Here is a 48,509-nt window from a genome sequence, read left to right as displayed (position 1 = left end):
CCGTAACGCGGCCTCGGTGTGGGTCGGCCGGTCAGTGGAGGGCCGTTTCGCCGTCCCCGACGACCATCGCGTGTTCGGGTGGGAAGCTCCCGTCGACGAGGAGGCGAGCCCAGTCGGTCTCGACCGCGAAGCAGGTGCTGGTCTCGTGTGTCAGGTACTCGCTGTGGCCGTACTTCTCAGCGTAGCGCGCCCGAAAGGAGGCGGCGTCTTCGCCCTGTAGCTCCGTCGCACGCCCTTCGAGCTGGAGGTTCCCGGCGTCCCCGTCGACCACCACCGCGACGCGGGGGTTCGCGGTCATGTTTGTGTACTTCCGGTAGTTCGTCGCGGTGTTGACGTACACGTTGTACTCGTCGTCCGTGACGAACCGGACGGTCGCGGCCTCCGGGACGCCGTCGGAGGAGGCCGTCGCCAGCGTACAGGCCGCCGTCCGCTGGAGCACCTCGGCAGCGCGCTCGCGTACGGCCGGGTCGTCCGTCACGGCCGGGGTTTCGGAGTTGCTCATGTCGGTGTTAGGTGCGTGTTCGGTATAAAAACCGTCGACGGGGCGTGAGCGGATTGCGGTGGCCGGTTCCGGGAGCCAGCGCCCCACGCTCTCGGGTTCGGTCGACGCCGTGCCGCGACTGTGCTCGCCTCGAAGCGGTGGCTTTTGCCCTTCGAGGCCTGTAATAATGGTATGCTCTCACTCGTCGCCGGGGTACTGTTCGTGGCTCTCCTCGCGGGAACGGAGGCGTTCTTCACGCTGCTGTCGGTACTGAACCTGCGACACCAGGAACGGACCGTCGAAGCAGAGCGGGAGTGGGTGGTCGAGGAACTGGGAATCGACGACCCCGAGCGGGCGCTGGCCTACGAGCGGGTGTCGACCGGTGTCGGGACGCTCCAGTCGTGGGTCACTCTTGGTGTCCTCCTGTTGGTGCTGTTCTCTGGGGTGTTCGGCGAGGTGGCGGCTACGTTGACGGGGCTCGACAGCGTGCTCCTCGAGACGGCGGTGTTCGTCGGCGGGGTGGTGCTGGTGGCCCGGCTCGTCGGTGTGCCGTTCGACCTCGTGAAGACGTTCGTCGTCGAGGAGGTGTACGGGTTCAACGAACGGAGCCTCGGACTGTGGCTGCGTGACTGGCTCCTCCAGACGGTAGTGTCGACGGCCCTGGTAGTCCCACTCGGTGTCGCTGTCGTGTGGTTCGTCACGACGGTGCCGGTGTGGCCGGCGGCCGCCTGGGCGCTGGCCGTCGGGACCATCATCGCGTTCACGGTCCTGAAACCGCGGGTCATCGATCCGCTGTTCTACGACTTCGAACCGCTTGGCGACGGCGACCTCAAGACGGCCGTCGACGAGGTGTTCGACGCGGCAGGCTACCGGACGGAACAGGTGTACGAGATGAACGCGAGCACGCGGACCGGCCACTCGAACGCCTACTTCGTCGGGTTCGGGCCGGCAAAGCGGGTCGTCCTCTACGATACGCTCGTCGACGGTATGGACACGGCGGCGATACAGAGCGTCCTCGCACACGAACTGGCCCACTGGCGCGAGGGGCATATCTGGAAGTTCGTCGGGTTCGCGGCACTGCGGCTGGCTGTCGTCTTCGTCGCGCTGGGAGCACTCGTCGCCTCCGGTGTGGTGTACCTCCCGGTCGCAGCGCCACAGACTCCGTACGTGGGCCTGTTTCTCGGGGCCCTCGTGCTGGCGCCACTCAACCGCCTGACGAGCCCACTCGAGAACTACGTGTCACTGCAGTACGAACGCGATGCGGACGCTTACGCCGTCGAGGTGACCGGCGGGGCGGCGATGGCCCGCGCGCTCTCGACGCTGGCCGCGGACAACCTCTCGGTGCCCTTCCCACACCCGTGGTACGAGACGTTCCACTACGACCATCCACCCATTCCCGAACGCATCCGCCGCGTGCGGGACCTCGCGGACCGGTCGGCTGACGGTCAAAGCGACCGTCCACCCGGCAGTGACCCGAGTACGGGCGACTGAGTCAGGGGCTCTGGGGGGACCGCACGGGAGCCGTGAGCGAAGCCACAGCGTCTCGGCGGTATCACGAGCGGCCGCCCGAATGCCGTCCCTGTGACGAACGTACGCCCGACAAAGCCCCTCAGCAGCGGAAACTGCTGAGCGGTGTCTCTCAGCGTTCCCGGCCCACACCGAACTGAGGTGGTGTACCGCGTCCGTGTGCCGACGGACGGTAGTCTGCCGTTCGACAGCCAATCGGTTGCGCGAACGCGGGCAGGAGTCCCCGGTTGGCGGCGGTCAGCGGGGTCGGTGCCGAGGTCGGATGGTCAGCGAGTGGACGGTCTGTGGGTCTCAGTCCGGGTCGAGGGGCTCGTAGCGGTCCGGGTGTCCACTGGCGCGGTTCGACCACGTCGTCTCCGGGGGTGGGAGGATAGTGATGACCGTCCGGACCCCGGCATCGTCCGCGACAGCCACGGCGTGTCCGCGGTCATCGACGACGACGAGTTTCGAGCCGTGTTTCCGGTCGAAGTAATCCCCGTCGGCGTCGCGGATGAACCGACGGAACCGAGCGACGTTCCGGACGCCGAACTGGTCCATCCGCTTGGCTGCGTGGGCGGTGATCGCTACCGTGATGCTGTTGCCCATCTACGCGACCGTTAGTTTCCCAGGTCAATACGTGTCTCGCCAGTCCACAATCCGGCCGAGGCAGTCGGACGAGCACCGAACGCGACTGTCGATCTGACACCGGCAGGCGTGTGGTGCTCACCACAGTCGGCCCGACGATGTGGGCCGAGCGTGCGTATTATTCGTATCTGGCGTCAATGCCGTCGTGTGTCTGACGATACAGTACCGACGCTCGTCGACCCGACGTGGTTGGAGAACCGACTCGACGCTCCGGATGTCCAGGTACTGGACTGCACCGTTCATCTGAGCACCGACGGGAGCGGCGAGTACCAGTTAGAGCCAGGGTACGATGACTGGGCCGACGCCCACGTCCCTGGGAGCGCGTTCGCCGACCTAATCGAGGACCTCTCGGAGACGGAGGACCCGGACTACCCGTTCCAGTTGCCGACGCCGGCGGACTTCGCGGCGGCCGTCGGCGACCTGGGCGTGAGCGACGACTCCCGGGTCGTCCTCTACGACACCGTCGACGCGGGGAACAACAACGAGTGGGCAGCCCGTCTGTGGTGGCTGTTCCGCGTCTTCGGCCACGACCGTGTCGGTGTGCTCGACGGCGGGTGGGCGCGGTGGACCGCCGGGGACCGACCCGTCTCCGCGACGGTCACGGAGCCGGAACCGGCCACGTTCACCGCCGACTACCGCCCCGAACTGGTGGCCGACGGAGACGATGTCGCGGCACGACTCGACGACGACGACGCGTGTCTCATCAACGCGCTCCGGCCGTCCGACCACGCCGCCCAACGGATTCCGAACAGTGAGAACGTGCCCGCCGTCGGGGAGGACGCAGTCATCACCGACGACGGAACCTACCAGTCCGAAGCGACACTACGAGAACGGTTCGCCGACGTCGGGGCCACGGAGGCGGAAGCGGTCATAACCTACTGTGGCGGCGGTATCGCTGCCAGCAGCCAGGCACTGGCGCTGTACCAAGCCGGCGTCACCGACGCGGCGGTGTACGACGGCTCGCTCAGCGAGTGGACGGCCGACCCAGACCGCCCCGTCGAGAGCGACGAGTGATGTCCCTCGGGGTCGCTCGCGATGGCCGGGTTGGTGCCGTTCCGGCCCCGATCGCGGTCTGACGCGACCCGGTAACTGTCAGGTCTCTCTGCCCCTCCCACTGTTCGGTGCCGAGGGCGAGACGACAACGACAAATCCGTCGAGCGGGTATATCGAAAAGAAATAACTCATGTTGCTTGTCTGTGGATTGGCCGGTGGCACCGGAACGACGGGGACGTTGTACGAACCAGACGAGACACCACCGTCGTACGACGGTGCGCCGACAGTTGAGGCGCCGTACGCGTGGGTCTGTGACTCGTTCTACCGGGTCGAGTCCGGCGGACAGGAACTCGAGACCGACCAGGGGACGATACGGGTCGCCTTCGAGCGGCCCACGGTGCGCGGTTTCGAGCGGCGCGAGCGGGCAATCGCCGCCGCCAAGACACACATCCGTGACCAGTTCTCCCGCACCGGAATTCGGGCCGACCCCGACTTCTACATCGACACACCGGCGGACGCGGGCCACGTCCCGGACTCGTCCCGGTGAGACGAGTCCTGATGCTAGCCGCCCGAGTCAGCGACCTCGGTTTCGATTTCGGTTCCGTTTATCCACTCTATCGACTCACCGAGTGCCGTCTCGTCGCCCGGTGATCAAGCGAGCGGAGCCCCGCGCCCTCCCGCCGAGACTCGGCACGGGGACAGACGTTGGAACCGGGTGGCCGCCCGCGTCGTGGCGGTATTATCAAGATATATACGTAAGTGGTACAGTTCTCTCATATGGACACAGTGACGCTTGGTTTGGAGTGGTTCCTGAACCCGGACCACATTCCGTTCGTCGTAGCGGACGAGCGTGGCTACTACGAGGATGAGGACCTGGAACTCGACATCTGGGAGCCGCCGGAACACTACGATACACTGGAGATGCTGGCGGAGGGCGAACTCGACTACGCGATTACCGAACCGATCCACCTGGTGCCCGAGCGCTCGGAGGGCGTCCCGGTCACGAGTATCGCGACCTTTCTACACACCAGGGGTGGAATCCAGTACCCGGCCGATCGGGGGTGGGAGTCGCCAGCCGACCTCGAACCCGGTGTCAGGCTCAACTATCCCGGGGCGCCCGGTCCCGGCGGACGAAAGATGGTCGCGTACATGGCCCGGCAGGCCGGCGGCGACCTGACGGCGGCGGATATCGAACCGGTCGACCGAGGGTTCTACCACACCGACGCCCTAGTCGATGGCGACGCCGACGTCGCCTTCCTGGCGTTCTACAACTTCGAGATCGTCGAGAGCCGCCACCGCGGCTTCGAGGCCGACCTCTGGGAACTCGCCGACTACGGCGTCCCCGATTTCAACCAGCTCGTGCTCACTGCCGCGGACAGGAAAGTCGAGACCGCCCCCGACGAGGTGCAGCGGTTCATCGACGCCACGCGGCGTGGTGTGGAAGATACCGTTGAGGACGGCGAGGCGGCAGTAGAGCTGTTTTTCGAGCAGTATCCCGGGGTCCGGGAGGAGAGTCCGGAGTTGATGGACGAGACCGCGGCAGCGACGCGCGAGTTCTTTACCCCAGAGCTCACACAGGACATCGAGATGTATCGGGACCTCGTGACGTTCTGTGAGGAACTCGACCTCTCCGAAGGGCCCGTCGACGCCGACGCGTTCACCGACGAGCGGTTCGTGGAGTGACCGCCGGGCCACAACAGCGCCGCTCGCACGGGCCTCGCTGCTCACCGCCTGTACTTCTGTAATCGAGGACCCCCAGCAGAACGCGTCGGTAGCCGGTGTCCAGAGGCCAACGCGAACGACCCGTGACACCCCGTCTCGCGAGCGAGACATACGGGTGAATTAGTACCTCCAATACCAACGTACATCTGGAGAGTATGACTGCATACAGCCAGTCCGATATGGACATGGAGGAGATGATGACGATGGGCATGGACGTAGAGGAAATGATGACGATGGGTATGGACATGGACGAGATGATGATGGGTATGGACTCCGAGGAGGCACTGGAACAGGCCAGAGAAGGTGCCAAACAGGGTGCAGAACTGGGGGCGGCGTTCGGTCCGGTCGGTGCTGGGTTCGGCGCCGGTTGGGGCGCTGCACTCGGCTATCTGAGCGGTGCCACGGGTGTTCCAGCCGGCAGTATGATGAGCGGCCAGACCGACGACTGAGCGAACACCCGCCTTTGTATCGACAGCCACCACCGCGTGTGCAGTACCGAACGGGCGTGTGAGTCCGCGTATCGATGGCACCAGTGTGTCTCGGCACGCCGCGTTAGAACACGCGCAGACGCACGTTGGTACCGCTTCTCGGGGTCCCGTCGAGTCACGTCCGCAGCGTTCCGGCAGTATCTTCATATCGGGACCGAGACACACGGACCGCTCGAACTCCGGTCGGGAGCGGCGGTCGCGGTGGCCCCCTGTACACCTGAAGATGTTTCTCCCTCACTCACCGAGAACGTGTATGCGATGGTGTAACCGACGAACGGAATCGTGCGAGGTCGAGAGTATCGGGACTTGGACGCCGGAGGCGAGAGATGCATGACCGACGACATCCTCCCGCGTGAACACCTGTCGCCGCTCGGGGCGCTCGTCGACGAGGTGCTCGCGACCGTCGGCTACGAGCTGGCGGCTGCGACCGAGGCCATCGACGACGCTGTCTCCGGCTACGGCGGCCTGTTCGAGCCGACGACTACCCGGGAGGAGTTGCGCCTCGCGCTCGACGACGTGTTAGCCTCTGACCTTACCCGCCCGCACGTCCCGGAGTCGCCGGACGACACGTTCGTCCTCTACGTCGACGGCAGTTCGCGCGGCAACCCCGGCTCTGCGGGTGCGGGTGCCGTCATCGTGGGCGCCGCGGGTGACCAGCTCGCTCGACTAGGTCGGCCCGTCGGGTCCCGGACGGGAAACAACACCGCAGAGTACGTCGCCCTCCAGCTCGGGCTCTCGGAGCTGTTGACTCGGTACGAGCCACACAGACTGGAGGTCCGAATCGACTCGATGACCGTCATCCGTGACGTCTGGGGTGGCGACGACCCCACAGAGCCGGGCGTCGAGCGATACAGCGACGCTATCGCGACGGCATTAGCGGACATCCCGGACGAGCATTACACCCATCTCGCCGACAGCGACCCGAACCCAGCCGACGCATTGGCGACGGTCGGTGCCGATATCGCGGCTCTCGGCCCCGGAGCGTAGCGTCTTGGTATCTTCGAGCGTCTCATAAGAATCTCGACATTTCCGGGTACCGGCGCTACTCTCTGTGGTCTCAGACGCCAGTGTTCGTCACAGGCTCGCCGGTTTCGAGTCGAGTTCGCACGCGCTTGAGAGTCGTCCGAATCTCGTCGACCTGCTCGACCTGACGCTCGTTCGCGATGACGATTTCGCCGACCTCGGTCGAGACGCGTTCGGCGGCCTCGGCTGCATCGTCGACCATGTGTGCGATCTGCTCGACGGTCTGTGCTTGGTCGTCGGTGGCCGCGGCGACTTCGCTGTTCCCGTCGGCAGTCTCGGTCGCCTGCTCGACGATCACCTCGAACCGCTCTCTAGTCTGTTCGATCCGGTCCATCCCCTGCTGTGCCTGGTCGGCTGCGGCGTCGAGTTTCTCGACGGTTTCGTCGGTGTTGTCCTGGATACGCGTCGCGCGCCGTTCGATCTGGCCGGCCTGCTCTGCGGTCTCCTCGGCGAGTGATTTGACCTCGTCGGCGACGACGGCGAACCCGCTGCCAGCCTCGCCTGCGCGAGCCGCCTCGATGCTCGCGTTCAGCGCGAGGATGTTCGTCTGCTCGGCGATATCGTCGATCACCGCGACGATTTCGTCGATTTCGGCAATCTGGGCCTGCAGCTCCCCGAACTCCGCGCTAGTCTCCGTCATGGTCGTCTCGATTTCGGCGATAGCCTGTTTCGTCTCCGTGACGAGAGTCTGTCCCTCCTCGGCGACTTCCTGAGCGGTATCACTGGAGGCTTTGACCTCCTCGGAGAGCGAGGCGACCTCCTCGACGACGGCGCTCATGTCCGACACCTCCGCGGCAGTGTCGGTCATCGTCGCCGCTTGGTCGTCCGCCAGGTCGCTGATCTGTTCCGAGCTGCGCGAGACGTCCGTGGCGGTGTCCGACAGCGACTCCACACCGTCCTGGACCGTCTCGACCAGGTCGGTCAGTAACGATTGTTGCCGGTCGACTTCCTGTTCACGCTCGTGGAGGGCATGTTCGCGTTCGATCCGGTTCATCGCGTCGGCCGCGTTCGCACACAGCACTTCTAGAAACCGCCGGTCGGTGTCCTCGAACTCCCGCGGTTCTGGCGACCCAGAGAGGAGGACGCCGTACTCGCCGAGCGGAACGATCAGTTCGCTCCGGAACGTGCTGTCGGGTCTGTTGATACCGTCGTCGGACCAGTAGTCCTCGACGCTCACAATCTCGCCGCTCTCGAACACGGACCAGGCTTCAGTGTCCGGCCCGAGCGCGGGTGGCTCGCCAAGTTCCCGTTCTAGGTTCCCGCTCCAGCTCACCGGCACCAGCGACCGCTCGTCGGCATCGTGAAAGTGGATACCCGTCTGTGCCAGGCCGAGAACGTCAACGGCCGCGTCGAGTACCACGTCCGCCGTTGTCTGTTTCGAGTCGGTCGTCAGCATCTCTTCGATAGCGCCGTACAGCGTGAACATCGCCTGGACGGTGTCGTCCGTCGCGTCCACGTCGACCTGCAGCCCTGTGTCGGCCGCCCCGCCGTCCTCGCTGTCGCGGTTAGTCTCCTCCATCTGTCTCCGGAACGAACGCCCCGCTAGTATTCAAGTACTTCCCCTGTTTCTTACACCGATTCGTCATGCTGGGCCTCTCAATACCCACCCGGTAGACGCTCAGTTCCCGCAGGGTACCGACGACTGCTGCCACTACGGTCGCCTGTCACACTCGCTACTGTCCGGCATAAATTGGCGAGTGTCGCCGGGCTTCGTCGCTGCCACTGTACCATCGTGAGTTCACCGGCTCGTCGTGGCCGGAGGTTCGAGCGAGTGAACCCTGCACCAACTCGGTGTTGACGATGCGTCCGCCCGCAACGGTATCGCCTCCATCGTGATTGGAGCAGTCTCGGTTATCTCGCCTGGATATCTGTGCAGTGCTCGGACTACCGGTTGTGAGTAATACCGAAGTCCGACGGTTTCAGGACTTCGGGCACCGGTTCGTCGCGGACGCCGCGGATGTCGTCCAGCACTGGTTTGAGATAGCTGGGGAACAGGTCCGGTGCCTCGGCCATCGGGAAGTGCCCGACAGCCTTCATTTCGTGTGCTGTCGCCCCCGTTCCGATGGCGGTTGCTGCCTCGCGCGCGTCGTCGGGATTGGTCAGGTAGTCGTACTCACCGTTCATCAGGTACATCGGTACCTGTGAGGCGTCGATATCGTCCGCCGAGTCGCGGTAGTCGTGTTCGGCCGAGTAGTAGTAGAGGTCGCCTTTGAGCACACCGTTTGCACCCTGTTCGTAGTTGTACAGCGTCTCCCTCCGGGCCCACTCCGGCGACTGTGGCGCCATGAGTCCCCAGGTCGCGTGGGAAATCACGTCGTTCGCATTTATGTGTGGATGGTCGAGCCACTGGATGTAGAAGCCAGGCGTAAACAGTCCGGCTTCGAGCCCGATGAGTGCCCGAAATCGATCCGGATACCAGTCGGCGAGTTCGAGAGTTATCGTGCCGCCCATACTCGACCCGGTGAACACAGGATTGTCGAGTTCGAGCGCGTTCGCGATGGAGACGATGGTGTTGGTGAATCGCTCAGCGGTGAGGTCGTACTGCTCGCTCCACCACGACTCGCTGGACGGCGGGACTGACTTTCCGTGTCGTGGGAGGTCGTATGCGATGACCCGGAACTGCTCGGTGATTTGCTCGTCGTTGAGAACGTGCCGCCACTGCTGGTTGTTACAGCCGGCTGTGTGCTGGCAGAGAAGTGGGATTCCGTCCGCAGGTCCGGCTTCTTCGTAGTAGATACGGTGTGAAACGCCGTCGAGTTCGATCGTGACGAACTGCCCGGTAATCGCCTCGTTCGAGGGTTCGCTCGGCCGTGCGGTTCCTGTCGTGGGGAGTTCGCCGTCCTGTTCTGTCGTCCGCATCAGTTCCAGTGCACGCTGGACCGACCGGAAGTTCTGGAAGATCGCTTTGTGATCACCAGCGAGGTCGAAGTACCCCTCCTCGCCTTTGACCGCAGTGCGGTAGAACGAGGCGAATAGCTCGTTGTGATGTGGCGAGGGGACCTCACTCACGAACTGTTCCCAAGCGTCTGTGGACCCGACGACGCTGAACGACCACGAGTCGTCGAGCCCGGGCGTGCGGACATCCTGAACCCGGCCGTCGTACATATCGATGAGGTGGTTCTCGTCGCCGACGGCAACGACGAAGTTCTCGTCGAACGCCTCCCGGCCGTGAAGCGTCATCTCCGGGTCATCGTTGACAATCTCCTGATAACTATTCCACCACGCCTCGGTTGCAAATGCTGCGTCTGTCATACTGGGTCTCGGCCGGTCTCCCCGTGCGTGCCATCATCGAGTACACCCGGCCGGTACAGAACTATGTTTTGCAGATAGCTTAAACACCGACGAAAACTCGAAGACGGTTTACGATCGAGACGGACGTCCGTTCGAGACGACAGGACGACACACCGCCGGCGGAGTCGGCGCCGGTCCGAACGAGCGGTTCTACCCACTCGCTCCGCGTCGGGTTTCGCACGAGACACGACATCATCCGGGTCGTGTCTCCCACTGTTGGGACCGGCGTACTGCAACGCGCCTGCCAGCGACACGCCCCGGTCGTGATGCGGACGTGCGGCGGTTACGACGATATCGAACGCACGCTTCGAGCGGTAAGATGACCAACCGGTTCGCTCCCGAACTGTCTCGACGACACCGAGCGCGAGGCCGCAGGTGACCCGGTCGCAGCGTTCGCCGTCGCGCGGGGAGTCGCCGATCTGAATGTCACTATCGGCCGCAGGCGAAGGTTTTTGAACGTCTCCTCGAAAGATAGCTATGAGCAATCGAGCACACAGTCCCCCAGGGCTCCCGGTTGTCGGGAGCGTCACGAAACTGGCCCAGGACCCGCTCCGGTATCTCTCCGGCGTCCAGGAGGCCTACGGCGGGCAGTATCCACTAGTTAGACTCGATCCACCAGGTGGGCAGTCAGTGTCGGTCGTGCTCGACGCGTCGCTGGTCCACGACATCCTGGCGGACCGTGACCGCTTTGCACGCCCGGGGACCGGAACGGACCAGCAGCGCCGACAGGGGTTGCTCACCAGCGCCGGCACGCTCTGGGAGCAACAACGGTCGGTGCTGGATCCCGAGTTCGTCGGGCCGCGGCTGTCCGAGTACGCCGAGGTCGCAGCCGATACCGTCGAGACGATGCTCGCCGGGTGGCCGGCGGACGGCCGAATCGATCTGGTGTCGGAACTGTCGACCATGACGATGCGGGTCATCACTCGGACACTGTTCAGCCAGGACACGACGCGCGAACAGAGCCGGACAGTCGAGGAGGCCCTGTCGGCGGTCGCCGACGAGTTCGAGCCCGATATCACGGACTTCCTGTTGCCCGACCGGCTTCAGCCCGGCCCCTCGGCGGCGTTCGAGGCGGCAAACGAGACGCTCGATACGGTCGCCCGAGGGTTCGTCGACGACCACCTCGAGGCTGAGGACCCGCCACAGGACATGATCACGGCCCTCATGGAGGCCAAACGCGACCCGGCGGTCGACCTCTCGGAGAACGAGTTGATCGACGAGGCCGTACTCTTTATGACCGCCGGCCAGGAAACGACGGCGCTGACGGTTACCTACGCCTTCCACTGGCTGTCGACCCATCCGGAGGCGCGTCAGCGCGTCGCCGACGAGGCTCGGCGGACTCTGGACGGCGATCCCCCGGGCTGGGAGACGCTCTCGGAGCTGACGTACACGGAGAAGGTCGTTCGGGAGACGCTCCGACTCACCCCCGCAGCGTGGAACATCACCCGGGTGACCCGCGAACCGACGACTCTCGCCGGCGTCGAGATCCCCGCCGACGAGCCGTTGCTCCTGTCCACGTACGCGCACCACCGCGACGGCCGTGTGTGGGACGCGCCCGAAACGTTCGACCCGGACCGCTGGGGCGAGACCGCGAGTCGCGCCGACGACTCGTACTTTCCGTTCGGTGCCGGCCCGCGGGTGTGCATCGGGCGCCAGATCGCGCTCACCGAGGCGCAGTTCGCGCTCGCGCACGTTCTCCAGCAGTACAGCGTCGAGACGGTCCCCGACTCCCTGTCGTTCCAACCCGGTGTAACGCTCAGACCGGAGGGTGCTGTTCACGCGCGCGTCCACGAGCGAGCTCCCAGAAGCGACTGAGCCATCGATTCGACCTCGGCACTGTCGGCCTGTCGTCCGAGGACCGAAGACCGTGCAGGACACGTGGCGGCCGGCACCACAGCGATTCAACGGCCGCGGGCGCCGCTCTGGGCTCCGGGCACAGCATAAACTCTCATATTTCACCAGCCGTACTCAATTGTATGAACGTCGAGTCAGAGGTTCCCGTCCGGGAGTGTATGTCTACGCCTGTCGAGACAGTCGCGACGGAGACGTCGCTCGTTGCGGCGGCACAGACGATGCGGAACGCGAGTATCAGCGCACTCGTGGTGATGAGCGAGCCGCGTTCAATCGTCACGAGCACCGACTTCGTCGACGCAGTCGCACAGGAGCGCGACGTCACGTCGCTGTCGACGGCGGACATATCGACGGCGGTAGTCACGACAGTCGAGCCGGACCTTCCGCTCACGCAGGCAGCGGCAACGATGACGCAACACGATAGTAGTCACCTACCCGTCGCCGAGGCCGGCGAACTCGTCGGTATGTTGAGCAAGACCGACCTCGCACAGTACCAGGCAGACTGAACGACTACCCACACGGAGACAGAGAGACGTTCGGACTCGCCGACGTCCACCGTCGGAGCCACACCGCATTCCGAGGTTACTGAAATCCACTCAGCGGTCGGCAACTCTCGGTTTGAGCGAGTTACCGCTGCACCCTCCCCCGGACGCCGTGTCGAATAGACGTCACGGTTGGCGCAACTCACGATTCGCTCGCCGCTCGAAATGGCGAACAACGGGACGCTTTCACGGAGCTATCGATACCGACACAGTGCTCACACGGCGTCGCACGAGGGATCGGCGCGACTGCTTCTCGGTTCAATCCGCTGTGTGAAACGGTGCCCTGCCGTCACGTCAAAGTCGAGTCGTTCGACAGTCGAGGGGCCCCTCCGACCACGGGAAAATGAGCGTTCTGGACGACCCCGCCGCACCGGGCCTGTCCAATCTGTCGGTGACAGCCGCTCTATCCTGAACAGAGATGGTGTAGTCGGTACGGGGTCCGCGTTGCTGTCGACTCGTGGGCCGTTACACGCGGTCGTGACTCGGGATGCCATCCGTATCGCTCCGCTCGCTCTCTACGACGGGCACGTCCGGACGACGGACCAAGACGGCCCGAACCGAACCGGGCAGGGGTCAGTCGTCGGTTGCAGCCGGACTGGTCGGACCGGCAGCCACGTCCGCACCGTTGCACGAGAACGCTCCCAGTAGTGTCTTCAGTTCGTCTGCCGTGCCCGCGACGGCTTTCATACTCTGGCTGATTTCGTCCATCGATGCGGTCTGCTCCTCGACGGCGGCGGATACGCTCTCGGCTTCGTTGGCGGACCTGTCGCTGATGTCGGCCACCTCGTCGACCATCGAGACGACTTCCTCGGCGCTAGACGCCTGGCTGTCAGTCGAGTCACTGATCTCCTGGATGCCGTTGTCGGTCTGCTGGGCGTTCCGCTCGACCTGTTCGAACGCGTCGACCACGTCGCCGACGGCCTCGATCTCCTTTTCGACCAGCTGACTCGCCTGTTCGACCTGTCCGACGACGGTGCTGGTCTGTTGCTGGGTCTGGTCGATCCGGTCCTGGATGCTCTCGGCCGAATCGCGCGTTTCCTCGGCGAGTTGCTTGACCTCGTCCGCGACGACACTGAAGCCGTCGCCACTCTCCGAGTCGCCGCCACTCTCACCAGCCCTGGCGGCTTCGATGCTCGCGTTCAGCGCGAGGATGTTGGTCTGCTCTGCGATATCGGTGATGAGGTCGGTTATGTTGGCGATCTCTTGCATCTGGTCGTCCAGTGCAGTCACCGTGTCGACGGTGTCGTCGATGGCGGTTTTGACCTGCTTGGCGTCGTCGTACATATCGGTTGCGAGTTCGCGTCCGTCGGTCGCGATATCTGCTGTCTCGGCGGAGGCGCCTGAGACGTCCTGTGCGGAGGCAGCGACCTCTTCGACGGTCGCCGAGAAGTCGGACATCTCGCCGGCCACTTCCTCCAGCATCCGTCGCTGTTCGTCGGTTCCGGCGGCAATCTCCTGGACCGAATCGGTCATTTCCTGACTGGCCTCCAGGACCTGCTCGGTACTCGCCTCCGCGGCAGCCACCTTGTCGCTGGTATCGTCAGCGTACGTTTGAATCTCGGTGACAGTCGCCTCGATTTCGCCGACCATCTCGTTGAACGCAGCACCGATGTCGGACATGGCCTCGTTCTCGCTCTCGGTGTCGACCCGAACTGTGAGGTCACCCGCAGCGGCCTGTTCCATGGCCTCCTGATAGTTCATCGCTTTCAGTTCGAGATGGCTGTTCAGCGCCTTGACCTCCTGCCGCTGTGCCTCGGCGTCCTGTTTGAGCCGTTCCGCTTCCTCTTTCTGCGTCTGAATTTCGGCCTGCTTCTCCTGGAGGTCGTCGATCTCGTTGGCCCGCTCTCTCGCACGTTCGAGCTCGAAGGTAGCCTCTTTCCGAGACTTCTCGATGGAACTCAGGTGAATCGTCAGCGCAACCCCCAACAGCGCCACGAACGCGCCGTGAATGAACCCCCACACCCACGGGTTCATCTGTGCGGCAGTGTGGTTGTAGACCCGTGCTGGATTGACCAGCCCGAATCCGATGTGCGTTATCACGACGTACCCGATTCCGACGCCGAACGGCAGCCAGTCCTCGTATATCGCCGCGATTCCGATGGCGACGAAAAAATGAAAGTGTGCTTCGATGTACCCACCAGTAACGTGGACGAGCGTGCCCGAACAGAACGCGAGGCCGGTCACCGCCAGAACCGTCCGTAGTCGGCGGTTCAATCGCGGGACTGCAGCCGCAAAGGCGAACGCCGCGATGATACCCATCTCCAGGGCCAGCATCCCCGTCGGGATGGTTGGGAGAGTCATCCCTGTGATTGACTCACTGCCCTCGGCCAACCCGAGTCCGAATAGAATCGGGATATGCGAGAGGACAGCGATAATGAATGCCTTGTGCCGTCCCCGCCACTCCGAGTCGGGAATCGTGCTTCCGTCGGGAATGTGTGAGAAAATCCCATCGTCGATGGCATCAGCACGGCCAACATCGTTGGGCCCCGTGCTGGCAGTTTCACTCATACATTTTTCGCTGTGAACAAAATAAATAATACTCACGCCCCAATTCTTATTTGTGAAAATAAGGCGGTTCGTGCCGTCAGCCAACGCTGCTGGAAATTCGCATCGATCGTCGATACTATTGTAAACAAACCTTTTTACATGGAACGTTGTTTATTAGCAGGAAGGTTGTTGCTGGCCGGTCTCAGTGTGGGAATCCGTCTCGTTCAGCCGGTCAAGGCTCGGATAACCCCGTCAGCATCGAGTAGGCGGCCCTCTCGGTGGGGCTGGCACTCGACCCCGGCGCGTGGGACGAGCGAGACAGGGCGGAACTGGCCGGCGAGAGCCGCAGGCGAACCGAGCCGGCGGCGATGGCAGTCGTGAAAATGTGCTCACCCGCCGCAGAGGACAACTCCGAGGCGGTCACGAGCGACCCTCGACTACTTACCGGCCGTGTGGTGGTTACCCACCCGAGACGGCCGGATGACCGCGGACGAGTGCGGTGCGGTTGTGCTTGTACACCGGATTCAGAACACGGTATCTCGGCCGACACGACGGTCGGAACACCCCGGCGAATCCAGCATACAGCACAAGTATCAGCAGCACGTACTGGTATTCGGTGCAACTAAATATGGATTCCGACGAAAAATCACTGGCGAACGCGCGGCGGTTTGCGGAGTCCGGTGCGAAATTGGGCGCGGCCGCCGGGAGTCGGGCAGGACCCGTTTCGACCGGCATCAGTTCGGGGCTCGGCGGTGCCATCGGCTATCTGACCGGTGCTGCCATCGATGGCGTCCAGATGAGTGTCAGGGAACAACCAGCGGTAACCGACGGCGGTCGAGCAGCGACGCGGGCGGACGAGACGTCCACTGGCGGAATCGAGATTCCAGTCGCCGAAGAGAGCCGCTCCGGTTCGGAGTAACACGCCGACTTCACGTCGTGAACCGGTCGCGAAAACGCCTGGGTGGGCTCGGTTTCACCGCAGTCGGGGGAAGTGACCTCCTCCTCGGCGTAAACGGAGAGGGAGCGAAGCCCCCTCAAGCAGTCGGGCGTAGGTCGACGACGGCGAGGCTTCCCGAACCGCACCGCAGGCGGTGGGAGATTTACTGGTTTGCAGACCGGTCGGCATAACGGGTCTCCTGGCGGGGCCAGACCGCCGTTACTCCTATTCCATAGTGGGATTCAGAGTTACCGGACTGGGAATCCAGCGACCCGGAGTGGATTCCTTCGGATGTAGATTCCCATGAATCCGATAGTATCCGTTTAATTGGGCGGTCAAGCCGCCTCGGTGTATGTTATCCTATATATTTAAGAAAATAAATTTCAGGGTGGAAGCACTGTGGTGAATGGTTCCTGAAATGGACGCGATTCACGCCCGTCGTGAACGGCGGGATTCTCTCGCTGTATCAAGATGGCCGCGCAGTATCTGTCCAGGCCCGACGCTGTGCCTCCCACCAGAGAGCGTCGACGGTCGCTGCGCCCGGCCGGGTACAGGGCGCGTCTCGGTCGCTGACTCGGGTCAGTGTTACTCGACGTCCGATGGTCAGGGGACGGCAGGCCGTTGTCTGGACATCTCAGGACCGAGAGCGGGGAACACGACGCTGCTCGATGCAGGTGCATATCGCGTAGGAGGCCACCGACGATTTCGACGGACTACTCGGACTGGTCGGCGTAGAGTTGAGCCATTCCACACTCCGGACAGAGGAACGCGTGCAGCGGTGTTTGGTGCCCCACACCGAGGCGGTCGAGTACGCCGCCGTCTCTCTCGACCTCGACGTAGAGGGTTCCGACTCCGTCGGCTGTCACGCTCGTCCGCTCCATCTGGACGTCACAGTCCGGACACCGGCGTTCACTCGTTGGTCTCACGTCCCGTTTTGCCGCCAATTCCGCAAGCGGCCAGGGCACAGTTTCGTGCTCGGAAACACCGACTCCGACACCCGTCCCCGCTGAACTCACGCCGGCATCCGCTCGAACTGTCCAGCGAAGTGATTTCGATGTTGGTGGCGATCTGCTCAACAGCCTGTTGAAGAACTGTCGAGTAGATGTTCGCCAGATCAGTCCACCAGTCTTTCAGATCGGGTATCTCGTCTCTGACCTGTGTGACGCGCTGTTCGACAGTGCCCTCGGTTTCGGGTATCCGGTTGTAGCGGTGCAGACTGTGGTTGTGGAGTTGTCGCACGGTGTCACGCACCCAGTCCAGTTGCTCCCGCTGCTGGCTGTCAGGAAACAACCGACAGTTGAGTGCGTAATCCATGCGCCGTCCCTCGATTGCCCACCTGTAGAAGCTTAAATATACACATCCCTCACAGGGCGATTCATCCCCACCCCGGTCGCTGCTTGAGGGTGGGGGCTTCTCGCCCAATCTGCTAACGGCTCGAAGACCATCGGCACCCCTCTGCAGGCGGGATGGCAAACCAGGGGGGTAGCGTCATGACAACAGCGACTGTCGGCTCGATAACGAGCGTCGCCGTTCCAATCGCGCGTGATTTCAGTGCGTTGTTCCCGAGCGGGTCACGACTCGGAACCGTTCAATCCCGGGCAGACGGTATCGGTCGGTTCGCGGAGACACGGCGCACAGGACTCGGGGCCACAGCAAAGAGTGGACGCAACTCGCGGTGTTGAATTTTCCCTCTGCATCTGACGTTATCCGACTGAGAGCAGCCGGGTAGGTCGATTCGATGTTTGCCGGGTTCGAGGCGGGCACTCAGCGCGTCACTCACCCGGAAGCAGGGGTCGTCCGACTCAGTTCCCGGCCCACGCTATGTCGAGACTGTCTGGCTGGATGCTGATTTCGTACTCCGAGGCAGTTGTGGGAATCTCCTCTCGCTCGTAGGTCGCCTCCTGCGGACTGAGAATCTTCGCGGCGATGGCCATGTCTCCTGCCACATTGGCACCGCGTACCCCCGCAGTGAACCGATTCGTTTCGCCGCCGTCAAGCACGAATCCTTCCACGGCGAATGCGCTTTCCCCGTCTTTGAGCCGAATAGACACTTCTAATTCGCTGTCGCGTTCGTTGACGATTACGAATTCGGAGTCCTGCTCCGGGCCTGATAGACAGCCACTGCTTACCAGCAACCAACCCGTCGCGAGGAGTTTCCGTCGGTTCATTTTCCTTTTTTTGTGGTGACTGAACGTATAGCCGCTTCGATGGGCACGTTTTCAGTACACAACAGCCACGCTGAGCGTGACTCACCCCGGTCGCTACTCGGTGTGAGCGCTACTGTCCGGGCGTTTCGGTCCGCGTACTCCCTCTGCGGTCGGTCCGGCAGGCCGGGACGATTATGTGAGGAGTGAGTCGATAGCGCGTCCGAGTTCCGAGAGGACTCCCCCGGCGTCGATGCCAGCTCGCCGGAGCGCCCGGGCGACCTGTTCGGCGAGCGCGGAGTCCGGGACGAGTTGGCCGAATGCGAGGGCGGCGACGACACCACCGGCTATCGCAACCGCGAGGATACCGATAGCTTTCTCCACTCGGCTGAGCCCCGCCACCGCTTCGAAGCTCCGCTGAGTACCGACGTCCCTGCCGTCGGTGGCCTCGCTACCGGAGGTTTCCTCGTCGTCTGGCGGGCTGTAACTGCTCATTTTCCACATCCTAGGTCCGCAGACCTAATTGGGTTTGGTGCCTGGTGCCGACTGGTGGAAGCCAGTGCCGGTCCGACCCTCCCCCCGGGCAGTCGAGTCGGCAACCGAGCACCTGACGAGGAACGCTGCTGAGCGGTCTGTATCTCCTGGCGTCCACCGCCTCGGCATTCCCACTGCAGACCAGACGGCAACGACGGCAGTCATCGGTTCTTAGTATGATTTCGCACCCACCGGCAACAGTGTCGCGCTCGATGGTATCGTCCTCGCCGGTGGGTTCCCGTTCATCATCACGGTCGCGATTCGCCAGCAGGGCAGGAAACCGGAACGGACGCATGAACGACCTATCGTAGCGGCGGCGAGAATCGCGGCCCGGTTACGAACACGGCCGATGGTCCGTCGGCGAGACACCGAACACAGGTTGGCCACCTGTCTCCCGTTTGGCTCGGGGTTTTAGTTTCTCGACGCCGATATGACTCTATGACCGACACCCCACGGGTGCTGAGCACACAACACCCGGACAACGCGACACTCCCATTCTTTACCGCTGGGGACGTCATCGAGGGCGAAGACGAGATTCAGGAGGGGTACTACGTCGCCTCCCACCTCGGCTGTGACGAACAGATGTGGGACTTCGAGGGCAAGGAGGGCGACGAGTACGCGGTCAAGAAGCTCCTCTCGCGGTACGACGATTTCTTCACGGACACGCGACTCGGCGAGGACTTCCGGCTGACCATCCGGGGGCCGAACCCCGACCTTGAGGTCTCAGAGGCGAAGATACTGCTCGAAATCTTGGAGAGCATCCCGCGGTCGTTCGACGCCGCGAAGCTGTTCGCCGAGGACCGCGACATCGAGACGGTCCCACCCATCTTCGAGGTCATCATTCCGATGGTCACCGACGCCGACCAGCTCAACGCCGTCCACGAGTACTACCGGTCGTTCGTCGCCGGCAAGGGCGCGGAGACGGTCTGGGGCGACCGGACCGTCGAGGACTGGGTCGGCGAGTTCCGGCCGACGACCGTCGGCGTCATCCCGCTGATCGAACAGCGCGACGCGTTGCTCCAGGCCGACGACATCGTCGGCGACTACGCGACCGCGCAGGGACTCAACGACGTGCGCGTCTTCCTCGCCCGGTCGGACCCCGCGTTGAACTACGGCTCGCTCGCCGCCGACCTCATCAACAAAGTGAGCCTCCGGCGGCTCTACCGGATGGCCGACGACCGCGACATCGACATCCACCCGATGCTCGGTGCCGGGTCCGCACCGTTCAGGGGCAACCTGACGCCCGAACGGGCCGCGGCGGTCACCGAGGCCTATCCCGAGGTCGAGACGTTCACCGTCCAGTCGGCGTTCAAGTACGACTACCCCATCGAGACCGTCCGCGAGGGCATCGAAACGCTCAAACAGGCCGAACTGGGGGCGGCCCCGCCGGCGTTCGACGAGGAACGGGCGCTCGACATCGTCGACCGGACGGCAACCGCATACGCCGACCAGGTGGACGCGATCGCCTCGACGGTCAACCGGCTGTCGAGTGCGGTGCCTGACCGGCGGGCGCGCAAGCTCCACATCGGCCTGTTCGGCTACTCCCGCGAGGTCGGCGAGAACGCTCTCCCGCGGGCCATCGGCTACACCGCGGCGCTGTACAGCGTCGGCTGCCCGCCGACGCTCCTCGGATGCCACGCGCTCACCGACGAGGACCGTGCGTTCGTCCGCGACGTGTTCCCCGCGTTCTTCCAGAACCTCCGTGACGCCGCCCAATACTACAACCCGCGGTGTACCGACGTACTCGACCTGTCCCAGGACGCGCTCGAGACGGCCGCCGATATGGTCGACGTCGACCCGGAGGAGACACACCGGGCGGCGACCGACACGGCCATCGACGCCTTCCAACAGGACGACGACGACGCGCTCAGGACGGCTATCCGCCGGGGTGCCCGCCAGCGACAGTTCCTCGGCTGACCGCGTGCCGCGGCTCGCCGGGATACCACGTCACGTCCCCGGCAGACGATCGGCCGACACCCTCGCGTTCGTTTGCCAACCTGAAACCGGCCACCGGTGTAAAAAAGCTCACGTCGGCCGTGCGAACAGTATCGGTCGCTACCGTACTGACGACCCGCGACACGAACGACTCCGGTCTGTCATCGTCTCGCAGGTGCGCCCGCCCCGTCCAGAGTGTCCGTGTGCTGCCGTCTCAGTCGTCACGCGAGGGCGGACTCGACGGCAGGTTATCGTCCCAAAGACGCCGCCTGAACCGGACGACTTCCGCCCGGAGAGTCGCTCGCTCGACCAGTGCGAAGCCGGTGACGACCACGAGGAAGCCGACGACCGTCCAGACCGTGACCCCCGACGCCAGCAGGAGCCAGCCGAACAGGGCCGCGACGACGGGGACCACGTACGCCACGAGGTTCGTCCGGACCGGCCCGACCCGACCGATGAGACCGAAGTAGATGGCGTATGCCACGGCGGTCGACGGGATGGCGACGACCAGCAGGCTGAGGACCGTCGCCGTCCCCATCCGCGTTACGCTGCCGGCCGGCTCGCCGGCTGCGAGACTGACGCCGTGGAGCAAGACCGCACCCAGCCCCATCGCCCACGCGGTCAACGGGAGGCTGTCCATCCGGGGACCGACCCGCTGGAGGAGGACGGAGCCAAGCGCCACCGCGCTGGCGGCCCCGAGAACGAGCAACTGCCCGATACTGTTCGCGCTCGTGAGCGTCGACGGCGAGGGTTGGACCATGACGACGACACCGGCCAGCGCGACGCCGATGCCGAGTGCACCCACCCAGGAGAGGCGGTCACCGAGCAGCCACCACGCGAACACGGGCGCGAGCACGGGGTTCAGCCCGTACATCACCGACGCCATCGCCGGCGTGGTCGGCCCCTGGCCCAGGAACAGCAGGCCGTTGTTCAGCGTGACCAGGAACAGTCCGGCGACGCCGATACCAAGGAAGTCGCCGCGGGTGCGGGGAAGCCACGACGACCGTGGCCGTGTCAGCGCGGCGTAGCCGACCAGCAGGACGGCCGCGATGTCGAACCGAAGGCCCGCGAAGAGTACTGGCGGCAGCTCCCGGAGCCCGGTCTTGATCGCGATGAACGACCCGCCGAACAGAACTGCCAGCAGGACGAACAGGCCGGCGTCGCGGTATCGGGCGTCGAGGACCGGCGGTGACCACGCGCGGAGACTCGACAGGCTCAGCGCCACCACCCGCTCGTCGATGTCTCAGTCATTACTCTATGAAAGGGCTGAATCATCATGAGGGCTGTGCGGGAAGAGCTGACACGGGCCAGTTGGCTGTGTTTGACGGTCCTATGGGGCTCGGTGACGCGCTGACCGACGCCGGCGAGGAGGTCGGCTTCGGGGTCGACATCGTCGCCACCGTCCAGTGGCACTACGGGTCGGCAGCGGGCGTCTACAAGAATCGCAGTCCTGCGACGATGCGCCCAGCTATCGAAGTCCGTGACCGGCACAGCAGTGCCGACCTCGCACGGACGCTGACCGACGAAGTCGCCCAAGCGACTCCCCACTTCGAGCCAAACGAGAATGCGGCGGAAGCCGAAATCGAAGCCGTCGCTCCGTCGTTACTGGCAGTCTGTCGGCGTCTGGCCAGACCCGGCCACTGGCACCGAGTCGATGGCGCACCGCGAACGGGAAACTGCCTGGACAGAGGGCCCCGTCTCCTCTGCATCGGGGTGTCTCTGTCACGCTGTCGCCCGCATCCGCGGTGGCCCTCATCTAACGTCCGTCACCTCAGTCCGCCTCGCAGAGTCGTTCGACGACTGTGTGGAGACTCGCTACGTCGTATGTCGGTTCGACGGCCAGCGAACGGTCCGCGTTGTGGTGGCGTCGCAGGAACGCCACGTCCACACCGGCTCGGCGAGCCGCTTCGACGTCGCTCTCGCTGTCACCGACGTACAGCGGCCGGTCGATTCCGAGGTCGGCCATCGCGGCCGTGAGGTAGTCCGGTTCGGGCTTCGTATGTTCGAGGCTCGCGAGCGTCGGGTCCCGTGCCCGTACCGTCCCGACCAGGGCCGCGAGTCCGTGGTGGGTGAGTACGTCATCGACGATCCGGGTCTGATTGTTGCTGACGACCCCGAGCGGCAGGTCGACTCCGGCGAGCGCGTCCACGTCCTCGTACGGTTGTTTTCGCCCATCACGGGTCGCCGCCCGGAGCAGCGTCTCGATCCGGTCGTCCCGGTGGCGCCACAGCGTCGCCGGGTCGACGTCGTAGGTCCGGCCCAACTGGCGCACGTCGGCAGGGTCGACGCCGATGCTGATGGCGTCCACGTCCGCCGGGTCGGGGTCGTCGATCCCCGCGTCCTCGAATGCGGCGCCGGCCGCGCGGTCGATTGCGGCCCGGTCGGCCAGCGTCACGATGACCCCGTCGTGGTCGAGCAGGAGTCCGTCGTAGCCCATCGTCCGATACTCCGGCGCCAGCCACCTGAACACACCGATTCACTCCCGTTTCCGGGACAATCGCTCCGCAGTCTCGGTCGGCGAGACGAGGCGCGCCCCGCAGCCGTCTCTGACGGGGCTGTGACGCGCCGGGACAGGGTCAGGGTCCGGGTCCGAGTCCGGGCCTGGGTCCGGTCGTCGAGTTCCTCAGGAAACTACTGTGACTGGGGCCACGCCACCGGGGCGGTCTGCGGGAAGCTACTGGCCGAGAGAGACGGCGCCCGGCCACAGTTCCGCTACCCGTGCCGCGGTTCGGTACGGTGCCGGCAGGCCGTGTGTCGAGACGCCGTCCAACGCGACACGGACGCCGACCACCCGAGCAGCGCATACCACGCCCTGGCCGGGAGTGACTCTCGGTACGCCGACCGAGCGCGGGTCACTGCCCGTCGAACGGGCCCGTCGAGTCTCCTGACCGGTCGCCGTCCCGGGTCGCCGCTCGCCCGGCCGCGGTCAGTCGCCAACGGCGTACGCCGCGGTGGGTGTTGAACCCTACCAGTCCCTGGCAGGCTAGCTGCTGAAGATGTGTGGTGAGGTACGGTTTCGGCGCGTCGAGGTCGGTGGCGAGGGCCACCGTCGGGACTGCACGGCGCTCACACCGTGCTAGCGCTGCGAGCACCGCGTCGCCGGTTAGCGCGTCGATTGTCATACGTGACATAGGTGGGCCGCTGACACAAAGCTGACGGGACCGACTGCGCCCGGATTCACACCCGTCGGTGACGGAACCGAGGGACGTCACCTCTCGTCGGCTACGACGGGTCGGTCCCCGCACGCCTCGCGGTCGAGTACGCGCGACATCGACCGGCCGCCGATAATCGTCACAGTGTCGAGGAGTCCAGCCGGGGTGGCAGGCCCGTTTTTCCTGAACGACGACCAGTCCGGCCTCGGCGCCGTTGACGAGCCACTCGGCGCTGTGGAAGCCAGTCACCGTTTTCTACCCTGTGTCCCCGAAGCATGACTATGGGGACTGGATTCCGCAATCAGATAAACCACAGAAGCTGAAGCAGGCACGGGGCTTCCCGGCAGAGGACACAATCTGTGGCTCGACGAACAAGGCCGGTATCGAGCAGGGCGGCGACATCGTCCCCATCTCTCTCGCGACGGCCCCGTGTCGGCACGTGCCGGCCAGCGAGGCCGCAAGTCTCTCGACCCTCAGCGGGACCTCTCGAAAAGTCCCGACACAGAAGTGCCGGACTGCGAAAAACTGCATCCAACGGATTGGTCCAGGTTACGTTATCTCACGAATCATCCGGCAGGACGACTGTGCGTGCCGAACACGGGGTCAGATATCAGATTAGTTCGGGACTCTGACTGGCGTGCGTAATCCCACGCGTGAATCGGCCACCACCGAACTGGATGGACCGAGCAGCACGGACCGGCACCCTCTATACCGGCAGGGGCAAACACCGCTGGCTCGAACACGGGCCGTGCGCCGGTCGGGCTATTCGCACACGCCGCTTCGAGAGACCGGTCGAGGACGTTCGTCCCGAGAGCGGGCCGGCCTGTCGCTCGTAGCACTCTGTCGGTTCATCGACGATCAGAGAGTCGCCGTTCAGACGGCCCTCGTCACCACACCGCATGGCGTTCGTGGCTACGTTTTCTCTGGTTCCGGCGCGTTCCACGCCAGGAGGGCTCCGAGCACTCCGAGGATGCCAGCGACGAGAAAGGCAGTCTCGTAGTTCGAGGCGTCGATGAGCCGCCCGGCAGCGATGGGTGCGATAAACGCCCCCGCCAGGCCCACGCTCGTGAGGAAGGCGACGGCCGTCGCGGCGACGGCTGGCTCAACCAGCTCACGGACGTACGCGAAGACGAGGCCGAGACACAGTTGAATGGCGAATCCGGCGGCGAGCAGCGCCGCGACGACGACGGGGACCGTCCGAATCGCGGTGAAGCCCGCGACGATGGGCGTCGCCACGACGAAGGAGAGCAGGACGACCGGGCGGCGGCGGCCGCCGAAGAGACTATCCGAGAGGATACCACCAGTCACTCGCGAGAGCACGCCAACGGCCGGAAACAGGGCAACGAGTGCGCCACTGAACTCCAGCGACAGTTGCAGGTCTTCGGTGAGATACGACGGGGCCCAACTGTTGACGAACAGGTACAGCGCGTAGCCGAGAAATCCGAGCAGGGCGACCGTCCAGACGCGGCGGTTCGTGACGACGCGGCCGAGGTCCGACAGCGCCGGCACCGGGGTCCCGGTGGCGTGTCCGCTGCCGCGACTCGTCGGCCAGAATATCATCACTCCTGCGCACGCGATGCCCGTGAAGATGGGAAAGATCGCCGGCCATCCGAACTGCTCGGCGACGATGGGGCCGGTGCCCTGCCCGATGGCGAAGCCAACCGGCCCGCCTGCGGTGAACGTCGCCACGGCCGTCCCCTGTCTGGCAGGGTCGAACGAGCGCCCGACGATATCGATGCCCGCGTTCCAGACGACGATGTAAGCGACGCCACCGAGGACACGTGAGGCGACAAGCGACCAGTAGGCGCCCGCGGTCGCAGCCTGCCAACCCCACACTCCGGCGACGAGCAGGAGCCCGACCGCCACCACGGTGGCGTGCCGTGAGTTCGTCCGGTCAAGCACGACCCCGACCGGGGTGCTCGTGAGGACTCCCGTCCCGAACGTAACACCAACGAGCAGGCCGGCCTCGGAGGCGCTGACCCCCAACGACGACCGAATGAGCGGCGTCACGCTCGCCGGGACCAGTTCGTAGGCGCCGAGCCCCACAGACATGAGGGTCGCGCCCGCCAGCAGCCCCCAGCGGGCCCGCTCGCTCGTCACGGCCGTCGTTGCACCCACTGTGGTGTCCTTCCTCGACACGCCGATGTCGTTCACTCCGGCAGGTTATGAACCCAACGCGATGGGTTCTAACTGCTCGCCTGCTGTCCTGGATCAGTCCGCCACCGATATGAGACATACTACTGTCAACTGCTGATTCAGCCTCTGTATCCTGCACAGCACCTCGATTGACATCCTCCTCCGCCTGAAGACGGAGGAATCCCGAACGTTGGGATATTAGAGTTTGCAGTCTCCCTGCTCTCTCGTGTTGAACGACCCGCTCTCGCGGTCGAACAGGAACACTCCAGGCTGTGCCAAGCAGCCGTTACTCATATCCCCGGTCGGGGGACTCTGAGTTATCTTTCGTCGGATATTCACCGCACCATTCACGTCTGCGTTCATCGTCCTCTCGCACGACGAGCGAACGTACAGACCGCGCTCCACACGATTCGAGTCACGAATCTGCCCGCAACACGAACAAGTCTTGGTCGTGTTCTCCTCGCCCACACGGTCAACGAGGATACCGTGTTCCTCAGCCTTGTATTCGAGCAGACGAGTGAAGCGGTCAAACTCCCATCCGTGGAGTTTCTCGTTCCCCGACGCACCCCAGTTCCGCGAGTCACCGTTCTCATCCTCGCGGATGTCACTGAGGTCGCCAACCACTATCTTCTCCACGCCTTCTTCGACACACTGTTGTACGATGTGTTTCGAGAGCGTGTGGAGGAAGTGGTCTTTGCGTCGGGAGAGTTTCTGCCGAGCCTTCCGCGCACGTTTCGACGGCCCGTTCTCGCCTTCGGTCTGGTACTCGTCGCGGGTGAAATAGTGCTTGTCCTCTTTCAGCACGTTCCCCGGATACAGTTCACTCTCGCCGTCTTCGTAGTCGATGGCGAGGTAGTTGCTGATACCGAGGTCGATGCCTGCTGTATTGTCACCCGGTGCGTTTTCGACTGGAATTTCTTTCTTGCAGACGATGTGTAGTTCCCACTCGTCGCCGTTCCAGACGGCACGCACCTGCTGGATGTTCTCGACTTCTACATCGGGGCGGGTTTCGTACTCTACGAGGATGAAGTCAGACCGTGACTCTTTCAGGTTGAACCCTTTGGAGAGGCGGAGTTGGCCGTGCTTGTCGTCGTGCTTGATGGCTCGTTTCTTCCACGTCACGGTGGAGCGCGGGTGTCGGTCACCACGTTTCCGGTAGCCCGGTGGGTTGTTTCCATTGTCGGAGTTGTACCAGCCCGTGAACGCCTCAGCAAGCTCTTCGAGAACTCGCTGACTTGACTGAGAATGGAGGTCACTATAGCGTTCGTGGTCTTTCAACTCTGATTTCAGTTCGGCTTCGTCGGGTATCTCACTGTCATCGTCCCACCGTTCTTGGATGTAGTAGCGACCGACGTTCCACAGTTTCGACGCGGAGAACCCGCACTGGTCGAGGTCGTCACGAACCCGCGAGTGGTTCGTGATGCGTGCAACGTAGGTGCGGGTTGTCTCCAGCATCGTACTGTATTCATAACCAGTTATGAAACAGAGTTGACTAAAGGCTGTGTTTGGCGTGGAATATCCAGCCCTGCCAGCGTCGGTGGAATGGGCCACTGAGTGACGGCGCGTATCCACGGCCTGAAGGCCGTGGTATTGCGCCTGTTCAGCTTATAACCGTTCAGTGAGGTGTCGCTGGTCACAGTATGCGTGCATCTTCTACCGAGCAATTAGAGGAGGAGACCCTGCTCTGTGAACTGTTAGGTGACTTGTGGCTCGCTCCCGTTGTGGGTTCGTGGGATTATCAGTCGTCCCCGAACGTGGGTCAGGTAGAAAGCGCGGAAGCGAACCGGTCAGCGACAGGCCATCCGGCTCTGTTGGAGTCCGCAGCAACTGATACAGGCGCTGTGCTGCGTACAGAACGCTCCAACAGCGTGGTGCAGCGGTGGCGAGGCGAAAGCCTACGGCCTCAGCCGTGGGAGGCGGTCAAAATTACAACAGTCTTAATCCCTCTCATACCCTCTGTCGAATCGAGAACGCATGGAAGTCACCTGTGCTGACTGTGACGCCGAGTCGATACGGAGTACGGAGTCGGTATTTAACGTCGTCTACGTCTGCCCGGACTGTGGACAGCAACTCGGCTGCGACCCGGCCAAGGAGTAGAATCTCGTGGCACATCGAGCGGCCTGTACACCCGGATCGCGAAGTCGAGTTCGGAGAAAGCGAACTGCCGAGCCTGCGGTGAGTTTGCCAGGTGATGTCGACGCGGGAGCTGTCGGCGTCCATACCGCTGCTCGCTAGGACCGCGCGCTCCTCCGGTTTTGGATGGAGTATCGGAAATAATACCAGACACTACTTACTGCTCTTGGTCAGGAAAGCGCTGTAATCGTGACTCCGTACACGGAATCTCCCACTTGATGATTCATCTGTCGCTCGATCCACGGTCGAAAGTCCGCGACAGCATCCACATCGATTGCTTCGGCGGTCAACGTCACCGTTGCTCGTGTTGGCACTGTCTCGGTGTACTCGTTCAGCATATCCTCTTTCTCGACGGAAAGCGACTGGTACTGCAGGTCCGCTTCGACCATTGCATTCCTGAATGCGCTCGCGATGATGCTCTGTGGTTGGCTCGTTTTCGTCCCGTCGAACTCGACGGTGCAGAACAACGAGACGGACATCATTACCGGTACTGTGTGGCTGTTGGGTAACAGTGTATCGCTCAACGACGGTTCTCAGGTTACACACTGAGCAGGCCGCGTGCCTCGGGGCTCGGCCCCGTGGCGGTTCACGGGTTACGCGTCCTACGTGTCCGGAAACTGCGGCTGTCGGTCAGTACTCGATACCGACCCGAGCGCTGATTCCACGTTGAAATGGATGTTTCACCGACCCAATGTAGCTCACGTAGTCGGCCATATCTATTACCCCTGTCGGCGCCTCGCGGCCCGTGATGACCAGTTCAACCGAGTCGGCCTTGCTCTGAAGCACCGCGAGGAGTCGCTGTTCGTCGATGACCCCGATTGAGTGCAACGTCAGTATTTCATCGAGGACGACCAGATCACTCTGTCCGTCACCGAGCGTTTCGGTGGCGATATCCAGCGCAGAGTTCAACCCCTCCTGTTCCGCGTCGGAGAGGGCGTCCGCCGACTGAGCGTGCCCCGTCGGAAACTGTTTGACGACAGCGTCGTCGAGCGACATGAGCAACTGCACCTCTCCATACTGGTTGACCTCGTTGCCGGTGCCCTTCATAAACTGGAGGAGGGTGACCGTCTGTCCGTGACCCAGCGCACGAACACACAGGCCGACCGCTGCCGTTGTTTTTCCTTTTCCAGGCCCGTGGTATAGGTGTATGAGTCCGTTCGTTTCGTCTTCCATGGCTACTGTAAACACACCCCATAGCTATAAATCTTCGAGTCCGTTGAACCGCCGATTACGCCTCAGGGGTTTGTATAGCGGTGAACGTCGGCCGATTTGACTCAGGCGACGCTTGAAGAGACGGCCGGCACACCTGCGTCGGTCTGGAAAATGTCAAAACCAGTATTATCAAAAACCGGTCGAAGCGGACAGAGAGCGTGTAGACCACTTTTCGATAGGGTTCCAATTAATCGGTATAGTTGAGCCGACAGTTCGGTCCTACTCAGGTAACGGCGGTCCGGTAGCCGAGTTGACCGGCGAGGAACACCGCGTTCGAGAGATCGTGTCACTCACGGAATCCGTGCAGAAACGCAGCGGCCGGTCGGCGCTATGGCGTCCGAACAGGTGGACATCGGGAGTCGAGTTCGTGTCGTGGTTGACTCCAGCGTCCAGTCACTCGTCGCTGGCGGCCACCTCGTTGATTAGCCCCGTCGTCGTCGATCCGAGTTGATTCAGGATATCGGTCGTCGTAACTACCCCCTCGATTTCCTGGTCGACGACCACCAGATGCTTAATTTTGCGCTCATCGAGTCTGCGGGCAGCGGTGGACAGTGGTTGGTCCGGATGGATCGTCACCACGGGCGTCGACGCCACGGCTGAAACAGGTTGCTCGGCTGGGGCGTCGTACGTCGAGTATCCCGCCAGGAGGTCAGTTTTGGTGACGATACCGTCTGGCGTCTCCGTGGCGAGGACGACCGAACCGACACCCTCCTCGAGTAACTGTTCAGTTACGGCGGTGAGCGTCCGGGCAGGAGGAGCCGTTATTACGGGGGTCGACATTACTTCAGAGACCGTGCCGATAATATGACCCATGATTAATTGTTATATTTACGACGTACATAAACGCTGCCCAGCGGTGGTCCGGAATTTTGTCAGGGGCCATCGAGTGCGAAGGACTCCGGAACGTGTCGCTGCGCAGAGCTCGTCGACGACTGCAGCGAGTCCCGGGAGATGGACCACGGACGGCATACGTGCGTCCGAGGACGCTTCACCACCCACGGCTTCGGTTACCGACACGAATCGGTTCCCGACGGCACTGCAACCGAACAGCGGTCGCACACCGTGTTCTGGATGTGAGACGTCTAACGAGTCTGCGATTCACAGGCTGTCGAGGCGGATGCCACGGGGCTTGACCCCGTGGAGGAAGCCGACACTCACTGACACAAACAACGCCCAACAGCAAGGCCGACTCCCCACCCCACACCTAAATTGTTATTAGGCAAAAATATCGATATGAACCACAGATGGACGACGCGACACGACGCACCGTGCCAATCAAACTCAACGTACCAGAACAGCGTCGTGCCGACCTCCATCAAACCAAAACCCAATTCCTCTACTGCGCCAATCGCACCAGCGGCTGGGCATGGTGCTACGACGATTACTGCGTCACCAGCAAGAGCAGGGCCGAAGACGCCCTCTACGGCGAGTTACGTGAGGAAACCGACCTCACCGCCAACCTCGTTCAAAAAGGCATCCGACGCGCTATCGAAGCCGTCACGAGCGGGGTCGAGAAGCTGAAACAGGGCGAGAAGACCAGTCAACCTGAGTTCGACTCGTGGAGCGTCGTGTACGACAAGCGGAGCGCGACGTTCAACGACGACCACGCAACGCTCTCCACGCCGAACGGTAGAGTCACCGTCGAATACGTCCTTCCGACCGAAGACGACCGCGAAGACACACCGTTCAGCAGGTACTACGAGAGCGACGACTGGGATGCTTCTAACGCCACACTCCAGTACGACGAGCAGGACGACACGTTCTACCTGCACGTCACCCTGAAAAACCCAGACTACGAGGTTGACGGGACAGAACGTCAAAAAGCCAGTTACGATGACGAATCCAGCGAGAGCGGAGTGGTTCTCGGCGTGGATTTGAACGTGACTGGCGCGTTCGCCGTCACCTCCACGGGTGAGTTCCTCGGTTCAGCGGACTATCTCACCCACAAGCGCGACCAGTACGAGCAACGCCGCGCCAAACTGCAACAGACGGGTACGCGGTCGGCTCACCTCACGATTCAGTCCATCGGCAGTCGCTTCTCAGACTGGTCGTTGGACTGGCTCCACAACCGAGCGAACGCCCTCATCACGGAGGCCCACAACGCGGATGTTGGCGGTATTATTTTCGAGAATCTTGACGATATCCGTGAGAACATTGCCAACGGCTCGAAGTTCCAGCAGTGGGCGTATGCGAAGTTCGTGGAACTTGTTGAGTACAAAGTCGAGTCTACAGGGTTGTTCGTGGACTTCGTGAACCCGGCGTACACGAGTCAACGGTGCTCGTACTGTGGTTTTACTCACAAGGGCAACCGTGACGACAAGCAGTACAAGTGTCAGGACTGCGAATACAAGGCGAACGCGGATTACAACGCGGCGAAGAACATCGCCAACAGGTATTGCGGGTATATCCATCGCGGGCAGAAGTCTCACGATGGATGGGCTGACAGTCAACTGGCCCTCAAGTCAGGGACATTGAACGTGAATGGCGAGTACACGCCTGCCGAATTACCCGGTTAGAACGGGAGTCCACTGACAAGCCTCGGGGCTTGACCCCGAGGCGGTTGACCTGCTGCGTTCGTCGTTTCCACTGAAACAACGGGATTGCAGCCCTCGAAATGCGACCGTTCGGCTCCGTGAAATATAAATTGGTTTATAAAAGTCGCGTGTCGAACGGGGAGAGTCGGTGCAGCAGCGAACGCAGACGGCCACGGTTATACCGGTTGGGCAGTTCTCGATACCGGGACTACCTGTCCTGGCCGAGTCCTGGGCAACGTATCGCCTACGACTCCACTGTGTCGGGAACGATTGTCACTGGGACTGCTGCCTCTTGGGCGACGACGAAGCCAGTGTGTCCTTCACGAACCGTGCTCAACCGGCTTTTCGACCGGTGCCCAATTACGATATGGTCGATACTCGTATCCTCTGCAATTTCGAGAAGTTGCTTGCCGACGGCTGTTCCCGAGCGGAGTCCACCACGACTCAGATGCTCGAGGTCGACTTCGACGGGGACGTCGACATCCGACAGCGACTCCCGAACGTTATCGCGGAACGCCTGTTCGTCGCCAGATGCAGTCTCAGTCGCCGTTATGTGGGTTACGTACAGCTCTTGACTCAACCCAACGGCCAGTTGTACTCCCACGGTTAGAACGGTCTCAAACTGAGTATCGTCGCTGACTGCGATCAGCACACCCATAGCAGTGTAATGTCTTACAGTCAATAATAGTTGACGCCGCGCTGGACCAGTTCGCGAACTGCTCAAAGCTACTGGCGAACGAGTAGAACTCGGTCGTGAAACGAGCCGTTTCGCTCGGAAGCAGACCGTCGACTGCCTATCTGTGGGCCCTCCATCTATACCGTCGGTTTCTGGAGGCGGTCACGGACGGTGTCGGGTTCGGGCATCATCACACGAGCGGACGGACCCACGCTGTCGGTCGTATAGGGCGGCCGCTCAGACTGGACACCGTCGGCACGCTGTGAGTGGACGCCGACACCCGTCGGCGCGGTCTCTCAGCTCACGATGTCGGTGTCCGTCGGGCCCCGGCTGTCGAACCGGGCGACGTACTCGTCCAGTCGGGCCGGGTCGTCGTGGCCGGGGAGTGACCGGTCGGCAGTCACGCAGTCTGCGGCGACGCCGAGTCGGTCACAGACGAGGTCGGCGGTCGCCGCCGCCATCCGGCGATAGGTGGTCAGTTTCCCGCCGACGATGCTGGCCACGTTCTCGACGTCGTCCATGGCGTGGTCGAGCAGACTGTACCCCCGCGAGATGCCGCGCCGGTCCTGCCCCGCTTCGTCCGGCGCGTAGAGCGGTCGCACACCCCACCACGTCCGCGTGATCTCGGCGTCGGCGACCGGGGGTAGCATGGCCGCGCACTCCTCGATGCAGGTCTCGACCTCCCAGTCGGCACGTTCGCAGTCGTCCGGGTCCGACGCCGGCACGCTCGTCGTCCCGAGGACGACCTCGCCGTCGTGTGGGACGACGATATCGCCATCGTCGGGGACACGACACCTGTTCAACACCGGCTCACACTGGTCGTACGCGACGGAAATCATCACACCGCGTGACGGTGCCATCGTGACCTCGAGTCCGGCCATGGCGGCTACCTGGCCGGCCCACGCGCCGGCCGCGTTCACGACGTAGTCCGGTTCGATTGTCTCGTCTGCGGTCCCGCCCAGCTGTGCCGACACGACCTGCTCGTTCCGGACACGAAGCGATTCTAACGGCGAGTGCGGGAGGATGCGCGCACCGTGGGCCGCCGCGTCGGCCGCGTTCGCCGCGACGAGTCGAGACGGGAAGACGACCGCGTCCGGGACCCACAACGCGCGCTCGACGGTCGCACTGAGTTCGGGGACGGTCTCACGGACCGCATCGGTATCGAGCAGTTCCGTCTCGATGGCGGCGTCCGCACAGGCCTCGCGTTTTCGCTCGAAGTACGCCGGGTCGTCGGCGGCGAGTTGGACGAAGAGGCCGCCGGTGTCTCGAATACAGGCACCCGCAGTCGATTTGAGGATGCGGTTCTCCTGGATGCACTCCTCGGCACCGCGCAGGTCCGACTCCGCGTAGCGGGCCCCGCTGTGGAGGAGACCGTGTGACCGACTCGACGTGCCGCTCGACAGACCGTCCCGTTCCGCCAGGACCACATCGACGCCGCGAAGCGAGAGGTCGCGCGCGACGCCGGCACCCGTCACACCACCGCCGACCACGAGGACCGTGTCTGAGTTCGCCATGCGTGTGAATTAGCCTCCGCAGGTATCAGTCCGTGGCCGGTCAGCCCGGGTCGTCTCGCGCCCGCCCGGCGTGGACCGGGCTGGCAGGCCGGGGCGTGTCCGCGGCCCGGAGAGTCACATCATTTAGGAGTCTCTGTCCAGTACATACAGTTACCGAAATCGTTCTCATGGATACGTACCAGCAGCGGTCGGACGACCTGTCGGCGGAACCGCCCATCCAGTGTGAGGCGTGCCGGACCGCACTGTTTGTCGGCGGGCAGACCCGGGACGCGCTCTCGTTTCTCCTCGTCGACGAACTCACGGTCCCGCTCGTCGGCTGTGACGAGCACGTCGAACAGTTCGCTGCAGCCTGTGGCCTCACGACTCGGGGGTCGGCCGACCTCCTCCGGCATAGACCGGCTGGCGGCATCCAGTGTCCCAGCTGTCGGCTCGCGGTCCGGAATCCGACGCAACCGATGATTCCGGTCGCGGACGGCGCGGTCGTCGTCCCGGCGTGCCCGGAGCACCAGGCAGACACGGTCGACCGATTCCACACTGGGCTCCAGACGCGACACCAACTCACGACGACGCTCGACGCGTCCCGGCCGGGATGAGCTAAACGCAGTGTGACCGCACCCACGGGCCGTCGGAGGAGGCGGCACGACGCGGAGGTCGTACTCGCGCAGGAGTTTGCCGAAAAAACGTACGATTAGTGGTGTGTGTCCCGTTCGTCGGACCGACGCCTGAGCGACGGACCGGACGTCAGCGCGAGAGCGCCGCCCTGACACGGCGGAAGGCTCGCAGCGGAGCGGCGAGCGTGGATGTCGTCGGCCGTGGCACCTCCCCGCGGTCGCGTTCGGGTGACTCGTCCGTCTCAATCTCGTCGGTCGTGTCGGTGACCGCGGTCGGTTCGTCCTCGGTCGCTCGTGTCTGGAATCGATCGCCGTGACACATGACAACGTATCATATGGGCTCGTGTGTCTTGAACTTTATTATGGTCTATCATTATATTTATCGACACGGGTCAGGAAGGCGTCCGCGGCCACGGTACACCTGCCGGCCGTTCTCGGTTGTCTGATGGGGTATGCTGCGGTCTGGTCGATTCCCCACGCACAGACGGGTTCGAGGTCGCTGACGACCGTGCCCGGGTAGTAGCCGTGGTCGCGATGGTCTCGCCGGCCGCCGAGCGGAACCGGTACGGACCGTCGAACTCGGCGTAACCATAACGATTAATAATGTGGGTACGTGTAAATGAGTGTATGATCCGATGTACCTGCTGTGGCGAGGACATGAACTACAACGACGAGACGACGAGGATCACCGAGTACGCCTGTCGGCAGTGTCACAACGTCGAGATTGTCAGGAAAAAATCCAGCCGCAGTGCTACCTAAATGCCCCGACTCGACACGAGGACTGACCGACGGCAGACACGACGCCACACGCAGGCACACGTACGGTTTCGTCGAGTCGATTCATTTATACTTTCGGTGTCACGAGCGGCAGCGTCGCGGTGAACACGGGCATAGGTCCATCGAAACCCTCGAAATTCGACGAAGCTACGTCGGGAGAGAACTACGAAACACTCCGCAGAGCCGGCCCCTGCGAGGGCGTCGTCTGGCCTCCCGAGCGCCTCGGTAATCTCGGTGGAGTCGACAGTGGTGTAGTGGTCGTCCTCGTCGAGCGACGAATCGGTTATAATGGGCAGCCGTGAGTTCCACCGAACGACCCACGACGGGCTTCCGAGTGATGCGCTGTCCAGCGGTGCGCCGCCACAGTCGGACACGTTGCGGACGGTTCGACCGACTCGTATTCGGACCGCCGAGTGCCACCTCAGTCGAACTCGATGTCCTGTCCCGGCGGGCGCTCCATCGGTAGGCCGGCAGCGGCTGGGTCGACAGCGACCAACAACGACAGCACCGCCACCGTCAGCGGGAGCGCTCTCCGCGGATTCGTTACTAGCAGCATCCGTGGGCTTCGTTTCATGTGAACCGTTCACCTCACTACGAATTATTACCGATACTTGTCCGTATTGTATTTTTTTGTGTGGTATGCTTATGCCGTCACGACCAGCTCCGGACGCGGAGTCCGTGCGGGTTCTGTGCCCACCGGCCGAACGGTCGTCAGTCGAGTCCGTACTCGTCGAGAAACGCCTCGCCGTTGAGGTGCTCTCTGTTGTCGAAATCCTCCCACTTCAGGTCGATGGCAGCGTCGAAGTCGAGTTCGTACGCCTCTTCGAGCACTGTCTCGGTGACGGCGACCATTGTTTCGGCGCTCGCGGCGTCGTCGGCGATGCGGATATCGAGTTCCCGGTCGTAGCGCTGGCTGCGTTCGAGGTGGTCCTCGACGTCTGCGACCATCTCGAGTGCAGCCTCGCGTTCCGGGTCGCCCATGTGTTCCCCTTTGACCAGTCGCAGTCCGACCCAGGTGAGCCTGTACCCCTCGCCGTCCGTCTCGAAGGCCACTTCGACGACCGGCGGCGACTTGCGGTCGGCTTCGCCTGCCGTATTGGACGCGAACGACGATTCCGCGAGGACGCGTTCCACTTCCTCACCCATCCGGCGGAGGACCTGTCGTGTGTCTGGTGTCATCGGCCGCTATCGAATGTAGGGTCACCAGTTCATTGAGTTTTCCGGCCCCGTCGGCCCCCCGAGAGGAGCGCCGCGACCACGTCCCGCAGGTGTAGCGACGCGGCCCCGCTCAGAGCGACGTATGACAGCGCGGGCAGGACCAGCAGAGCCGCGTGAACAACCGACGCGAGCCAGCCCCCGAGGACGAACACGGCCATACAGACAACGACGGCGAATCCGTAGGCCGGCGTCCCACCGTCGGCGAACAGCATCGCCCAGCAGAACGCAGGGAGGCTCACGAGCCACAGGAGCGTGTAGAGGAACAGCACCGTCCCGTGGAGGAAGGTGGTGGCCTCGACCATGCTCATCCCGTAGACGTTGGCTATGACCACTTCGACCACGTACAGAACCAGTGCGCTCACGATCGTCAGTGGCCCGACGGTCAGCCCGAACCTCGTGAACCGACCGAGAACCGCACCCTCGTCGAGCGGACTGGGGTCGGAGTCCTCGAAGACGGACTCGATCAGTTCGATCCGGCGGTCGTTGTTCGGGTGCGTCGCAAAAACGGCGTCGAACCGGGTCTGAACGCGATTGAACGGTGAGAACGCGTTCGTCGCGGTGGTCTCCGCGTCGTCGTGTGCGGTCTTGAGTTTCCGGAGGACGCCGACCATCGCCTCCGGGTTGCCGGTGAGGTCAACGGCCCGGCGGTCGGCGACGAACTCTCTGTGGCGCGACAGCGCGTTCCGGAAAGCGAGCGGGACGAAGGCGACCGCACGCTGGCACGAGAGGACGAGCGGGTTCCGTCGCCCCGTCTGGCCGGTCTGATTCGCGCTGAATATGTACGACATGAGGGCGAACGGGAGGAACATCGGTACCAGGCTGACGATCAGGCCGCCAGCCATGCCGACCCACCTGAACGGTTTGATAGCGTAGTCCATCGCCTCCATCGTCACACTGTCCCGGTAGTAGAGGTGTGTCAGTTCGTGGCCCAGCACCGCTCTGAGTTCCTCGTCGTTCATCTCGTCCAGGAGCCCGGTGTGGACGACGACCATCCCGTCGGACCGCGTTCCTTTCGCGAACGCGTTCACCTCCTCGTCCGGAATCACGTACACGTCGGGCACCGGCATCTCGAGGTCCGCACACATCGATTCTAGCATCTGATAGATTCCCGGTGCTTCGTCGCGTGCGAGCGGGTCGCACTCCGACCGCAACTTCCGCACGGACCGCTTGACGCTCCCGAACGCGAGCACGACCACGCCGCCGACCGCGACGAGGAGGTACGTCCGGAACTCCAGGAACGTGAACAACGGATACGCGTAGTACGCAATCGTGACGTACAGCACACCGACACAGGCCGTCGCAACGATCATCAGCGTCAGTAGTTCCCAGTGTTCGATCTCGCTGACCCGTCGGCGCACCCGGCCTGGGTAGCTTGACAGCCTACCCCACATATTACGCACCTCGTGCCGGAAACACATAAACCGAACTCCATGTTTCGCCCGGGACGGACAGCGTCTGAGTCGTACCCGCTTTGCTCCCGTTCTGCCGGGCGGCGAAACGTCCTACGGCGTTCGGCCCGTACCGTGTGACACGACGGAACCGCGTGGGCAGGCGGCCAGAGACGTGCTGGACATCCTGCTGCGGGAACGACTGCTCCGGCTGGCCCCCGGGAGGGACATGCCCGCGCTCTCGGCGCCCGGCGCGTTCGAGCGGCTCGTCGACCAGGCCGGCCACGAGTCGAATCCCAGGCGCGGGACCGTCGTACTGGTTGGCGGCGACGAGACGGTCACGCTGACGGTCAGGGACGCGCCGGATACGACGCTGCCACCGTTGCCCGAGCGTGGCGGCCCGACGCTGCCCCGGTTCGGACGCCACGTCAGGAACGACTACGACGATTCGGCTGGCGGAATCCCGCTCGACCGGCTCGCCGGGTGTCGCATCGAGTACAACTGTTTCGACGGCGGGGGCCACCTGCTGGTCCTCGACCCCGATGCCGATGGCCCGGTGCCCAACGTGCAGGCTCCAGACTGACGCTCCGTAGGTGTCGTCTCGGTCCGTTCGGTCGCGGTGTGGAACTGGTCGGTGCATGGTTACGAAGCGATGTCCTGGTCGTCGGTGTCGACGGTCTCCTGTGGGTCGAGCGCGAACTCCGCGGCCTCGAACGGGCGGCCGCCGGCGAACAGTGCCAGCGTCGGGGTGCGGGTGCAGAGCCGGAACTCGATGTCCTCGCCTCGTTGGCGGTCCCGACAGTGGACCCGTCGACGCTCGGGGCCGTGGTCCACGTCGGTGACGACGACCTGGGAGGGCCGCCCCTCGACGGTGAACGAGAGGCGGTCAGCGGGCAGGGCGTACAGCAGGGGAAGCAGGTCGTCGGTGACGACGCCGAACCGTTCACACTGAAACGCCATGGTCCCGGACTGGCGGTCGTCGGCGTACTCGGCCGTGGGGCGGCGCGTGTCACCGGTGTCCACGAGGGCCACCTCGTAGCCCTCGTAGGGGTTGTGCAGCGTCAGTTCGATGCCGCCACCGATGGCCTCTATCGACTCGATGCGGCCACGAACCGTCCCGGTCCGGACCGGGAACGCTCGGGGTTCGACCCACAGCCAGTCACCCTCGTCGACCGGGGCGGCGATGCCGTCGAGCGACGTGGCCGACAGCAACTGCTCGGTGGCTGGAGTCGCGTCGTCCGGGCACGTGCCCTCCCGGAGCGCGCGCCGGGCGGCGGTCCGCACGCGCTCCGAGTCGGCCCCTCGCGCGAGGGTTTCGAGCCGGTCGATGGCGGGTTCGGAGCCGAGTGCTCCCAGCGCCATGCAGCCGGCGACGGTCGTCCGTTCGCTGTCCGTTTCGGTGGCCCTGGCCAGCGGCGCGGCCATCCCGGTGGCGAATCCGGGCTGGTGCCGCTCCAAGTGCGCGACCAGCCGGGCGACGTGTTTCAGGACTGGCGGGTGGGTCTCGGCCGTCAGCAGGTCGTCGATCCAGTCGAAGCGGACGGCAGTCGCCCGCGGGTAGGCGAGCGCACGCCGTTCGATCGCCCACGCGAGGCTGTGGCGTGCGTGAGCGGCAGTCTCCGTGGCCACCCCGGCCAGGCCCTGCAGTACGAGCGAGAGGGAGCTCTGTGGCGGCCGCACAGCGTTGGGCCACTCGGCCGCGACCGCCCCGATAGGGAACGCCAGGTTCGTGACCGGCCCGTGCTTCGACCGGACCGGGGCGTAACGGTCCAACGCGGTCTGCAGGTCGTCGACGACGGGTTTCACCAGCGACGGGTCAGCCCGGCCGACACGGTAGAAGACGTAACTGAGCCGCGTCTCGCCGGTTCGGGACGGCTCGTCGAGTCCGTTCGCGAGGGTGTGCAGCCGGTCGGTCGTGAACCGTTTGGGGCCCGCCTTCGCGACTGCGAGCAGTTCCTCGATGGCTTCGACGCGGATTTCAGTCGTCGGGTCGGCTTCGACGATGGCACACAGTTCGTCGAGACGGTCTTCGCTTACCTGTGCTGGGTCGGTGGTGGACGTGGATTCGGTCATGGTTTGGCTCCGCTGGAGCGGGTGGTCGGCTGGCGCGCTGTTCGACTCGGTGACTGAGACGCCGGAGCAGTTCTCCGGTCGCTGACGGGTCGGCTTAGGGCAGCGACGGGTCGACGTCGCCGCGCTCTACTGCGGGCACGAAGTCCCAGGCGTGGTAGTGGTCCCAGCCCTCGACGTCGCTGAGGTCGAGGTCGTCGACGACGATGTGAGCCTCGGCGTCGGGGTGGATGTCGGCGATGAGGCGGAGGCGTTCGCGCCGACTCGGGAACGCCTCGTAGTTGCCGTGGGGGGTCTTCCCGCCGAGCCACTCGTCCCAGTCGTCGGCGTGACGGCCGACGATGTCGACGATCCCCGGGACGGCGGCCTCGTCGGCGAGGTCCTGATTGCCGATGGCGTAGACGACGTGGTCGGTCTCGTGGGCGAGGTGCCGGACCCACTCGATAGGGACGGCCTCGCGGCGGGGATGAGGGTTGACGTCGACGGTGAAGTCCCGGTCGAACGCGAAGACGAGCATCAGTCGCCCACCTCCGTTCCGGGGCCGACCTCCTCCATAGCGTCCTGCAACTGCTGCAGGAGCGTCAGTTCCTGCGAGAGCGTCTCGTCGCCGAGTACCGCCCGTTCCCCGTCGAGGTAGTCCCGGAGCTCACCGAACCGGGTGGCCCAATCGGTCGAGACGACCAGCGGGACAGATTCACGCTCGTGCTTCCCGCGTTGGTCGGGCAGCAGCCAGTCGTCGATGCCATCGCCGCTGGCCCGTTCGTGGACCTCGCGGGCCCAAGCCCGGAGGTCGCGGGCGTACCGCGCGAGTGCGACGGCTTTCCGAACGCCGTCGTGGGCGTAGGTGTCCGGCTCCTCGGGGAGGGTCACGGTTTCGCGCTGGCTGTGGGTAGTGCCGTCGCGTTCGGTCCAGGAGGCCACGAGGTCGATGTCACCGGTCGGCTCACCGTCGAGGCGGACGAGCACGACGCCGCCACGGGCTTCGCCGTCCTTCTTTGCGGAGGGAAACAGCGTTTCGACGCGCATAAGTTGGCCCGTCGCGGCGTCGGCGTTCGGCGACCCACGGACTGTGGCGAGTTCCGTCCCCGGCGCGTCGAGTTCGAGTTCCAACTCGTACACTAGCGGGGTAACCATGTACGAGAACTCCGCGCCGAGGCGGCGCTCGAACTCGGCGGCGGTGTTGACGAAGTAGTGGTTTGCGCCGCGAATCCCCGAAAGCGTCTCCGCGAGGTCGGCGTTGGCGTCTAACCCCATGCCGACGAAGGTCGTATGGATGCCGCGGTCGGCAGCGTCGGCGAACAGGCGGGTAAGCGTCCGTTCGTCGGTCGTACCGGTGTTGGGCATCATGTCGGTCATGAAGACAACGCGGCGTTCCACTTCGCTGGTGGTCTCGCCGTCGGCGAGCATGTCCCAGGCAGCCTCGAAGCCGTCGGCGAGGTTGGTGCCACCTCCGGCGGCCACCTCGCGGATGTGTTGGCGGATGGCTACCATGTTGGTCGAACCGACGTCACGCAGCGGCTTGGCGACGTGGGCACGGTTGTTGTAGAGGACGACGCCGAGACGGTCGTCGTCGTTTAGCTGCTCGGTCAGCGCACAGAGCGCCTCCGTCGCGGCCTCGATTTTCCTCGTCGACCCGGCCTGCCCCTCGCGTTTGCGGCCGTGTTCGTCGTAGTAGTACCGGCCAAAGGAGCTGTCCATCGAGCCGGAGACGTCGAGGACGGCCACGATGTCGAGCCGCGGCCGCTCGAAGTCCACCATCGAGAGCGTCGAGTCCAGACCGACCGAGAGGTGGTACTCGGTCTCGCCGTTGAGCGGGTGCTCGCTGACGGCCGTCGCGTACTGCGGTGCGAACAGCGCGTCGGTAGCGGGCCCCTCCTCCGCCCCGGTCTCGAAGTAGTAATCGTAGAACAGGCCCTCGTCGCTGATGGCCTCGGGCTGTGGGGTGAACCCCTCGGCGACGTTCTCCCGGAAGTTCCCCACGTCCTTGGCGCCGCCGGTGGCCATCCCGACCGTCTCGGTGGCCGACCCTGCAGCATCGACAGAGTCGGCTATCTTGATGTTTTGGGCTCCGTACGGCTGGTGTTCGCGAGCCGGGTCAGCGGCCGCGTCGACGTTCGAGTCGACGGTCGTCTCCTCGCTCCCGAACACCCGGTCGACGAGACCCTCCTCTGACGCCCGGTTCGCGGTGACGCCGCGGTGACAGGCCTCGCAGACGAAATCCGGCAGCGTAGGCGTCTCGGCGTCCCTCATCCGCTGCCAGTCGTCGACGCGGCCCTCGACCGCGCGCTGGCGGACGATCACCGCCTCCTCGTCGACGATGCCGAACGGAGCGGTGATGTCGAGTCGCTCGATGGCCCTGTTCACCCGGTCGTCGACGCCGTCGCCGACCCAACCGGGCCTGAGCGTCCCCCCGCAGTCGGGACAGGACGTGTCGGGGTCGGTGCCGGTCGCCGGCACTGCACCGAGCAGGTCGATGAGTCGGTACTCCGCACCCGCTTTCAGGGTCACGAGCGTGTCGCTGTTCGGCGTCACGACCAACGGGAACCGCTCTCCGTCGGCGTCCTCGACGAGGAGCTGGTGAACGGTCTCCCCCTCCATCTCCATGGTCCGGCCCGATACGGCGGTGACCGTGACGTTCGTTCGCTCGCCGTCTTCGATGTTCGTGTTTGTTGTCATCGTGTCTCTCTCGGTCCCCAGTTCGCCCGGGGAACCAGCGGGCTGTTTTCAACGTAACACACTTCGATTCCGTTCGGACATCGATAAAACACATCCTGATGTACTTTTGATTGGTGGTATCCACTAATTCGTATTCCAGTGTGTTAAATCCTTCGTACGTACGCAAGGCAATGGCACTCAAAATTCGTTAAAGCACATTCTAATGTTTTTGTTGCCTTAGCGGGGGAGAACGGCGGCGTCAGTCGCCGTGCAGGTAGGAAAAACACATCACAGTGCGTTCGAAAAGGCCGAAACAATCATTATGTAGCAGGTCGACGACAGTGTAACGAGTGATGGATATCGAGCCAGACGAGGCGTTGCTTCGGGACCTCCACGAACACAATCCGTGGTGGGAGGTCGGCGTCGACGCCTTCGACCTCCCTGCCCGACAGAAAAGCGATTTCTACCACCTGGCACGTCCGGACGCGACCGGGAGCCAGGTCGAAGAGCAGTTCCTCCTCGCCCTCACCGGCCGCCGGGGCGCGGGCAAAACGACGCTCGTCCACGAGTTCATCCGCCATCGGATCGAGGCGGGCGACCCACCGGAACTGTTCCTCTATCTCCCGTTCGACGCCGACCCGCTGTATCAGCTCCAGTCGGCGGCACAGCTCCGACGTGCAGTGCGCTACTACGAGACCCGCATTCTCGGTCGTATCGACACCGACCGGCCGCAGTTCGTCGTACTCGACGACGTTCACCACGTCGGACACCCGAACAAGCCCTCGACCGACGGCTGGGAACGGCCGGTCGCCGACCTCTACGCCGACGACGCCGACCGGCACGTCCTGGCCACAGCCAGCGCCGACATCCAGATCGAGCGTCCCCTCGCGGACGGCCCGCTCCCGGCGGACGCCTACGACACCCAGCCGACCCTCCCGGAGAAGTTCCGTGACTACGTGTTCGCGTTGCGCCCCGCGCTCGAACGCGACGACCGCCGAGTCAGTCCCACGTCGCTCCGAACCGGCGACGGGAGCATCCCCCGGGCGCTCGAAACTGGCGACGTCGCGCCGCTCGTCGCGGAACTGCGCGGGAAGTACGAACAGATTGCCGACGTGGCCGACTGGCTCCGGTCACAGGTCGTCGAGTACCTCGCGATGGGTGGTATCATCAGCTACGACCAGAACGGCGCCGTCGCCACTACAACCGACCTCCCTGCCGGCGCATACGACCGTCTGCGTGACGACGTGCGCGACGCCCTCTACCAGGAGGTCCCCGGCTTCGAGTCCATCCAGACGCTCGCCGACCTCGAGCGACTCTGTGCCATCGCCGCCCGGAACCGCGGCGCCGACCCCATCCGGTATCAGGACCTCGTCGAACTGCTCGACGTCGACCGCCGGACCATCGCGGACAGCTATCTCCCCGCGCTCGCGGAGCTGTACCTGCTAAACGGGGTCACGGAGTACGACAACAGCCGGCCGCGAGCCGTTCGGCTCTATCTGCAGGATACCGGGCTGGTGACGGCCCTGACCGGCGGTGATGCGGCCGCGGTTCGCAACGATTTCGACCGCGAGGCGGACCTCGCACGCATCGCGGCGTTCGACCACACCATGCGCCTGGCGTACAACGTCGCCGCTCAGCAGGGCCGCTCCTGGGACCCGCCCATCCAGTACTGGCGTGGCCGCGACGGCGAGGTCGACTTCGTGTTCGAGGTCGGTGACACGCCGGTACCGGTCGGCCTCGGCTACCGACCCAGTCGGGCCGGCGACCGACGCGAGGCGGTCCGCGAGTTCGTAGACGAGTACGAGACGCCGCTCGGGTTCCTGCTCGTCGGCGAGACAGGCCGTGGCGACGAGCCGGTCACGGTCGTCGACGACGGTATCCTGCGCCTGCCCTACTGGCTGTACCTACTCGTGTGTTGAGAGCGGCTGCCTCGTGACGCCGCTCTACCGGCCAAGCGTCTGGAACTGCCGTCGAGTCCGTGAACCCGCGGCGGCCGACGGCGGCAGACATAATCCCTTAGACGGTCCGGCCCGGTTGTTGTCTTGATGCCGAACGACGGGGACTCCGCCGCAGGGGACTCGACGACTCGCTGCCGCGCGGACGGCGGTCACGAGAGCCAGCACGGGGGCGGCGACGCAAACTCCAGCGAGGCCGTGTTTCGCGACGCGCTCGCGGTCTGTCACCAGCTCGTGCTGACGCCGTCCATGGCGGTGCTGACGGGGCTCGCACGGTCCGTGTTCCGGTGGGACGGAACGCGTGAGGAGGCCGCCGCGGCCGTGGACCGTCTGGCCGACGACGGCTGGCTCGACCGCGAGCCGACGCCGCAGGCGGCGACCGACGCCGTCGTCCTTGCGACCGACGGGCCCTGTATTGTCCCGGAGCCCGACGCAGTCGGGACGCTCGGGGACACCGTGACACCGAACGCCGCTGCGGTCAAGGGGTGGATGGAGCGGGGGCTCCCGGACGCGCTTCCGGATGGGACGACGACGGTCACCGTCGACGAGCGGTGGGCGTGGCGCGTCACGCTTCCATACGAGGTCGCCGTCCGCCTGCGATACGTCGAGCACGTGGCCGGTGGCCCGCCGCCGACACGGCGGTCGCCCACGACCGACGCCGCCGAGCGGGAGGGCCGGACGGCTCCCCTCGTCGCGCCCGCCGAGGAGCGTATCACGACGTACGCCCGGCGGTGGGACGACGACCCGGTCGGGCCGCGCCTGGACGACCTGTTCGACTGGGTTCGCGAACCAGGCGCTGCCGACCACGTGTTGCGGACGCTCTACGCGCGGTACCTGCTGGCAGAGGGGCGTCTCGACGACGCCGCCGCGGAACTGGACGCCGTCATCGAGTCGGCGGCGTCGCCCCACCCGGTCGCCCGGGGGTATCGCTCCGTCGTCGCACTCGCCCACGGGCACGGGAGCGAGGCCCTCGAGCAGGGCCGGCCGCTGCTGACCGCCACCGACGGGCTGTTCGGGCGAACCGATGACCAGGAGTGGGGTCTCGACCCCGACCTGCTCGTCGAGTACGCACACCGCCTGCTCGAACTCGGTGAACCCGCCACGGCCCTGGACACCCTCCGGTCGGTCGCGACCGCCGACACGCCGCAGTCGCTGACGGCCATCGACTACGCCGTCTGGGGACGGGCACTGGCCGCGACCGACCACCCGGACGAGGCGGCAGCGAAGTTCGAGACGGCACTGGACCGCGACAGCGACTGCGTCGAGGCGCTCGTCGGCCGCGGCCGCCTGCGTGCCGGCCGGGACGACCACGAGGCGGCACTCGCGGCCCTGAAACGGGCCGTCGAACTCGCGCCCGGCCACGTCGAAGCGGCCGTCGAACTCGCGGCCTTGTACCGCAGGGCCGACCGCTGGGACGACGTGCGAGCGACGCTCGAGGCGGCACTGGACGAGCGCCCCGAGGCACCGGTCCTCTGGTTGCGACAGGCCGGCCTGGAGCGCCACGACGCTAACCCCAGCGCCGCGGCGGACGCCTACGAGCGTGCGATCGACCACCTCCCGGCCGAGGAACGCCCCCGGGTCAGACAGGAGTACGTGAACTTCATTTACACCGGGCTCGTCGACGAGGACCCGCCCACGGAGGGCGTCGACCAGCCGATCCGTCGGTACCCTACACCGCAGCGCGAGCGGGCCAGACCACACCTCGAAGCCGAGTACGACCGGCTTCGCCCGGTCGTCGCCGACGCAGGCCTGAGCGGAGACGAGGACGACTTGTCGGCGTTCGTCGACACCGCGGAGCGGTTAGTGCGTATCGAGACCGCGACCGACCACCCCGAGACGGGCCGCGACCGGGCCGAGGACGCCCTCGCGGCCCTGCCACGCCGCCGTCCGGAACGCGGCGTCGTCGCGTACACTCCGCTGGAGGCCGACGTGCTTCCCAAACGACTCGGGGCCGACATCTGGACGCGCCAGGCGTGTGCCTATATGCTGCTCATCAACCGGGAGTACGAGGCCGCCGCTCGCGTTATCGAACCGCTCTGGGAACAACGCGCGGACGTCGCTGCCGACAACTCACACTACGCGAACTTCCTGAACTGCATCCGGTTGTACGCCGGCTGTGTAACGCTGGGGCACGCCGAGGGCGATGCGATGGCGGTCGCGCGCTGGGTCCGAGCGGCGGGCGATAAGCCGAGCCTCACCCGTCTGGTCACCAAGCACCTGTTCGACGACCCGGTCGAGGACACGCCGTTCGTCCTCTACTACAACGCCGATGTCCACCCGAGAGCGGTCGCCCGCGTCCCGACGGAGGCGACCGCGACCGAACACGACCTGTCGGACCTGCATTTCCTCGCGACAGCCGTCGTGTTCGAGGAACTCTATCGGGCGACAGCGGACTCCCCGTTCGACCCCGAGACGGCCGAGCTGCTCGACCGGCGCCCGGCACCCGGCGACGACCCGGCCCTGTACGAACTCGATGGGATCGGGCCACAGACCGACCTCGACCTGCGGCGGGCCGGCGTCCAGACCAAAGCGGACCTCAGGCGGGTCGATGCCGACGGCCTGACACACGTCGACGGCATCGGGTCCGCGACCGCCGAGAAGATACTCGGGAGCCTGGACGCGGCCGAGCCCTCGTGAGTCCCCGTCACTTCGCGGCGTCGAGCGACGACCGGATCGCCGAATCGAGGCGCTCGGCCTCGAAGTCGAGTTCGTCGGCGGCCCACTCCGTTGCCCACGTCTCGTCCGCGTCGGTGAACAACAGTGTCGCCCGCACGTCCCGGTCGGGGTCGCTCTGGTGGAGGCCGACGGCGTAGGCCCGCAACTGCCAGTTGTAACTGCTGGCTTTCGCCGGAATCTCGTCTGGGTCGTCGACGACGTTCGTCTTGAAGTCGACGATGTGATACGTGTCGGGCGTCACCGCGAGGTGGTCGATGTCGCCGTACACCTCGCCACCGTCGAGGCGCGCCCTGACCGGTCGTTCCGCGGCCGTCGTACCGTCGAGACCGGCGAGAAACTCCCGAGCGACGCGCCGGTGACGGCGCAGTTCAGCCACGTCGTCGGCGCTCACGCGGTCCGGTGCCACGTCGTGGCCCCTCGCGAACTGCGCCAGGAGGGTCCGGAGCCGCTCGGTGTCTCCCGCGTCGATGCTCAGTTCCGTCGCCTTGTGCAGAGCGTCGCCGAACACGTTCCGCGGGAGCCACGCCGGCTCCGCGCTCTCGTCCATCGTTGACGCCGCTGTCGTGTCGTCGTCCTCTGCTCCCGGTTCCTCGCCGGCGGGTTCGTCGGGCGGGGCGTAGGAGACGTACCGTCCGGTGTGGTCGGTGTACACCTCACCGGGCGCGCCGTCTGCGACCAGCGACCCGACGTACGACGCGGCCACGCTGTACTCCGTCGCCGGCTCCCACCCGTCGCCCGCTTCGGAGAGAGCAGGCGGCTCGGTTTCGCTCCCGGTCGTGAGCGGCCTCGCCGTCCGGGGGGCCCGGACGGTGACTGGCGTCCCGGACGGACCGGTGACCGTCGCCCTCCCGTCAGCCGCGAAGGCGTCGACCGTCTCCTCGTCGAAGAGCGCGGGGCCGACGAAATCGAGCCAGCTGGAGGGGTCCTCGGCGTCGTCCTGCTCGACGCTCACCGGGTTACCGTCGTCGTCGGCGGACGTGACGCCGACGAGGAAGAGGTGGTCGCGTGCCCGTGTCATGGCGACGTAGAGGATGCGTTTCTCCTCGGCGACGGCCTCACGCTCGCGAGCGAACGTCAGCCGGCGTTTCAGTACCGTGTCCGCGCGGTCGAATGCCTCCCCGACGCTGGGGCCGTCGATGCCTAGCAACGGCGTTCGCTCGCCGTCCGCACCGTCCGCGAGTTGCTCGAACTCGGCGGCGCCGTCCCCGTAGCCGGACCGGAGC

44 protein-coding genes (1 of these 44 only partly in view) are annotated in these 48,509 nt (G+C 64.5%); 17 read left to right on the top strand and 27 right to left on the bottom strand.

The genetic code is table 11. The features are described 5' to 3' along the window. Positions 1-31: 31 nt before the first annotated feature. On the bottom strand, positions 32-502 hold the full coding sequence (locus tag Q0964_RS11530) for a pyridoxamine 5'-phosphate oxidase family protein (protein WP_299267550.1): 471 nt from the start codon (positions 500-502) through the stop codon (positions 32-34). Between the two features lie 171 nt (positions 503-673). Here Q0964_RS11530 and Q0964_RS11525 point away from each other — a divergent pair, with 171 nt between their 5' ends. Continuing rightward, entirely contained in the window at positions 674-1,972 is a 1,299-nt protein-coding gene (locus Q0964_RS11525; RefSeq protein ID WP_299267547.1) for a M48 family metallopeptidase, read from the top strand. 327 nt (positions 1,973-2,299) lie between these two features. On the opposite strand, the gene Q0964_RS11520 is transcribed toward Q0964_RS11525, so the two are convergent. Beyond that, positions 2,300-2,593: a hypothetical protein gene (locus Q0964_RS11520; RefSeq protein ID WP_092695338.1), complete on the bottom strand. Its 294-nt coding sequence runs from the start codon at positions 2,591-2,593 to the stop codon at positions 2,300-2,302. Positions 2,594-2,779: 186 nt separating this feature from the next. Between Q0964_RS11520 and Q0964_RS11515 the strand changes: the two genes are divergently transcribed. The 5 genes from Q0964_RS11515 (at position 2,780) to Q0964_RS11495 (ending at position 6,822) form a co-directional block, all read left to right on the top strand. After that, a complete protein-coding gene (locus Q0964_RS11515) occupies positions 2,780-3,646 on the top strand; it encodes a sulfurtransferase (protein WP_299267541.1) in 867 nt (288 codons plus the stop codon). Between the two features lie 169 nt (positions 3,647-3,815). Continuing rightward, positions 3,816-4,172, top strand: coding sequence for a DUF7113 family protein (locus Q0964_RS11510; protein WP_299267540.1), 357 nt, complete (start codon positions 3,816-3,818; stop codon positions 4,170-4,172). A gap of 230 nt (positions 4,173-4,402) precedes the next feature. Continuing rightward, a complete protein-coding gene (locus tag Q0964_RS11505) occupies positions 4,403-5,308 on the top strand; it encodes an ABC transporter substrate-binding protein (RefSeq protein WP_299267538.1) in 906 nt (301 codons plus the stop codon). Positions 5,309-5,502: 194 nt separating this feature from the next. Further along, positions 5,503-5,796 (top strand): hypothetical protein, encoded by a 294-nt coding sequence (locus Q0964_RS11500; RefSeq protein WP_299267536.1) that lies wholly within the window; start codon positions 5,503-5,505, stop codon positions 5,794-5,796. Positions 5,797-6,165: 369 nt separating this feature from the next. Beyond that, positions 6,166-6,822 (top strand): ribonuclease HI family protein, encoded by a 657-nt coding sequence (locus tag Q0964_RS11495; RefSeq protein ID WP_299267535.1) that lies wholly within the window; start codon positions 6,166-6,168, stop codon positions 6,820-6,822. Positions 6,823-6,892: 70 nt separating this feature from the next. Here the strand turns inward: Q0964_RS11495 and Q0964_RS11490 are convergent, their stop codons facing one another. Both Q0964_RS11490 and Q0964_RS11485 read right to left on the bottom strand, forming a co-directional pair. Next, entirely contained in the window at positions 6,893-8,377 is a 1,485-nt protein-coding gene (locus Q0964_RS11490) for a methyl-accepting chemotaxis protein (protein WP_299267533.1), read from the bottom strand. A 365-nt stretch (positions 8,378-8,742) separates the two neighbouring features. Then, positions 8,743-10,110: an alpha/beta fold hydrolase gene (locus tag Q0964_RS11485; RefSeq protein WP_299267530.1), complete on the bottom strand. Its 1,368-nt coding sequence runs from the start codon at positions 10,108-10,110 to the stop codon at positions 8,743-8,745. A 516-nt stretch (positions 10,111-10,626) separates the two neighbouring features. On the opposite strand from Q0964_RS11485, the gene Q0964_RS11480 reads away from it, so the two are divergent. Continuing rightward, entirely contained in the window at positions 10,627-11,964 is a 1,338-nt protein-coding gene (locus Q0964_RS11480) for a cytochrome P450 (RefSeq protein ID WP_299267527.1), read from the top strand. Between the two features lie 161 nt (positions 11,965-12,125). After that, positions 12,126-12,506, top strand: a complete 381-nt coding sequence (locus tag Q0964_RS11475) for a CBS domain-containing protein (RefSeq protein WP_299267526.1) — start codon at positions 12,126-12,128, stop codon at positions 12,504-12,506. A 609-nt stretch (positions 12,507-13,115) separates the two neighbouring features. On the opposite strand, the gene Q0964_RS11470 is transcribed toward Q0964_RS11475, so the two are convergent. Continuing rightward, entirely contained in the window at positions 13,116-15,050 is a 1,935-nt protein-coding gene (locus tag Q0964_RS11470; RefSeq protein ID WP_299267524.1) for a methyl-accepting chemotaxis protein, read from the bottom strand. Between the two features lie 607 nt (positions 15,051-15,657). Here Q0964_RS11470 and Q0964_RS11465 point away from each other — a divergent pair. Then, positions 15,658-15,948 carry a hypothetical protein gene (locus Q0964_RS11465; RefSeq protein WP_299267522.1) on the top strand — a complete coding sequence of 97 codons (291 nt, stop codon included), beginning with the start codon at positions 15,658-15,660 and terminating at the stop codon, positions 15,946-15,948. Between the two features lie 731 nt (positions 15,949-16,679). Here Q0964_RS11465 and Q0964_RS11460 read toward each other — a convergent pair. From Q0964_RS11460 to Q0964_RS11445, 4 genes are all read right to left on the bottom strand, one after another. After that, on the bottom strand, positions 16,680-16,847 hold the full coding sequence (locus Q0964_RS11460) for a hypothetical protein (protein WP_299267519.1): 168 nt from the start codon (positions 16,845-16,847) through the stop codon (positions 16,680-16,682). Positions 16,848-16,875: 28 nt separating this feature from the next. After that, complete coding sequence (locus tag Q0964_RS11455; RefSeq protein WP_299267516.1) at positions 16,876-17,280, bottom strand: hypothetical protein; 405 nt, start codon at positions 17,278-17,280, stop codon at positions 16,876-16,878. Between the two features lie 488 nt (positions 17,281-17,768). Then, on the bottom strand, positions 17,769-18,134 hold the full coding sequence (locus Q0964_RS11450) for a hypothetical protein (protein ID WP_299267513.1): 366 nt from the start codon (positions 18,132-18,134) through the stop codon (positions 17,769-17,771). A 171-nt stretch (positions 18,135-18,305) separates the two neighbouring features. After that, positions 18,306-18,605, bottom strand: a complete 300-nt coding sequence (locus Q0964_RS11445) for a hypothetical protein (RefSeq protein WP_299267511.1) — start codon at positions 18,603-18,605, stop codon at positions 18,306-18,308. 477 nt (positions 18,606-19,082) lie between these two features. Between Q0964_RS11445 and ppcA the strand changes: the two genes are divergently transcribed. Beyond that, on the top strand, positions 19,083-20,561 hold the full coding sequence (gene ppcA / locus Q0964_RS11440; RefSeq protein WP_299267509.1) for a phosphoenolpyruvate carboxylase: 1,479 nt from the start codon (positions 19,083-19,085) through the stop codon (positions 20,559-20,561). Between the two features lie 232 nt (positions 20,562-20,793). On the opposite strand, the gene Q0964_RS11435 is transcribed toward ppcA, so the two are convergent. From Q0964_RS11435 to Q0964_RS11415, 5 genes are all read right to left on the bottom strand, one after another. Beyond that, positions 20,794-21,804: a DMT family transporter gene (locus tag Q0964_RS11435; protein WP_299267507.1), complete on the bottom strand. Its 1,011-nt coding sequence runs from the start codon at positions 21,802-21,804 to the stop codon at positions 20,794-20,796. Positions 21,805-22,350: 546 nt separating this feature from the next. Then, positions 22,351-23,049: an HAD family hydrolase gene (locus Q0964_RS11430; protein ID WP_299267505.1), complete on the bottom strand. Its 699-nt coding sequence runs from the start codon at positions 23,047-23,049 to the stop codon at positions 22,351-22,353. Between the two features lie 382 nt (positions 23,050-23,431). Further along, entirely contained in the window at positions 23,432-23,701 is a 270-nt protein-coding gene (locus tag Q0964_RS11425; RefSeq protein WP_299267503.1) for a hypothetical protein, read from the bottom strand. A 942-nt stretch (positions 23,702-24,643) separates the two neighbouring features. Next, positions 24,644-25,849, bottom strand: a complete 1,206-nt coding sequence (locus tag Q0964_RS11420; protein WP_299267501.1) for an MFS transporter — start codon at positions 25,847-25,849, stop codon at positions 24,644-24,646. 216 nt (positions 25,850-26,065) lie between these two features. Next, positions 26,066-27,322: an RNA-guided endonuclease InsQ/TnpB family protein gene (locus Q0964_RS11415; RefSeq protein ID WP_299267499.1), complete on the bottom strand. Its 1,257-nt coding sequence runs from the start codon at positions 27,320-27,322 to the stop codon at positions 26,066-26,068. A gap of 519 nt (positions 27,323-27,841) precedes the next feature. Between Q0964_RS11415 and Q0964_RS11410 the strand changes: the two genes are divergently transcribed. Next, on the top strand, positions 27,842-27,964 hold the full coding sequence (locus Q0964_RS11410; RefSeq protein WP_281187071.1) for a hypothetical protein: 123 nt from the start codon (positions 27,842-27,844) through the stop codon (positions 27,962-27,964). Between the two features lie 206 nt (positions 27,965-28,170). On the opposite strand, the gene Q0964_RS11405 is transcribed toward Q0964_RS11410, so the two are convergent. The 3 genes from Q0964_RS11405 to Q0964_RS11395 form a co-directional block, all read right to left on the bottom strand. After that, positions 28,171-28,482, bottom strand: coding sequence for a hypothetical protein (locus tag Q0964_RS11405; protein ID WP_299267489.1), 312 nt, complete (start codon positions 28,480-28,482; stop codon positions 28,171-28,173). A gap of 148 nt (positions 28,483-28,630) precedes the next feature. Next, complete coding sequence (locus tag Q0964_RS11400) at positions 28,631-29,173, bottom strand: cob(I)yrinic acid a,c-diamide adenosyltransferase (RefSeq protein ID WP_299267487.1); 543 nt, start codon at positions 29,171-29,173, stop codon at positions 28,631-28,633. Positions 29,174-29,605: 432 nt separating this feature from the next. Beyond that, positions 29,606-29,992 (bottom strand): CBS domain-containing protein, encoded by a 387-nt coding sequence (locus tag Q0964_RS11395; protein WP_299267485.1) that lies wholly within the window; start codon positions 29,990-29,992, stop codon positions 29,606-29,608. A 464-nt stretch (positions 29,993-30,456) separates the two neighbouring features. Here Q0964_RS11395 and Q0964_RS11390 point away from each other — a divergent pair, with 464 nt between their 5' ends. Continuing rightward, the gene (locus Q0964_RS11390) at positions 30,457-31,728 is read left to right on the top strand and encodes an RNA-guided endonuclease InsQ/TnpB family protein (protein WP_299267483.1); all 1,272 of its coding nucleotides are present in this window, start codon (positions 30,457-30,459) and stop codon (positions 31,726-31,728) included. Between the two features lie 262 nt (positions 31,729-31,990). On the opposite strand, the gene Q0964_RS11385 is transcribed toward Q0964_RS11390, so the two are convergent. Continuing rightward, positions 31,991-32,404: a universal stress protein gene (locus Q0964_RS11385; protein WP_299267481.1), complete on the bottom strand. Its 414-nt coding sequence runs from the start codon at positions 32,402-32,404 to the stop codon at positions 31,991-31,993. Between the two features lie 314 nt (positions 32,405-32,718). Next, positions 32,719-33,936 carry an FAD-dependent oxidoreductase gene (locus Q0964_RS11380; protein ID WP_299267479.1) on the bottom strand — a complete coding sequence of 406 codons (1,218 nt, stop codon included), beginning with the start codon at positions 33,934-33,936 and terminating at the stop codon, positions 32,719-32,721. Positions 33,937-34,103: 167 nt separating this feature from the next. On the opposite strand from Q0964_RS11380, the gene Q0964_RS11375 reads away from it, so the two are divergent. Beyond that, a complete protein-coding gene (locus tag Q0964_RS11375; protein WP_299267477.1) occupies positions 34,104-34,529 on the top strand; it encodes a hypothetical protein in 426 nt (141 codons plus the stop codon). Between the two features lie 148 nt (positions 34,530-34,677). Here Q0964_RS11375 and Q0964_RS11370 read toward each other — a convergent pair whose 3' ends face one another. Continuing rightward, the gene (locus Q0964_RS11370; protein ID WP_299267476.1) at positions 34,678-34,869 is read right to left on the bottom strand and encodes a hypothetical protein; all 192 of its coding nucleotides are present in this window, start codon (positions 34,867-34,869) and stop codon (positions 34,678-34,680) included. Positions 34,870-35,174: 305 nt separating this feature from the next. On the opposite strand from Q0964_RS11370, the gene Q0964_RS11365 reads away from it, so the two are divergent. Beyond that, a complete protein-coding gene (locus tag Q0964_RS11365) occupies positions 35,175-35,306 on the top strand; it encodes a hypothetical protein (RefSeq protein WP_299267474.1) in 132 nt (43 codons plus the stop codon). Between the two features lie 439 nt (positions 35,307-35,745). Here Q0964_RS11365 and Q0964_RS11360 read toward each other — a convergent pair whose 3' ends face one another. From Q0964_RS11360 to Q0964_RS11350, 3 genes are all read right to left on the bottom strand, one after another. Continuing rightward, entirely contained in the window at positions 35,746-35,898 is a 153-nt protein-coding gene (locus Q0964_RS11360; RefSeq protein WP_299267472.1) for a hypothetical protein, read from the bottom strand. Between the two features lie 137 nt (positions 35,899-36,035). Then, positions 36,036-36,503, bottom strand: a complete 468-nt coding sequence (locus tag Q0964_RS11355) for a hypothetical protein (protein WP_299267470.1) — start codon at positions 36,501-36,503, stop codon at positions 36,036-36,038. Between the two features lie 29 nt (positions 36,504-36,532). After that, positions 36,533-37,933 (bottom strand): M48 family metallopeptidase, encoded by a 1,401-nt coding sequence (locus Q0964_RS11350; RefSeq protein ID WP_299267468.1) that lies wholly within the window; start codon positions 37,931-37,933, stop codon positions 36,533-36,535. A 172-nt stretch (positions 37,934-38,105) separates the two neighbouring features. Here Q0964_RS11350 and Q0964_RS11345 point away from each other — a divergent pair, with 172 nt between their 5' ends. Next, a complete protein-coding gene (locus Q0964_RS11345) occupies positions 38,106-38,513 on the top strand; it encodes a hypothetical protein (protein WP_299267466.1) in 408 nt (135 codons plus the stop codon). Between the two features lie 59 nt (positions 38,514-38,572). On the opposite strand, the gene Q0964_RS11340 is transcribed toward Q0964_RS11345, so the two are convergent. The 3 genes from Q0964_RS11340 to Q0964_RS11330 all read right to left on the bottom strand — a co-directional run bounded on the left by Q0964_RS11340 (position 38,573) and on the right by Q0964_RS11330 (position 42,676). Next, positions 38,573-40,003: a HEAT repeat domain-containing protein gene (locus Q0964_RS11340; protein WP_299267464.1), complete on the bottom strand. Its 1,431-nt coding sequence runs from the start codon at positions 40,001-40,003 to the stop codon at positions 38,573-38,575. Positions 40,004-40,097: 94 nt separating this feature from the next. After that, entirely contained in the window at positions 40,098-40,517 is a 420-nt protein-coding gene (locus Q0964_RS11335) for an adaptin protein (protein WP_299267462.1), read from the bottom strand. Beyond that, positions 40,517-42,676 carry a vWA domain-containing protein gene (locus Q0964_RS11330; protein WP_299267460.1) on the bottom strand — a complete coding sequence of 720 codons (2,160 nt, stop codon included), beginning with the start codon at positions 42,674-42,676 and terminating at the stop codon, positions 40,517-40,519. Before Q0964_RS11330 ends, Q0964_RS11335 begins: the two co-directional genes overlap by 1 nt. 332 nt (positions 42,677-43,008) lie before the next feature. Here Q0964_RS11330 and Q0964_RS11325 point away from each other — a divergent pair, with 332 nt between their 5' ends. Both Q0964_RS11325 and Q0964_RS11320 read left to right on the top strand, forming a co-directional pair. Then, positions 43,009-44,574 (top strand): ATP-binding protein, encoded by a 1,566-nt coding sequence (locus tag Q0964_RS11325; protein ID WP_299267458.1) that lies wholly within the window; start codon positions 43,009-43,011, stop codon positions 44,572-44,574. A 126-nt stretch (positions 44,575-44,700) separates the two neighbouring features. Further along, positions 44,701-47,247, top strand: coding sequence for a tetratricopeptide repeat protein (locus Q0964_RS11320; protein ID WP_299267455.1), 2,547 nt, complete (start codon positions 44,701-44,703; stop codon positions 47,245-47,247). A gap of 7 nt (positions 47,248-47,254) precedes the next feature. Here Q0964_RS11320 and Q0964_RS11315 read toward each other — a convergent pair whose 3' ends face one another. Further along, positions 47,255-48,509, bottom strand: the end of a protein-coding gene (locus tag Q0964_RS11315; RefSeq protein ID WP_299267452.1) for a UvrD-helicase domain-containing protein. The gene runs 2,534 nt beyond the window's last position; only the last 1,255 of its 3,789 coding nucleotides appear in the window; its start codon lies off the right edge, out of view; the stop codon is at positions 47,255-47,257.

It is taken from the genome of Halorientalis sp. (assembly GCF_028275115.1).
GTDB lineage: Archaea > Halobacteriota > Halobacteria > Halobacteriales > Haloarculaceae > Halorientalis.
Note: the sequence above shows the minus strand (reverse complement) of the source record. Positions and strands in the feature narration are given on the sequence as shown.

What these genes read in the sequence shown, in the direction of transcription:
- Q0964_RS11530 (WP_299267550.1), bottom strand. Translation starts at nt 502, where the DNA reads ATGAGCAACTCCGAAACCCCGGCCGTGACGGACGACCCGGCCGTACGC.
- Q0964_RS11525 (WP_299267547.1), top strand. Translation starts at nt 674, where the DNA reads ATGCTCTCACTCGTCGCCGGGGTACTGTTCGTGGCTCTCCTCGCGGGA.
- Q0964_RS11520 (WP_092695338.1), bottom strand. Translation starts at nt 2,593, where the DNA reads ATGGGCAACAGCATCACGGTAGCGATCACCGCCCACGCAGCCAAGCGG.
- Q0964_RS11510 (WP_299267540.1), top strand. Translation starts at nt 3,816, where the DNA reads ATGTTGCTTGTCTGTGGATTGGCCGGTGGCACCGGAACGACGGGGACG.
- Q0964_RS11505 (WP_299267538.1), top strand. Translation starts at nt 4,403, where the DNA reads ATGGACACAGTGACGCTTGGTTTGGAGTGGTTCCTGAACCCGGACCAC.
- Q0964_RS11500 (WP_299267536.1), top strand. Translation starts at nt 5,503, where the DNA reads ATGACTGCATACAGCCAGTCCGATATGGACATGGAGGAGATGATGACG.
- Q0964_RS11495 (WP_299267535.1), top strand. Translation starts at nt 6,166, where the DNA reads ATGACCGACGACATCCTCCCGCGTGAACACCTGTCGCCGCTCGGGGCG.
- Q0964_RS11490 (WP_299267533.1), bottom strand. Translation starts at nt 8,377, where the DNA reads ATGGAGGAGACTAACCGCGACAGCGAGGACGGCGGGGCGGCCGACACA.
- Q0964_RS11485 (WP_299267530.1), bottom strand. Translation starts at nt 10,110, where the DNA reads ATGACAGACGCAGCATTTGCAACCGAGGCGTGGTGGAATAGTTATCAG.
- Q0964_RS11480 (WP_299267527.1), top strand. Translation starts at nt 10,627, where the DNA reads ATGAGCAATCGAGCACACAGTCCCCCAGGGCTCCCGGTTGTCGGGAGC.
- Q0964_RS11475 (WP_299267526.1), top strand. Translation starts at nt 12,126, where the DNA reads ATGAACGTCGAGTCAGAGGTTCCCGTCCGGGAGTGTATGTCTACGCCT.
- Q0964_RS11470 (WP_299267524.1), bottom strand. Translation starts at nt 15,050, where the DNA reads ATGAGTGAAACTGCCAGCACGGGGCCCAACGATGTTGGCCGTGCTGAT.
- Q0964_RS11465 (WP_299267522.1), top strand. Translation starts at nt 15,658, where the DNA reads ATGGATTCCGACGAAAAATCACTGGCGAACGCGCGGCGGTTTGCGGAG.
- Q0964_RS11460 (WP_299267519.1), bottom strand. Translation starts at nt 16,847, where the DNA reads ATGGAGCGGACGAGCGTGACAGCCGACGGAGTCGGAACCCTCTACGTC.
- Q0964_RS11455 (WP_299267516.1), bottom strand. Translation starts at nt 17,280, where the DNA reads ATGGATTACGCACTCAACTGTCGGTTGTTTCCTGACAGCCAGCAGCGG.
- Q0964_RS11450 (WP_299267513.1), bottom strand. Translation starts at nt 18,134, where the DNA reads ATGAACCGACGGAAACTCCTCGCGACGGGTTGGTTGCTGGTAAGCAGT.
- Q0964_RS11445 (WP_299267511.1), bottom strand. Translation starts at nt 18,605, where the DNA reads ATGAGCAGTTACAGCCCGCCAGACGACGAGGAAACCTCCGGTAGCGAG.
- ppcA (WP_299267509.1), top strand. Translation starts at nt 19,083, where the DNA reads ATGACCGACACCCCACGGGTGCTGAGCACACAACACCCGGACAACGCG.
- Q0964_RS11425 (WP_299267503.1), bottom strand. Translation starts at nt 23,701, where the DNA reads ATGACAATCGACGCGCTAACCGGCGACGCGGTGCTCGCAGCGCTAGCA.
- Q0964_RS11415 (WP_299267499.1), bottom strand. Translation starts at nt 27,322, where the DNA reads ATGCTGGAGACAACCCGCACCTACGTTGCACGCATCACGAACCACTCG.
- Q0964_RS11410 (WP_281187071.1), top strand. Translation starts at nt 27,842, where the DNA reads ATGGAAGTCACCTGTGCTGACTGTGACGCCGAGTCGATACGGAGTACG.
- Q0964_RS11405 (WP_299267489.1), bottom strand. Translation starts at nt 28,482, where the DNA reads ATGATGTCCGTCTCGTTGTTCTGCACCGTCGAGTTCGACGGGACGAAA.
- Q0964_RS11400 (WP_299267487.1), bottom strand. Translation starts at nt 29,173, where the DNA reads ATGGAAGACGAAACGAACGGACTCATACACCTATACCACGGGCCTGGA.
- Q0964_RS11395 (WP_299267485.1), bottom strand. Translation starts at nt 29,992, where the DNA reads ATGTCGACCCCCGTAATAACGGCTCCTCCTGCCCGGACGCTCACCGCC.
- Q0964_RS11390 (WP_299267483.1), top strand. Translation starts at nt 30,457, where the DNA reads ATGGACGACGCGACACGACGCACCGTGCCAATCAAACTCAACGTACCA.
- Q0964_RS11385 (WP_299267481.1), bottom strand. Translation starts at nt 32,404, where the DNA reads ATGGGTGTGCTGATCGCAGTCAGCGACGATACTCAGTTTGAGACCGTT.
- Q0964_RS11380 (WP_299267479.1), bottom strand. Translation starts at nt 33,936, where the DNA reads ATGGCGAACTCAGACACGGTCCTCGTGGTCGGCGGTGGTGTGACGGGT.
- Q0964_RS11375 (WP_299267477.1), top strand. Translation starts at nt 34,104, where the DNA reads ATGGATACGTACCAGCAGCGGTCGGACGACCTGTCGGCGGAACCGCCC.
- Q0964_RS11370 (WP_299267476.1), bottom strand. Translation starts at nt 34,869, where the DNA reads ATGTGTCACGGCGATCGATTCCAGACACGAGCGACCGAGGACGAACCG.
- Q0964_RS11365 (WP_299267474.1), top strand. Translation starts at nt 35,175, where the DNA reads ATGATCCGATGTACCTGCTGTGGCGAGGACATGAACTACAACGACGAG.
- Q0964_RS11360 (WP_299267472.1), bottom strand. Translation starts at nt 35,898, where the DNA reads ATGAAACGAAGCCCACGGATGCTGCTAGTAACGAATCCGCGGAGAGCG.
- Q0964_RS11355 (WP_299267470.1), bottom strand. Translation starts at nt 36,503, where the DNA reads ATGACACCAGACACACGACAGGTCCTCCGCCGGATGGGTGAGGAAGTG.
- Q0964_RS11350 (WP_299267468.1), bottom strand. Translation starts at nt 37,933, where the DNA reads ATGTGGGGTAGGCTGTCAAGCTACCCAGGCCGGGTGCGCCGACGGGTC.
- Q0964_RS11340 (WP_299267464.1), bottom strand. Translation starts at nt 40,003, where the DNA reads ATGACCGAATCCACGTCCACCACCGACCCAGCACAGGTAAGCGAAGAC.
- Q0964_RS11335 (WP_299267462.1), bottom strand. Translation starts at nt 40,517, where the DNA reads ATGCTCGTCTTCGCGTTCGACCGGGACTTCACCGTCGACGTCAACCCT.
- Q0964_RS11330 (WP_299267460.1), bottom strand. Translation starts at nt 42,676, where the DNA reads ATGACAACAAACACGAACATCGAAGACGGCGAGCGAACGAACGTCACG.
- Q0964_RS11325 (WP_299267458.1), top strand. Translation starts at nt 43,009, where the DNA reads ATGGATATCGAGCCAGACGAGGCGTTGCTTCGGGACCTCCACGAACAC.
- Q0964_RS11320 (WP_299267455.1), top strand. Translation starts at nt 44,701, where the DNA reads ATGCCGAACGACGGGGACTCCGCCGCAGGGGACTCGACGACTCGCTGC.